The following is a 56698-nucleotide window of genomic DNA, read 5'->3' on the forward strand; positions in this document are numbered from 1 at the left end:
CGCAGCAGACTCAGGTTCAACAGCCAGGATTGTTGCTTCATTCCAATGCCTTAAATACACACTTTCTATGTCCATTCGCAGGCTGCGCATGGTAACATATCAAAACAAGATCGATAACGATAATTACTATCATTATCAAATTTGGGACGTTTTATGTCGTGTTCTGCTTTCCCGGCGCGCCCCGTTGCCCTCGCCGGGTTATTGATATTGCTTATTGTCGCCGTTGCACTCAGCCTGTTTGTTGGCGCAAAACCGATGCCCGCCGCGGTCGTCATAGACGCACTGAGTGGCGCCTGCCAGAGCGCGGACTGCACCATCATCAAAGATGCCCGCTTGCCGCGTACGCTGGCAGGTTTACTCGCGGGCGGCGCGCTAGGCATTGCCGGTGCGTTAATGCAAACACTCACGCGAAATCCACTGGCCGATCCGGGCTTGCTCGGCGTTAACGCTGGTGCCAGTTTCGCCATTGTGCTCGGCGCAGCGCTGCTGGGCGCAGTCACGCCTGTTGAGCAACTGTTGTTGGCGTTTTGCGGCGCGCTGGCAGCGTCACTGCTGGTCGCCTTTACCGGCAGCCAGGGCGGCGGGCAGCTCAGCCCGGTTCGCCTGACGCTTGCGGGCGTGGCGCTGGCGGCGGTGCTGGAAGGGTTATCCAGCGGCATTTCGTTGCTCAACGCCGACGTTTATGACCAGTTACGCTTCTGGCAGGCGGGTTCGCTGGATATCCGCACCCTGCAAACGCTAAAGATTGTCCTGATCCCGGTGTTGCTGGCTGCGGGCATGGCGTTGATGCTGAGCCGCGCGCTTAACAGCCTGAGCCTCGGCAGCGACACCGCCACGGCACTCGGCAGCCGCGTGGCGCGCACCCAGTTGCTCGGTTTAGTGGTGATTACGGTGCTGTGCGGCAGCGCAACAGCGGTTGTCGGCCCGATTGCTTTTATCGGCCTGATGATGCCGCACATGGCGCGCTGGCTGGTGGGCGCGGATCACCGCTGGTCGCTGCCGGTCACGTTGATTGCCACCCCTGCCCTGCTGTTGTTCGCCGATATCATTGGTCGTCTGCTGGTTCCCGGTGAATTGCGGGTTTCCGTGGTCAGTGCCTTTATCGGTGCGCCGGTATTGATTGTGCTGGTGCGCCGCGCGCGCGGAGGCAGCTTATGATGGCTCCTTCCCGCCGTCTGCTCGGCAGTTGCTTGTTCATGGTTATCGCCGCGTTGCTTTTAGCCACCTGGAGTCTACGTAGCGGCGCGGTGACGCTGGCGTTTTCGCAGGTCATTGACGCGCTCACCGGCGACGCGCCGCGCGCAATGCAACTGGTGGTGATGGAGTGGCGCTTGCCGCGCGTGCTAATGGCGCTGCTGGTGGGCGCATCGCTTGGCGTAAGCGGCGCGATTTTCCAGTCGCTGATGCGTAACCCGCTCGGCAGCCCGGATGTGATGGGCTTCAACACTGGCGCATGGAGCGGCGTGCTGGTGGCGATGGTGCTGTTTGGTCAGCATCTGACCGCTATCGCACTGGCGGCGATGGCGGGCGGTATGCTGACCTCGCTGGTAGTCTGGCTGCTGGCGTGGCGCAACGGTATTGAGACGTTCCGCTTGATCATCGTTGGTATTGGCGTGCGCGCGATGCTGGTGGCATTTAACACCTGGCTGCTGCTGCATGCTTCGCTGGAAACGGCGCTCTCCGCCGGGCTGTGGAACGCCGGGTCGCTCAATGGTCTGACCTGGGTGAAAACCGTCCCTTCCGCACCGATCATGCTGGTGATGTTTCTTTTTGCCGCTCTGCTGGCACGTCGTATGCGGCTGCTGGAAATGGGCGATGACAGCGCCTGCGCGCTCGGCGTCAGCGTTGAGCGTTCACGCTTAATGCTCATGCTGGTGGCCGTCGCCCTCACCGCCGCGGCAACGGCGTTGGCGGGGCCCATTTCGTTTATCGCGCTGGTCGCGCCGCATATTGTCCGCCGGGTCAGTGCCACCGCACGCTGGGGGTTAACCCAGTCCGCGCTGTGCGGCGCGGTGTTGTTGCTGCTGGCGGATATGATTGCCCAGCAAGGTTTTACGCCTTACCAGTTGCCGGTCGGCGTGGTGACCGTCAGCCTCGGCGGTATTTACCTTATCGCCTTGTTAATTCAGGAGTCTCGCAAGAAATGACTGATTCATCTACCCGTTTGCGCGGCGAAGCGCTCACCCTTGGCTACGGCAAAAAAGTGGTTGCCGAACGCCTAAGCGTAGCGATTCCCGACGGCCATTTCACCGCCATTATCGGCCCTAACGGCTGCGGGAAATCCACGTTGCTGCGTACGCTAAGCCGCCTGATGATGCCCACGCACGGACATGTTTATCTTGATGGCGAGCAGATCCAGCGCTATGCCAGCAAAGAGGTGGCGCGCCGCATTGGGTTACTGGCGCAAAATGCCACCACGCCCGGCGATATCACCGTGCAGGAGTTGGTCGCGCGCGGGCGTTATCCGCACCAGCCTCTGTTCACCCGCTGGCGCAAAGAGGATAACGACGCGGTACAACGGGCGATGCGAGCAACCGGGGTGGAAAGCCTTGCCACCCAGAGCGTCGATACGCTCTCCGGCGGGCAACGCCAGCGGGCATGGATTGCCATGGTGCTGGCGCAAGAGACGGCGATCATGCTGCTTGATGAGCCAACGACCTGGCTGGATATCAGTTATCAAATTGACCTGCTGGAACTGTTGAGTGAGCTGAACCGCGAGCAGGGTTACACGCTGGCGGCAGTGCTGCATGATTTGAACCAGGCTTGCCGCTACGCCACACATCTGATTGCGCTGCGCGACGGTAAAATCGTGGCGCAGGGCGCGCCAAAGGAAATTGTTACCGCTGAGCTGATTGAAGCGGTGTATGGCATGCGCTGCATGATCATCGACGATCCCATCGCCCATACACCGCTGGTGGTGCCGCTTGGGCGTAGCGGCAAATAACCGAAGGTTGCTATTTCATCCGTTTATCGCCCGGTAAGCACCGCACCACCTGATTCCAGATTGCAGCGGTGCTTTCCCCTGGCTTGGGAGCCACAGTTACTCCCCCAAAATTTCCCTTAGCACCGGTCCAATACGTTCAAACGCCTGCGGCGAGATGATCTCAACGTGAGCGCAATCCTGACGGTAAACCTCCAGTTCGCGAACCCACGGTGCCCAGGCAGTGTGCGGATCGGTGCCTGCGGGTAGTGTGCGTTCAGCAACAAACAGCGTGGCTTTGCCGTCAAACGGCAGGCTGTGCGCGGTGGTCAGCAAGCGAACCGCATCGGCATAATTGCCCTCAATAACCGAGAACAACTCACCGGAGGCTTGCCCCTGCTGCGCGGCAAGAAACGCCTGCCGCTCACGTTCGATCTCTGCCAGCACCGCCGGATCCAGCCCGTTAGCCTCTTTCTCTGCCCAGTTTTGCGTTTCCGGCGGCCAGGTATCGAGCAGCCCAAGGAATGCCACAGCCTCGCCCCGCTGCCGCAGACGCGCGGCAATGCCTTGCGCCAGCGTTCCGCCGAGCGAATATCCCAACAGGTAATACGGCCCGTGCGGTTGCTGCGCAAGCAGCGTCGCCAGGTGTTGTTCGCAGGCCTCGTCTAACGTCGCAGCTAGTTGCAACGGGCCATCCGGTCGCGGCGACTGAATGCCGGTGATCGACCAGCGCGGGGCGAGATAACGTGCCAGCACGCTAAACTGCCAGGCGAAACCGGACGCCGGATGGAAGCAAAACAGCGTTGGTCCGTCACTCACACGCAAGGGCAACAGGGTTTCCAGCCCAAGCCGCCCGGCCTGCTCCGCCGAAAGTGTTTGTTCGAGCATCGAGGCGAGTTTTTCTACCGTGGAAGCCACCATGATCTGCCCGGGTGTAACCTGCCGTTCGCACTCGCGGCTCAGTTGCGCCGCCAGCCGCATTGCCAGCAACGAATGCCCGCCGAGCGCGAAGAAATCCGCCTGTGCGTCGTTCACTTCACACCCGAGCAAATCGGCAAATGCCTGTGCCACTATCGTTTCCAAACCCGCATTTAGCGGACGACCGCCCTGCTGCACCGCCAGTTCCGGCTGCGGCAGCGCTTTTCTGTCGAGCTTACCGTTGGCGCTCAGCGGCAGCACGTCCAGTTGCACCAGCAACACCGGCACCATATGCGGCGGCAGTAGCTCACGCAATTGCGCCAGCAGCGTCGCCGCATCCAGCGTCTGCCCGGAGGCAGAAACCACATAACCAACTAACTGGCGCGCATCGCCGCCGCTGGCAGCAGCCTGATTAAGGACACACGCATGCGCCACCGCTTGAGCCACGTCCGGTAACGCCAGCATGGCACGGTCGATTTCACCTAACTCGATGCGCTGACCGCGAATTTTCAACTGGTCGTCGCTGCGCCCGAGGTATTCGACCGCGCCGTTTTCCAGCCAACGCGCGACATCGCCGGTGCGATACATGCGCTCACCGGCGGCAAACGGATCGGCGATAAAGCGGCTGGCGGTGAGATCCGGGCGACCAAAATAACCCTGCGCCAGTTGAATACCGGTGAGGTAGAGATCGCCCGCCACACCCGGCGGCACCGGGCGCATCATCGCGTCAAGAATACGCAGCCCGGTGTTCCATACCGGGAAACCAATCGGCACGCTGTTGCCGCGCACACCCGCCAGCGCGTCACCATGTGCCGGATACCAGCTTACGTCGACAGCCGCTTCCGTCGGGCCGTATAAATTATGCAGCGGCGCGCCAGTCAGTTGCTGCCATTCGCGACACAGATCGGCAGGCAGCGCTTCGCCACTACAGAACACCTGTTTTAGCGTGTGGCAACTGCGCTGCGCGCTTTCCGGCGTGAGCGAGGCGACAAACGCGGCCAACATCGACGGCACAAAGTGCGTGGTGGTCACGCCGTAATGGGTAAAGAACTTCTGCAATGCGTGCGGATCGCGGTGTGCGTCCGGTTCTGCCATCACCAGCCTTGCGCCCGCGATAAATGGCCACCAGAACTCCCACACCGACACGTCAAAACTGCACGGCGTTTTCTGCGCCACCACATCCTGCGCGGTGAGCGGATAACTCTCTTGCATCCACAGCAGTCGGTTGACGATGGCGGTTTGCCCGACCATCACCCCTTTTGGCCGACCAGTGGAACCAGAGGTGAAAATGATGTACGCGGTATGCTCCGCACGTGCCAGATTGAGCGCGTCGCTGCCGTGGGTTTCCAGCGGGGCTTCGTAGCAAAAATGGCGAAGCGCGGGAATATCGCTAAAGCGCGCCAGTTGATTCTGCGCGGTGATCAGCAATCGCGGTTTGGCATCGTCGAGCATCATTTTCAGCCGCTCATCCGGGTAACCGGTATCCAGCGGCAGCCAGGCGGCGCCCGCTTCGACAATGCCGTGCAGCGCCAGCGTCAGGAATACCGAGCGCGGCAGCGCCACCGCCACGCTGTCACCGGGTTGTACGCCAAGCTGGCGAAGCTGGTGCGCCAGCGCCACAACCTGCTCGCGCATTTCGCGGTAGCTAAATTGCCACTGCGCATCCGCCAGCGCGGGCGCATCCGGCGTTTTCGCCGCCTGCGCAGCAACCAGCGCGCTTAACGTGGTGGTCGGCAGCACCTTGCCGGTATCGTTAATGTCTGCCAGCTGTTGCGCTTCGGGCGATAAGAGCAGCTCAGCATCGCCGCAGCGCAACTGCGGGTTTTCGGCAAATTGTCTGAGCAGATGCGCCAGGCGCTCGACGTGCGTTTTTAATGTGGATTCATCATAACGGCTGCGGTTCGCCAGCACTTCCAGCGACAACCCGCCCTCTTCGTGCGGGAACAGGGCGATTTCCAGATCGTTAACCGGCCCGGTCGCCAGCGTGTGCGTAGTGCCTTTAATGCCGTCAACATCCAGCAGGTAATCAAACATTTTGACGTTAAACACCGGACCGAACAGCGGTTCGTCGCCCGCCGCACGCCCGGCGTCGCGCACAATTTGTTCGGCGTCATAACGCTGGTGGCGACGCATCGCTTTCAGGCTGCCTGCAAGCGTCGTTGCCAGCCCGGAGAGCGTTTGTGTGCCATCCAGATGAATGCCCAGCGGCAGCACGTTGAGTACCGGCCCGGTGGCGGTTAACGCTGCTGAGCCCATGCGGCGCATAAAGATAAACCCGGCGGCATAGTCGGTGCGTCCGCACAGACGCCCAAGCCACAGTGCAGCCAGCGCCAGCGCCAGATCGGCGGGCGAATGGTGACTAAAAGCCTGCGTTACGCGGCGGAATGCGTCAGTATCCATCGCCGCGTTGAGGCGTAAAATGTCGGTCGTTGCCGCGCGACCCGGCAACGGCGTGTCGGAAAGGGAGACCGGAGAAGGCAATGCGCTACGCTGTTGTGCCCAGAAGGCGCGGTCACGCGGCCAGGCGTCGCTTTCGCGGTAGCGCTGATACTCTTCTACCACCTCGGCAAACGGGGTAAACGGCGATGCCGGTGTTGCTTCACTGCGCCGCCACGCGCTGTAAATGGCGGCAATCTGGCGGGTAATAGCCGGGAAACTGAAACCATCAACCAGTAAATGGTGATAACGCTGATACCAGTACCAATGTTGTTCTCCCACGCGTAACAACAGGTGGCAAACCAGCGGCTTGCCACTCTCCACGCGCAAGTTTTGCGCCAGGTCAGCCTGCATCGCCTGCAACGCGGCAGCGCGTGGGGAGCGGTTGTCACGCAGATCGACGACCTCCGGCAGGGCAAAAACATGTGCCTCGTCGACCCACTGCCACACTTCACCGTTCTCTTCCTCAAAGCGCATACGCAGCGTATCGGCCTGCGACAAACCGCTGACAATCGCCTGCGCCAGCAGCGCGGCGTCAATATCGCCTTTCAGTTCAACATAGTGCGCCACGCTCCAGGCGTTGGGCAGGGTTGAGAGTTTTTCCGCCATCCAGATCCCCGGCTGTGCGGCGACCAGCGATAAACGTCGGGTCATTTTCCGCTCCTCATTGCGCATAATGCGCCGGGGTTAAGGTTTGCCAGTTTGCCGCCAGCCAGGCGTTACAGTCGTCCTGCGGTTGCGGCTCGCACAACACGTTCCAGCCAGCGGGAAGCGCGCACTGCGCGGGCCACAGGCTGAACTGCCGCTGGGTATTTTGCAGAATATAAAATTGCCCTTGCGGGTTATCGAAGGGGTTGGTGAATTCCATAGCAAACTCCTGTCGTAGAAAGGCGCGATTAACGGGCGCGGGTAAGCGGCTGCCAGAGGGTGATAAGCCCGGAGGTCAGCCCGCCGCGCCAGCAAAGCGCATCATGTCCGCCGTCAACCTGACGCCAGAAAACCGGCTGCTGTGTGCGTTGTAACAGGGGAAAAAGCGCCTCGTTGGCGCGAAAAATAAGCGGTTCGCGCACCCCGGCCTCCAGCACAATGCGCAGGCCCTGCGGATTCAACTCACCGTTTTTAAGTTTTTCGATAATGATACCGTCACCCTCGCCGCCGCGATGTGGCCACCAGAATGAGCCGGACTGGCTCAACACGCAGCCAAAACGCTGTGGCCAGTGAAGTGCGGCATAAAGCGACGACAGGCCACCAAAACTCTGCCCGGCCACCACCGTGCGATCCGCGTTGTCGCTGAACGGCGCGATGACACGTACCTGCGGCAATAACTCGTCTTGTACCGCCAGCCAGAAATCGGCATTGCACGGCAGCTCCTGGCTGCGGTGGGTGTTATCAATCACGTCGATAAGCACGTAAACCGCGTCCGGCAGTTGCCCGGCGTTGGTCAATGCCGCCAGCGCGGGCCATACCGGCATGCTTTGCGCCCAAAATTGCCCGTCGAGCAGGATCGCCAGCGGGCGTTCACAGCTATTGCTTTTGCCGGTGGTATAAACCCAGACGCGGCGCGTGTTGTTCAGGCGCGCGCTGTGCCATTGCAGGCGCTGCGGGGCGTTGAACGGTGTATCCGTTTCGCGCCAACCCGGTTGCAACGGCGCATCGGGCATTTCCAGCGCCGAAACAGGATGACCGCGCCCGCCGCGCCAGCTTTGCGGATTGAGCGGGTCGGCAATCGCATGCGCCAGTAATTTGCGCCAGCCTTCGCGCAGCGCGGTGCGATCCGGCTGTGTCGTGGTAAAAACGTCGGCGGAAAAATCGTCGCTGTTTTGCGAAGGAATGAAGCAGTAACTGCCGCGCCAACTAGCGGCAAGCGTGGTTTTCCAGCACCAGACATCAGTTCCGGCAATGCGCGTCAGCGATTGCGGCGTCGATTTTTGATGATGATCGGTCACGCCGGTAATGTAGATCCACACCCGGCGCACGCGCGAAGTCGCTTCTGTTCCGGCAGGATCGCGCCACCAGAATGTGACCTCATAATTCCCCTGCGCGTGTTTGACCCATTCGGGTCCCTGTTTTGACTCCCACCAGGCATCACTTCCCGTTGTTGACGTCACGGCTTTAACCTCAAATATGCTGTGGAAATTTTTGCTTGCAGATCAAAATATATCGATAATATTATTGATAACTATTTTCATTTGCAATAGCGTATTGACGCGCTGTGGGAAGCGCGTCTTTCACTTAAAAATGGCCGCCGTGGGCGAATTTTCTCAGGACTGAGCGCCTCGCTACGTGTTGGCTTCATCATGCCGCCTCCTCTCCCCCTGGGAAAGGACTTGCCGGGGATGCGGCGACGAAATGCAGGTAAAAAATGAATAACAAAATCAAAACCTTGGCCATTATGGTCAATCTGGGGATCTACGGTGTTGCTGTGCCAGCGTTCGCGGCAGAAACCCGCGCCGCCTCCAGCGAAGAGACGATTGTCGTCACGGCTGAGCAGCAAAATTTGCAGGCGCCGGGCGTTTCAACTATCACGGCTGACGAAATTCGTAAGAACCCGCCTTCCCGTGATGTCTCTGAAATTATCCGTACCATGCCGGGCGTGAACTTAACCGGTAACGCCACCAGCGGTCAGCGCGGGAATAACCGCCAGATCGACATTCGCGGTATGGGCCCGGAAAACACCCTGATTCTGGTGGATGGCAAACCGGTCACCAGCCGCAACTCAGTGCGCCTTGGCTGGCGCGGCGAGCGCGACAGCCGTGGTGACACCAACTGGGTGCCACCGGAAATGATCGAGCGTATTGAAGTGATTCGCGGCCCGGCGGCGGCGCGTTACGGTAACGGCGCAGCGGGCGGTGTGGTGAATATCATCACCAAAAAAGATAATACTGACGAATGGCACGGTTCGTGGAACACCTATTTCAACGCGCCGGAACACAAAGATGAAGGTTCAACCAAACGCACCAACTTCAGCCTGAGCGGCCCGCTCGGCGGTGATGTCAGCTTCCGTCTGTACGGCAACCTGGCCAAAACTCAGGCCGACGCTCAGGACATCAACAAAGATCACCAGTCCGAACGCACCGGCACCTACGCCAACACTGTTGTCGCCGGGCGTGAAGGTTCGATCAACAAAGACATTACCGGCGTCGTGCGCTGGGATTTTGCCCCGATGCAAGCGCTGGAGTTCCAGGCCGGTTACAGCCGCCAGGGCAACCTCTACGCGGGCGATACGCAGAACACCAACAACGACAGCACCACCAATAACTATGTCAATGATAACTATGGCAAAGAGACCAACCGTCTTTATCGCCAGAATTACTCAGCAACCTGGACCGGCGGTTGGGATAACGGCGTCACCACCAATAACTGGGTGCGTTATGAACACACCCGTAACTCGCGCATTCCTGAAGGTCTGGCGGGCGGCACGGAAGGCCTGTTTAACGCGCAAAAATTCTCCGACATTGACTACAGCGATCTGCTGCTGCACAGCGAAGCGAGCATGCCGTTTGAGTTGCTGTTCAAGCAGAACCTGACGCTCGGCGCTGAGTGGGATCACCAGAGCATGAAAGATTCCACCTCGAATACGCAGACCTTTATGGGCGGCAATATTCCGGGTTACAGCAGCACCGGCCGTAGCCCCTATTCCGATGCGGATATCTTCTCGGTGTTTGCCGAAGACAACATTGAGCTAACCGACAGCACCATGCTCACCCCGGCACTGCGCTTTGACCACCACACAATCGTCGGGAATAACTGGAGCCCGTCACTGAACTTGTCTCAGGGCTTAGGCGACGACTTCACGCTGAAAATGGGGATCGCCCGCGCTTACAAAGCACCGAGCCTGTACCAGACCAACCCGAACTACATTCTCTACAGCCGTGGCCAGGGTTGCTACGCGGTTACCGTGGATGCGAACGGCAGAGATATCGGTTGTTATCTTCAAGGTAATGATGACCTGAAAGCGGAAACCAGCATCAACAAAGAGATTGGTCTGGAGTTCAAACACGACGGCTGGCTGGCAGGGGTTACCTGGTTCCGTAACGACTACCGCAACAAGATTGAATCTGGCTACTCACCTGTTGGGCAAACCTCCATCAAGAGCGGCAGCTCAAACCTGAATACCTATATCTACCAGTGGGATAACGTGCCTAAAGCCGTGGTGGAAGGTCTGGAAGGTGCGTTGAATGTGCCGGTAAGCGAGACGGTAAACTGGACCAACAATGTCACCTACATGCTGCAAAGCAAAAACAAAACCACCGGCGAACGTCTGTCGATCATTCCTGAATACACCTGGAACTCCACGCTGAGCTGGCAGGTTGCTCAGGATGTTTCGCTGCAATCCACCTTTACCTGGTACGGTAAACAGCAGCCGAAAAAATATGACTACAAAGGTAACCGCGTGACCGGTTCCGCCACCAACGAAGTGAGCCCGTACAGCATCGTTGGCCTGAGCGGCACCTGGGACGTGACCAAAAACGTCAGCCTGACGGGCGGTGTCAGCAACGTGTTTGACAAACGTCACTGGCGTGAAGGTAACGCTCAGTCAACCGGCGGCGGCGCAAACTGGATGTACGGCGCAGGTGCTGCAACGTATAACGAGTCAGGCCGCACCTGGTATATGGGCGTGAATACCCGCTTCTAAGTACGACCTCCCCTCTCCTACGACGGAAGATCCCCCTCTTCCTGACGGGGAGAGGGTTCTTCCACATCCCTTTTCCCCTCGCGGAATAACCGGCAGAAGCGCAGATGTCGACAGTCCATTTAGTGCGCGGATCGTGATCCTTTTCTCCTTTTAAGAAATTAGCTGCGCAAAGCGTAGACAGTTCGCCGTCGCCGAATTATCGTTACATTGAATAATAAATCATTATTGAATATATATTCAATGTGGAGAAAAAGATGAACAAAACCCTACTGAAATCTGCTGTACTGGCTTCGATGATCGCCGCTTCCGGCTCGCTTTTCGCCGCAGATAAAGGCCTGATCGCGATTATTACTCCTTCACACGATAACCCATTCTTTAAAGCAGAAGCCGATGGCGCAGCCGCTAAAGCCAAAGAATTGGGCTACACCACGCTTGTCGCTTCACATGACGATGACGTGAACAAACAAAACCAGCTGATTGAAACGGCGATTGCCCGTAAAGCGAAAGTGATCATTTTGGATAACGCCGGCGCAGACGCCACCGTTGGCCCGCTGGAAAAAGCCAAGGCCGCAGGCGTACCGGCTTTTCTGATAGACCGGGAAATTAACAAAACCGGCATCGCCGTGGCGCAGATCGTCTCCAACAACTACCAGGGCGCACAGCTCGGCGCAGAGAAATTCGCCAAGTTGCTTAACGGCAAAGGCAAATACGTGGAGTTACTTGGCCGCCAGTCCGACACCAACGCCAGCGTGCGCTCGCAGGGCTACCACGATGTGCTGGACGACTACCCGGACATGAAGATGGTGGCACAGCAGACCGCCAACTGGAGCCAGACCGAAGCCTTCACGCGTATGGAGGCCATTTTGCAAACCAACCCGGACATTGTTGGCGTGATATCCGGTAACGACACCATGGCACTCGGCGCGGAAGCCGCGCTGAAAGCCGCCGGGAAAACCAACGTTATCGTGGTCGGCTTTGACGGGAGCGATTACGTGCGTGACTCGATCATCAACAAAGGCAATATCAAAGCCACGGTGCTGCAGCCGGGCTGGCAACAGGCGCAGATGGCCGTAGAACAGGCGGATCACTTCCTGCAAACCGGCAAAGCGCAAAAGGATGAAAAACAGCTGATGGATTGCGTGCTGATCGATGACGGCAATGCCAGCAAACTGAAAATGTTCAACCTCAGCAAGTAGCGCGGAGGCGATATGTCGTTAACACAATGGGGCGCGTTACTAACAGGGTGCGCCGCCCTGTTGCTCACGGCCTGCACCGTGGTGGATCTGGATGAAAACGGTAAGCCGATTCTGCCTGCCGACCCGAACGCGAAAGCCAGCTTCGACAACCAGACGCCACAGCAGATCGCGCAGCAAACCTGGCAGGCACGCGTGATTGATGCCGCCCACCAACATGCGCTGGACAGCACCGCACTCGTCGCGCAGATGAAAACCCCTGCTACCCCACCGCAAAGCGTTTTTGTCCGGCTAACAAGCCAGGTCGAGCGGATCGATTCCCGCAACGAACGGGAGCAACAACTGGTGGTGAGCGTAAACGGACAGTTGCTGGAGATTCAGACCGGTCCGGTGGTGCGCGGCAATGCGATTCGTGACGCAACCGGGTTTAAATTTGAGGACTTCACCAACCAGGTGCAGTTTGCGCAGCTCTCCCGCGCTTACAACCGCGAAGCGGTAAAACATCTGCCGAAAATCGACGCCAGCTGGGCCGGAAAACCGGTCACCGTGCTGATGGCGGTGACGCTAAACGGTGGCAAAGCAGAGGACGCCGTCGCCCTGGAGCTGAAACAGGAGGCACAATAATGAGTGACGCACCTGGGGATGAAATCATTCTGCGCACCAAAGGCGTCTCGATGCTGTTTCCCGGCACCGTGGCGCTGGACAGCGTGGACTACAACGTCTGGCGCGGCAAAGTGAATGTGATTATCGGTGAAAACGGCGCCGGGAAATCGACGCTGATGAAAATCCTCGCCGGGGTGCAGCAACCGAGCCTAGGCGATATCGAACTGAACGGCGAAAAAGTGCACCTCGCCGATACCCGCGCCGCCGCCGCGCACGGGATTGGCATGGTGCACCAGGAGCTGAATCTGTTCGAAAACCTCAATGTCGCTGAGAACATCTTTTTAGGCCGCGAGCTGCAAAAAGGGGTAACGCCAATTAACGAAGCCGAGCAGGAAAAGCGCACCGCCGAGCTGCTCAAACGCCTCGATCAGCCCATCTCGCCGCGCGAGCTGGTTGGCAACTTAAAAGTCGGCCAGCAACAACTGGTGGAGATTGCCAAAGCGCTGGCGGAGGACGCAGATATTTTGATCCTCGACGAACCGACTTCGGCGCTGAGTAAAACCGAAGTGGAAATCCTGTTTCGCGTTATTCGCGAACTCACCCGCCAGGGCGTGTCGATTATCTATATTTCGCACCGGCTGGAAGAGCTGATGGCGATTGGCGATGTCATTACTATCCTGCGCGATGGCAAATTCCAGGCCGAAGCGAAAGTGTCTGATATCGACGTGCCGTGGATTGTACGCGAAATGCTCGGCAGCGATCCGGTGAGCACCTTTCTCTCGCCGGGGCGCACCTTTGGAGCACCGGTGCTGGAAGCGGAACATATCACCTGCGTCAACGCCAGCGGCGTGGCGACGGTAAACGATGTCAGCTTCAAAGTGCATGCCGGGGAGATTGTCGGTATTTACGGTTTGATGGGCGCCGGGCGCACTGAGTTGTTCGGCTGCATGCTCGGTACGGAGCGCAATTACCTCGGCAAATTGTGGCTCGACAGCAAACCTGTGCCGCAACGGTTAACGCCCGCTGAGCGTATTCGCATGGGGATGAGCCTTGTCCCCGAAGATCGCAAACGCACCGGCATTTTCCCGATCTCGTCGGTGGCGACCAACCTGACGATCGCCAGCTTGTGGCGGCGGTTGCAGCGCGGTTTGACCATTGCCAGCAAACAGGAAGCGGAAGTCGTCGCCGCCACCATTGGTAATTTGTCGATCAAAGTCTCCTCGCCGGAGGTGGAAATTCAGGCACTGAGCGGCGGCAACCAGCAGAAAGTGGTGATTGGCCGTTCGCTGCTGACCAACCCGAAAGTGCTGTTCCTTGATGAGCCAACGCGCGGCATTGATGTTGGCGCAAAAGCGGATGTGTTCCGCATGATGGTGCAGCTTTCCGAACAAGGCATTGCGGTCGTGTTTTCCACGTCCGATCTGAAAGAAATCATGGCGGTGTCTGACCGCATTATGGTGATGTCCGGCGGCAAACTGACCGCCGATATTGCACGCGACCGTGCCGAGGAATCGGCGCTGGTAACAGCCAGTGCTCAGGGGTTCTGATATGAAAACAACACAATCTGTGGCGATGACGCCGCGCGCAGGCGCGTCGCTATCGCGTGAAAGCATTCTTCTGTTGCTGCTGAAGTTGCGTACCTTTATCGCGCTGTTCCTGATTGTCGGCTTCTTTACCGCCACCGTGCCGGGTTTTCTCTCCACCGGCAGCCTGCTGATTATGATTAAACATATTGCCATCAACGCTTTTCTGGCGCTCGGCATCACGTTTGTCATTATTACCGCCGGCATCGACTTGTCGATTGGCGCAACGCTCGGGCTGTGCGGCATGATTGCCGGCTGGATGATCACCAAAGGCATTGTGTTGCCGATGTTGGGCATCGCCATTTTCCCCAGCGTTTGGGTGATTGTGCCGCTGGTGCTGTTGATTGGCGGGCTAATCGGCGCGGTGAATGGCTGGATCATCACCCGGTATAATGTCGCGCCGTTTATCTGCACGCTTGGCACCATGTATGTGCTGCGCGGCGCGGCAATGCTGACGTCCGACGGGCAGACGTTCCCCGGTCTTTCCGGCAATCCGCTGCTTGGCAACACCGGTTTCGATGAGATTGGCGCAGGCACGCTGCTGGGTATTCCGTGGGCCATCTGGCTGATGATTGTGCTGGCAGCGGTGATTGCCTATATCGCCCGCCGTCTGCCGTTTGGCCGCCATGTTTACGCCATTGGCGATAACGAACGCGCCGCCGAGCTTTCCGGCGTGCGGGTGAAACAGGTGAAAATCTGGGTCTACACCATTTCCGGCCTGTGCGCCGCGCTGGCGGGGATCATTGTCTCCGCGCAACTGCTGGCCAGCCATCCGGCGAACGGTACAGCGTTTGAAATGAATGCCATTGCCGCCGTGGTGCTGGGCGGAACCTCGCTAGCCGGTGGCCGCGGTACGGTGCTTGGCACGCTGATTGGCGCTTTCGTAATTGGCTTTCTCGCCGACGGGTTGGTGATGATGGGGGTCAGTGAGTTCTGGCAGATGGTGATTAAAGGCATTGTGATCATCGTGGCGGTGATCATCGATCAGATGCAAAACCGTATGCAGCAGAAAGCGGCGGTCGTAGCGCAAAAAGCGGTGATGGAAGGGAAATAGAACCAGCTTACCCGGCGAATTTGCCGGGTCTTTTGTGTCGCCCGGATTGTGCATCCGGGCCTTTTTTTATCAGAACGCTTCCCAGTCGTTTTCCGGCGCTTTGCTGGCACCTGCCAGTGCCGGACGGCGCAACGCGCTCCCTGCCTTTGGCGCATTTGCTGTCGGTTTGCTGGCATTACCCGGCTGAGCGGCATCGCCCGGTAGTTTAAACACCGAAACAATCTCGGTTAACTGGAAGGCCTGCTGCTCCAGCGAACCGGAGGTGGCGGAAGACTCTTCCACCAGCGCGGCGTTCTGTTGCGTGACGCTGTCCATCTGTGAAATCGCCGTGCCAACCTGACCAATCCCTTTGCTCTGCTCGATAGAAGCCGAAGCGATCTCGCCCATAATATCCGTCACGCTGGTGACTGAACGCAGGATGTTATCCATCGATTCGCCGGTCAGCGTCACCTGGTCGAAACCGTTGTTGACGTTCGTTACCGACTCATCGATCAGCGTTTTGATCTCTTTTGCTGCACCGGCGCTGCGCTGCGCCAGGTTGCGCACTTCGCTGGCGACGACCGCGAAACCACGGCCTTGCTCACCGGCACGCGCCGCTTCTACGGCCGCGTTGAGCGCCAGGATATTGGTCTGGAAGGCGATACTGTCGATAACGTTAATGATGTCGGTGATTTTCTGCGAACTGCTGGTGATGTTTTTCATGCTGGCAATCACCGCCTGCACGCGCTCTTCGCCTTTATTCACCGCGGCTGACGCCGTTTTTGCAAGCGAGCTTGCTTCGCTGGCATTGTCGGCGTTCTGTTTGACCACCGCGCTCAGCTCTTCCATGCTGGCGGCGGTTTGCGTCAGCGCGGCGGCCTGCTCTTCCGTGCGTGAGGAGAGATCGGTGTTACCGGACGCAATTTCGCTCGCCCCCTGGTAAATTTCTCCGGCGCTGTTGCGGATCTGCGTGACGGTTTGCACCCAGTTGTTCTGCATGGTTTCAAGGTAGGGGATCAACTGCCCCACTTCGTTGTTACCGAGATTTTTTGTCGGCTTATCCAGCTTACCGACCGACAGCACCTGCAAGTGCTGTTTCACCCATTCCAGCGGGCGTGCCAGGCACAGCGCCAGGTAACGCTCCGACATCACCAGCATCGCCAGGCCAATAATCATGGCAACAATAATGATGGTGCGCGTCAGGGAAACCCAGTTGGCAATACGCGTGTTAGCGGCAGATTTCAGGTCATGAATTTCCTGGTTATATGCCACGATCGCCTGCGAAAAACCGCTGCGCAGCGGGCTAAATTGCGCCTTCGACAGTTGGTTGTAACTCTCGACGTTATTGGCTTTGACTGCCGCGAACATCGGCGTAATCGCCTGGTTAAATAGCGTCAGCGAGCTGTTATAGATATTGTCTGTCGAGTTGGTGCTGATGTTTGCATGGTCGGTGACTTTGAATTGATTAAGACCACTTTGCAGAAAATCGATATCTTTGCCGATACGTTCGAGGGTTTGTTGGTAGTTTTGCGTATCGTTGTTGGCCTGGAAAACCAGTGCGCGATCCATCAGCAACTTGACCTGGTAATAGCGATCGCTGGCGTTATTAATGATGTCGCCGTTAACCTGCTGCACGTTGGTAAGTTCCACTTCCTCGGTCAGGCCGCTTAACGCGTGCAGTGAAAAAAACGAGACTCCGCCCCAGAGAAGAGTAAAGATCACCAAAATCGCCAGCATCGCGACCTTGATTTTTAAATTTCGAATAAAGTGCATAAAAACCCCGGTAAATAGTTATGAAATACAATATTCAGACAACGGTAATATCACTGTCTAACACTCCATCGGCTAAGTGTCGGGGTTAATTAAGAACAAAAAGAAGTAAGGCAATAACCTTTGCATTGAAATGGTGATAACAAATATTGTACTAGTGCTTAACTTTTCTGCCGCAACTGAATACTTGTCAGCGCGGCAGATGTTAACGTGAGGGGGTTAATTCATTCCGCCGGAATGTCTTTCACCAGACTGCGAGCGGTGGGGTAATCGGTGATCAGCACATCGATATAATTGCCCTGCAATGCACCGCGAATGGCGTTGCGTTTTTCCACCCCGCCCGCCAGCGCAATCACATGCGGACAGGCGCGGATCTGATCAAGCTCCATACCAATCACCGGATCTTCATCCTGGCTGAGTACCGGTTTGCCCGCCGCGTCATAATAATGCAGGCAGATATCGCCCACCGCGCCGCGTTCCGCCAGCAGTTGGAGCATATCCTCGTTGTAGTAGTTACCGGAGTTTTTCAGCAACTGCGACGGTTCCAGCTCGCCGATACCGACAATCGCCACATCCACTTCGGCGAATTTCGCCACTACCGCAGCGACATCCGGGCTGTTGACCAGCCGCGCGCGCTCTTCAACCGAGTGTTCAATACTTTGCGATGGCAACAGCCATGACGGGCAGCCCAAATGCGCCGCCAGTTGCTGCGTTAAAATGGTCGCCTGGACGTTACCGTTCGGCCCCACACCGCCCAACAACTGAATCACGCCTGCGGCGCGAATACTCTGCGGGTGCAACTCATCCACCATGCAGCGAATGGTGCTGCTCCAGGACGAGATGCCGACCAGGTCTTCCGGGCGCAAACGCGTTTCGACATAGTGCGCGGCCGCGCTGCCAATGGCGTGCTTAATCTGCGCGTTACCGGCATTTTCGCCGATATCCACCACCACCGCCTGGCGAATGCCATACTGCTGCTCAATGGCTTTTTCCAGCGCGACGAAAATATTGGTTGGCTGCACAACGGTAATTTTGACCAGCCCCTCTTTCTGGCAACGCGTTAATGCCCGCGAGACAAATGATTGCGAGAGGTGGAGCAAGGTGGCAATTTCAGACTGTTTTTTGTTTTCGTTGTAATAAAGCGTGGCGATCTTCACCAGTAACCGCTGTTCATCCTGCTTCGACATGCGCATCCCCTTAATCTGTTACTGGTATTTTTATGCATCATTGAATAGATAACAAGCCAGCGTTTACCCTGGCCGACGATCCAAATGTGATCCTTTTCTCCTTTCTTCCAAAATTGCCTGTACAGAGCGTAGACAAACCCCGGCACAAGGCATATCTTTAATCATGAATAATAAATCAGTAGTGAATATATATTCCAAGCAACACTAAATCCAGCGTAAAACCTTGCCAGAACAGTGAGTGAACGCCGATGGGTTGCACTTTTTTACCCTGATTGAATATTTATTCATGAAAGACTATACATTCAAGAGGTGTCTTATGAATCCGTTTTCGCTCTCTGTCGATGAGCTCGAAAAGAAAGCACGCGCGGTGCGCCGCCGTATCATCATGCTGAACGCCGAAAGCCCGGCAGGCGGGCACACCGGCGCTGATTTATCGCAAGTTGAGCTGCTGACTGCACTCTATTTCCGCATCCTAAACTGTTCGCCGCAAACCAAAGAGAGCGACGAGCGCGACATCTACATTCAGTCGAAAGGCCACGCGGTGGGCGGTTATTACTGCGTGCTGGCGGAAGCCGGGTTTATCCCCGTCGACTGGCTGGCGACTTACCAACATGCAGATTCCCACTTGCCAGGCCATCCGGTGAAACACAAAACTCCGGGCATTGAACTGAACACCGGTGCACTCGGCCACGGTTTACCCGTCGCGGTTGGCATCGCGCTGGCGGCGAAACGCAGCAACAGCACGCGCCGCGTTTTTGTCGTCACCGGTGACGGTGAACTAGCCGAAGGCAGCAACTGGGAAGCCGCGCTGGTCGCCGCCCATTACCAGTTAGATAACCTGATCATTATTAACGATAAAAACAGCCTGCAACTGGCAGGGCCAACCAAAGAGATCCTCAATACCGATCCGCTGGATGCGAAATGGCGCGCCTTTGGCATGCAGGTTACCGAGTGTCACGGTAACGATATGGCTGATGTGGTCACCACGCTGGAAGGGCTGCAACCGGCGGGCAAACCGCAGGTGGTGATTGCACACACCACCAAAGGCGCAGGGGTTTCCTTTATTCAGGGACGCCCGGAGTGGCACCACCGCGTGCCGAAAGGTGAAGAGGTTGAACTGGCGCTGGAGGAACTGAAAGATGAGTAATAGCGAACACCTGGCGACAGTGATGGTGAATGCCTTTATCGATGCCGTTGATAGCGGTGTGGATCTGGTGCCGGTGGTGGCGGATTCCACTTCCACCGCAAAAATCTCGCCGTTTATGAAGAAATTTCCCGGCCGCGTGGTGAATGTCGGTATCGCCGAGCAGACGCTGGTCGGCGCTGCTGCGGGTCTGGCGCTGGGTGGCAAAATCGCCGTCACCTGTAACGCTGCGCCGTTTCTGATTTCCCGTGCCAATGAGCAGATCAAAGTCGACATCTGCTACAACAACACCAACGTCAAACTGTTCGGCCTTAATGCGGGCGCAAGCTACGGGCCGCTGGCGAGCACGCACCACAGCATTGACGATATCTCGGTGCTGCGCGGCTTCGGCAATATCGAAATTTACGCCCCTTCCTGCCCGCTGGAGTGTCGGCAAATTATTGATTACGCCCTCGCCCATGTCGGCCCAGTCTATATCCGCCTCGATGGCAAAGCACTGCCGGAGCTGCACGATGCAGACTACCGCTTCGCGCCGGGCAATATTGATGTGCTGCGTCAGGGCAGAGATATCGTGCTGGTGGCAATGGGATCGACGGTGCATGAAATTGTCGAAGCTGCCACACAACTGGCAGCACAAGGTATTGACGCCAGTGTTATCAGTGTACCGTCTATTCGCCCATGCAATATATCGCAGCTACTGGCGGCGCTGAAAAATCACCGCGCCGTAATCAGCGTGGAAGAGCACAACGTCAATGGCGGCGTTGGCAGCCTGGTGGCAGAAGTGCTGGCAGAAGCGGGCTGTGCGCTGCCGCTGCGTCGGCTCGGCATTCAGGATGGGCAGTACGCCATCGCCGCCGACCGTGCCGCTACCCGCGCCCGCCATCAAATCGATGCGGCTGGCGTGGTCAACAATGCCCGCGAGCTGCTGGCAGCCCGACAATAACAATAAAAAGAACATCTTACTGGAGAGAGAACAATGTCCCGAATCCCACAAAAACTGACCATGGCGGTGATCATAGGCAACCGTGGTTTTTTCCCAAGCTACCTTGTGGCGGAAGCGCGCGAGCAGGCCATTGCCCTGTTTGACCGCCTTGGCATCAACACCATTATGCTCAACGAGACGCAAACCGAGCTAGGCGGTGTGGAAACGCGCCAGGACGCGAAGATTTGCGCCGATCTGTTCCGCGCTCACCGCGATGAGATCCACGGTGTTGTCGTACTTTTGCCCAACTTTGGTGATGAAAAAGCAGTGGCGGAAACCCTGCGCCTTTCCGGGCTAAACGTGCCGGTGCTGGTGCAGGCCGAAGAGGATAATCTGGATAAAATGGGGCTGGCGACGCGCCGCGACAGCTTCTGCGGCAAAATCTCCCTGTGCAATAACCTGCGCCAGTACGGCATTCCTTTTACGCTCACCACCCAACATGTCTGTGCGCTCAGTGGTGAGGTATTCGCCCACGATCTCAAACGTTTTGAGCAGATTTGCCGCGTGGTCAGCAGCATGCGTGGCGTACGCGTCGGCGCTATCGGCGCGCGTCCTGCCGGGTTTAACACCGTGCGCTACAGCGAAAAATTGCTCGAACGTTTGGGCATCGCAGTGGAAACCCTCGATCTTTCCGAAGTCTTTACCCGCATCAAAACCCTGCGTGACGATGATATCCGCGTTGACGAAAAACGCCGCCTGCTACTGGATAACGCCGACGCCAGCGCCATTCCCGCCGACAAACTGGTAACCATGGCGAAGCTGTTTGTGGTGATAAGCGAATGGGTGATTGCCAACGATATTGATACCACCGCCATCCAGTGCTGGACGTCGTTGCAGGAAAACCTTGGCATTAACGTCTGCTCGATCATGAGCGTGATGTCCGGCCAGTTAATGCCGTCCGCCTGCGAGGTGGATGTGATGGGCGCGCTCTCCATGTTCGCGCTGGCAAGCGCCAATATGAACCCGGCATCCATTGCCGACTGGAATAATAATTTCGGCGACGATCGCGATAAATGCGTGCTGTTTCACTGCGGTAACTTCGCCTCTGCCAGCCTCGAATCGCCGCATATGGGCACCGCCGACATCATCGGCACCACCGTCGGGAAAGAGAATACCTGCGGCGCGGTACATGGCCGCCTGAAAGCGGGTGCGCTGACCTATTTCCGTTTGAGCACCGACGATTTGAGCGGCGAGATCAAAGCCTATGTCGGCGAAGGCCAGTCGGTGGACGATCCGCTGGATACCGTGGGTTGTCGCGCAGTTATCCAGGTGCCGAAGCTGGAGCACCTGCTCGCCTGGATCTGTCGAAACGGTTTTGAACACCATGTGGCGATGAACCACGCCGCCAGTGCGGAAGTCCTGCATGAAGCCTTTACCCGCTACCTTGGCGTTGAGACTTACCTGCACCAGTAACCGCCATCAGGAGAGATGTGATGTCGCAGGAAAACATCATTATTGCGCTGGACGAAGGCACCACCAACGCCAAAGCCGTGGCGCTGAACGCGAAAGGCCAGGTGGTGGCGAAATGCGCCCGCCCGCTGAGCATCGAGACCCCGCGCGAAGGTTGGGTTGAACAGTCCGCTGAACAGCTGCTCGAGGCTTCGCTGGCGGTGGTGCGCCAGGTAGTGGACGCCGTTGGCGCACAGAACGTTGCCGCGCTGGCCATCAGCAACCAGCGTGAAACCGCCATCGGCTGGTATCGCGCCAGCGGTCAGCCATTATGCCCGGCGCTCACCTGGCAGTGCTCGCGCACGGCGGATTTTTGCCATGCGCTGCGTGAACAGGGAAAAGAAGCCGTCATCAAAACCACGACCGGGTTGCCGATCGCGCCGCTCTTTTCCGCATCGAAAATGCGCTGGCTGCTTGATGCCATCCCTAACGGCAGCGAACTGGCGGCGCAGGGTGAAATTTGCCTCGGCACCGTCGATAGCTGGCTGTTGTGGCATTTCACTGGCGGAACGGCCTTCTGTTGTGATTACTCCAACGCCTCACGCACTCAATTGTTCAACCTGCACAGTGGCGACTGGGACGACGCGATGCTGGCGCTGTTTGGTATTCCGCGCCAGGCGTTACCGCAAATCCGCCCCTCCAGCGGCTTGTTCGGCCACACTCAGGGGTTGAGCGGCATCCCGGATGGCATTCCGATTCTGGCGATGATTGGCGATTCCCATGCCGCGCTGTTTGCGCATGGTCTGGGCGCGGCGGGTGGCGTGAAAGCCACCTACGGCACCGGTTCATCGGTGATGGCGCCGGTCGCGAGTGCGCAGTGCGATGTCAAATCGCTGGCGACAACGGTCGCGTGGCACGACGGTGAACGGCTGGTTTATGGGCTGGAGGGCAATATCCCGCATACCGGCGATGCAGTGGCATGGATGGTGGAAAGCACCGGCCTGAACGCGTTGCCGGAGGCCGAACTGGCGCAGGCGCTGAGTACCCTACCCGCCTCGGTAGATTCGACCCTTGGCGTCTATTTTGTCCCGGCGCTGACCGGGCTGGGCGCGCCCTGGTGGGATGAACATGCGCGTGGGTTAATCCACGGTTTAAGCCGTGGCGTGAAACGCGCGCACCTGATCCGCGCGGCGTTGGAATCGATAACCTATCAGATTGCGGATGTAGTGGTAGCAATGCGTCAGCACAACGCGTTTTCCCTGAACGCGCTGATGGTGGACGGTGGGCCGACGAAAAACGACTGGCTGATGCAGTACCAGGCAGATCTGCTCGGCTGCCCGGTGATGCGCAGCGATGTTGCCGAGCTTTCCGCTATTGGCGCGGCGCTGCTGGCACGCAAGGCGTTGTTGCAAGTGGATAACGAACAGTTGCGTGCGTTCTTGCCGGAACATATTACCTTCCAGCCGGATATGGCGCGCCACGACCGCCTGCAAAAACGCTGGTTTGACTGGCAAAACGCCGTACAACTGGCGCGCGCAACAGCGTAATTCCTTCAAACGCGGGGCATTCGCTCCGCGCTTTTCCTCGCTAATGACAAAAACATCTGGCTTATGCTCACACAGCATATAGAAAGATGAATTTAAACTTTAAGAAACATGAGAAGCAGCCTACTTTAGCGGAACAAATAATCACATCGTATTAACTTTTCAGGGATTTCTTATGACTAAAAAACTGCTGCCTCTCGTCATATTGACGCTCCTTTCTGCTGCCGGCTATGCGGCAACCCCGCCAGATACGCTGGTAGTGGCTCAAGGTCTGGACGATATTGTCAGCCTCGACCCGGCGGAAGCTAACGAACTTTCCAGTATCCAGACCGTGCCGAGCCTGTACCAGCGCCTGGTACAGCCAGATCGTGAGAATCCGGAAAAGATTAACCCGGTGCTGGCGGAAAGCTGGCAAGCAGATGCGGCGGCGAAAACCCTGACTATCAAGCTGAAAAGCGATGCGAAGTTTGCCTCCGGCAACCCGCTGCGCCCGGAAGATGTGATTTTCTCTTATACCCGCGCGGTCACGCTGAACAAATCACCGGCGTTTATTCTCAACGTGCTTGGCTGGCAGCTGGACAATATCGCCAGCCAGTTGAAAAAGGTTGATGACCACACGCTGCAACTGCGCTGGACGGCAGACGTCAGCCCGGCGGTGGCGCTGAATATTCTCTCCACGCCCATTGCCTCTATCGTCGATGAGAAGCTGGTCAGCGCCAACGTGAAAGGTGATGACTTCGGCAACGCATGGCTGAAAATGCACTCAGCGGGCAGCGGCGCGTTTAAAATGCGCGTCTACCAACCGCACCAGGCAATTGTGCTGGATGCCAACGCCACCTCGCCTGGCGGCGCACCGAAACTAAAAAACATCATCATTAAAAACGTGCCGGATCCGGCTTCCCGCCGCTTACTGATCCAGCAGGGCGATGCTGATGTGGCGCGCGATCTGGGCGCGGATCAAATCAGCGCGCTGGCAGATAAAAAAGGCGTCAAGGTGCTGAGCATTCCGTCCGCTGAGCAGAACTATCTGGTGTTTAACGCCGGTAACAGCGCTAATCCGCTGCTCAATAATCCGGCGTTCTGGGAAGCGGCGCGCTGGCTGGTGGATTACGACGGCATCACCAAAGACCTGCTGAAAGGGCAATATTTTGTCCACCAGAGCTTCCTGCCGGTCGGCCTGCCGGGCGCGCTTGAAGATAACCCATTCAAATTTGACCCGGCGAAAGCGAAAGAGATCCTTGCCAAAGCAGGTATCAAAGATGCGCACTTTACGCTGGATGTGGAGAACAAACCGCCGTTTATCACTATCGCACAATCCATGCAGGCCAGTTTTGCCCAGGGCGGCGTGAAAGTGGATCTCCTGCCTGCAGCCGGTAGCCAGGTGTATGCCCGCGTGCGCGCAAAACAGCACCAGGCGGCGATCCGTTTGTGGATCCCGGATTACTTCGACGCCCACTCTAACGCCAGCGCCTTTGCGTATAACGATGGCAAATCCAGCACCGTTGCAGGGCTGAACGGCTGGCAGATACCCGAATTAAGCAAAGCGACACTGGCCGCGGTGGCAGAACCAGATGCGAAAAAACGCCTTGAACTGTACAAACAGATGCAGCAAGAGTTGCAGCATAAATCACCGTATGTCTTTGTCGATCAAGGCAAAACACAGATTGTGGTGCGCGACAACGTGAAAGGCTATCAGCAGGGGCTGAATGCGGATATGGTGTGGTATGACCGCGTAACCAAGTAATGCTTCCTCCTCCCGCTCACGCGGGAGGGTTCTTTTACTGACTACGAGTTTTTCCATGTCTGTTTCACCCAACAGAGCAGAGCGGCGCGCCAAACGCCCTCTGCTCGCGCTATTTCAGGGGCTGCTGACGCTCTCCCTCACGCTGTTTGGCCTGTTGCTGGTCACCTTTTCGCTATCGGCGTTTTCGCCTGTTGACCGGGTGCTGCAAATTGTCGGCGATCATGCCAGCCAGTCCACGTATGACCAGGTTCGCCACCAGCTCGGGCTGGATCAACCGCTGCCGGTGCAGTTCTGGCACTATCTAACCCGGCTCGCTCACGGTGATTTAGGCACCGCCAGCGCCACCGGGCAGCCGGTCATGCAGGATCTGCTCGCCGCCTTCCCTGCCACGCTGGAACTGGCGACGTTGGCGCTGATTGTCGGCTCCGTGCTCGGCATTATCGCCGGTGTACTGTGCGCCCGTTTTAAAGGCTCGCCGTGGGATTTAGCGGTACGCACTTTTACCCTGCTCGGCAATTCGGTGCCCATTTTCTGGCTTGGCCTGCTGATGCTGGCGCTGTTTTACGCCCGCCTGCAGTGGAGCGCCGGGCCCGGTAGGCTGGATGATATTTACCAGTACACCGTGACGCCGCGGACCGGGTTTGCGCTGATCGATACCTGGTTTTCCGGCGACAGCGCGGCGTTTAAAAACGCCATCAGCCACTTACTGCTGCCGGTGCTGTTGCTGGCGTATTACTCGCTGGCGAGCATTACCCGCCTCACCCGCTCTGCGTGTCTTGGAGAAATGAACAAAGAGTACATTTTGCTGGCGCGCGCGAAAGGCGCGGGTGAGATGACGATTTTGCTGCGTCACGTGCTGCCGAATATTCGCGGTACGTTGTTAACGGTGATTGCGCTGGCGTATACCAGCATGCTCGAAGGTGCCGTGCTGACCGAAACGGTCTTCTCGTGGCCGGGAATTGGCCGCTACCTCACCACCGCGCTGTTTGCCGGAGATACCACCGCCATCATGGGCGGTACGCTGGTGATTGGCGTCTGTTTTGTGTTGATCAACAACCTGACCGACCTGCTGGTACGGTTGACCGATCCGAGGGTGCACTGATGCCGACAACGTTATTCTTGCGCCGTTTACGCCGCTCGCCTGCCGCATTTAGCGGCCTGCTCATTGTGCTTCTGTTGCTGCTCATCGCCCTCTTCGCGCCGTGGCTTGCCCCGCTCGATCCCAACTGGCAGGACGCTGCCGCACGTTTGCAAGCGCCCACTGCACAGCACTGGCTCGGCACCGACAGCTATGGTCGTGATTTGCTCTCGCGGTTGATTTATGGCACTCGCCCGGCGCTGGGGCTGGTGGCGCTGGTAACCCTGATTACGTTACCCGCCGGGTTGCTGGTGGGGATCCTTTCCGGCTACTACGGCGGCTGGATGGAGCGCGTGCTGATGCGCTTCACGGATGTGGTGATGTCGATGCCGCGCTTGATCCTCGCGTTTGCGTTTGTCGCCATGCTCGGCCCTGGCCTTGTCAATGGCGCGCTGGCGCTGGCGTTAACCACCTGGCCTGCTTACGCGCGCCAGGCGCGCAGCGAAATCCAGCGTCTGCGCCACAGTGATTATCTGGCCGCCGCCGAGATGATGGGCATTCGCGGCTGGCGCTTGCTGCTGGGGCATATTTTGCCGCTGTGTTTGCCTTCGGCGATTGTGCGTCTCGCGCTCGATCTCGCCGGGATTATTCTTGCCGCCGCCGGGTTGGGGTTTTTAGGCCTGGGCGCCCGCCCGCCGATGGCGGAATGGGGCGCAATGATTGCCGATGGCATGCAGGTGATTTTCGATCAATGGTGGATTGCCGCCGCACCCGGTGCGGTGATTTTGCTGGCAAGCCTGGCGTTTAATTTGCTCGGCGATGGCCTGCGCGATGTACTGGAGCCGCAACATGACTGAGACACGCGTCGCGGTAAGCGGCCTGAATATTGATTACCCCGGCTCGCGGGTGGTCCGCAATCTGAGCTTTACCCTCGGCAACGAAAGGCTGGCGCTGGTGGGCGAATCGGGTTCCGGCAAATCGATGACCGCCCGCGCCCTGATGGGGCTGGTGCGCGCGCCGGGAAAAGTCAGCGCAGAGAAACTCGACGTGCTGGGGAACACTCTTCTGACGCTCGACAATCGCGGCTGGCGCAACCTGCGCGGAAACGACATCGCCATGGTGTTACAAGATCCGCGCTACGCGCTGAATCCGGTGAAAAGTGTGCAAGCGCAACTGGACGAAGCCATCACGCTGCATCAGCGCCTTAGCCGCAAACAGCGCATGGAGAAAATCCATGAAGCATTGCGCGCGGTGGAGCTGGAAGCGACGGTGCTGCATCGCTACCCTGGCGAGCTTTCTGGCGGCATGGGTCAACGGGTGATGATCGCCATTGCGCTGGTCAACGATCCGCAAGTGTTGATTGCCGATGAACCGACCTCGGCGCTGGATGCGCGGCTGCGTAACCAGATCCTCGAATTGCTGGTTGCGCAGTGCGAACAACGCCAGATGGCGATGTTATTGATAAGCCACGATCTGCCGCTGGTAGCACAGCACTGCCACCGCGTGATGGTGATGTACCAGGGCGAATGTGTTGATACCATGCCCGCACAATATCTGCCGCAGGCGCAACATCCTTATACGCGCACACTCTGGACCTGCCGCCCGAATGCGCAAACCTACGGCCAGATGCTGCCGACGCTCGATCGCAGCCAGACCTTTACGGAGCGCAATGATGAACATCGTTGATCTTCACCAGTTGCAGGTCGCCTTTGGCGAGAAAACGGTGGTTTCAGGTGCCAGTTTCCAGCTGCACGCCGGTGAAACCTTTAGCCTGATTGGTGCTTCTGGCTGCGGCAAATCGACCGTGCTGCGCGTGCTGGCGGGCTTACAGCGCGAATGGCAAGGCAACGTGTCGCTGTTTGGCGAGCCGGTCAGCGCAGGTAAGCGCTATCAGGGCGCTTTGCGCCGCAACGTGCAGATGGTGTTTCAGGATCCTTATGCCTCGCTGCACCCGAACCATACGCTGTATCGCACGCTGGCGGAGCCGTTAAAAATCCACGGTGAGGGCGATATCGACAATCGCGTAGCGACGGCGCTGGAGCAGGTCGGTTTACCCGCCGATGCTGCGCGCCGTTATCCACACCAGCTCTCTGGCGGCCAGCGCCAGCGCGTGGCGATTGCGCGCGCGCTACTGCTGCGACCAAAACTCCTGCTGCTTGATGAGCCGACGTCAGCACTGGATATGTCAGTCCAGGCGGAGATCCTCAATCTGTTGAATCGCCTGAAACAACAGCACGGGATGAGTTATTTGCTGGTCAGCCATGACGCGGATGTGATTGCCCATATGTCAGACCGGGCGGCGTATATGGCAGGCGGGATAATTGAACGTTTCTTTGACCGAGATGCGCTGCTGCGTGGCGAACACCGGATGGGCTAACGAGATGGCATCGGCAGATACCGATGCCATCTTCATCAGGGTGATGAGGGAGTAAAGAAGGCGCTGAGTTTTTGTTTTTGCCTGCCCTGCTCGTCAAAATTACTCGCCGCCAGCCAGGCGGAAATCGCCGCGTCGCGCTGCGGCCATTCGTTATCCAGCATCGATAAATAGTCGGTATCGCGGTTGCGACCTTTGCGCACCATATGCTGGCGGAAGCGCCCCTCCCAGCTAAACCCGAGGCGTTCGGCTGCGCGGCGGGAAGCGACGTTGAGCACGTCACATTTCCACTCCACGCGGCGGTAGCCGCAGGCAAAAGCGTGGCGCAGTATCAACCAGATAGCTTCCGTACCCAGCACGCTATTTTTCATGCGCGGTGACCAGGTAACATGACCGATTTCCACCGAACCATTTTGCGTGTTGATGGCAAGCCAGGCGACGACGCCGAGCGCCTCACCGCTGGCACACTCCACCACGGCGAAAGGCGCGATGGTGGTGTCGATCATTTTACTCACCACCCACTGCGCCATGCTATCCAGCGTTTGTGGGCGCTCACCCGCCAGCCATGTCCAGTCGCTCTCGTTTTCCGCCTGAGAGTATGCACGCAGAAGATCGTGCGTGTGTATCCTGGCATCCAGCGGTTCCAGCCGACAGTATTGTCCTTGCAACACGCTGCGCGGCAGCGGCTGGACGCCGTGCCAGTGCGGCAACACGTCACCGACGGTTTGACCATAATGATTCAATTCCGGCACTTTTTTCTCCCAGGCAAAAAAGTTAAATAGAAAAAGAGAGTTTTAGCAGCAGTTAAGCCCGGAATATAGTGCCTAAAATTGGGGGGTAAGTGAAGAAAAATGCCTTTGAAATCAGAGGACTGACCAGATTTGGCATCAGAATAGTCTGATGCCTTTACATTTACTGACTAAAGTGGCCAAATTGAGCCAAAACCTGGTCAAAAATGGCCATTCCTTGCTGGACTTCTTTCGCGCTCATTATGCAAGGTGGCACGACATGAATGCGGTTTTCGACAATAAAAGTCAACATTCCGGCCTGGGTAAGCGCCGCCTTAATCGCAGCCATCTCTGCCCCTGCTAAAGGCGTCTTGTTTTTACGGTTGCTTACCAACTCCAGCGCCTGGAACATGCCGCGACCACGCACTTCGCCAATCAGGGGATATTTCGCTGCCAGAGCTTCCAGCGCAGGGCGCAGAACGCCGTTGCCGACATGTGCCGCATTCTGCACCACGTTCTCTTCTTTCATGGCATCCAGCGTGGCGACAATCGCCGCCATGGCCAGCGGATGCCCGGAATAGGTCAGCCCCCCGGCAAAGAAGTGATCGTCAAAATAATGGGCAATCGGTGCGGAAATCAGCACGCCGCCCGCCGGGACATAGCCCGCATTCACCCCTTTAGCGAAGGTGATCAGATCCGGCACAATGCCATCCTGTTCGAAAGCGAACCAGCTTCCAGTACGGCCGAAACCGGCCATCACTTCATCCAGGATCAACATAATCCCGAACTCATCAGCCAGCGCGCGCACGCCTTGCATATACCCGGCTGGCGGCACAAGAATGCCCGCCGTGCCAGGAACGGACTCCAGCAGGATCGCCGCAATCGATGTTGGCCCTTCACATTCGATCATCCGACGCAGGTGTGCCAGCGCACGTTCGCACTCTTCAGCTTCGCTGGTGGCATTAAATTCGCTGCGATAAAGGTACGGGTTAAAGAAGTGAACATGCCCGCGTGAATATTCATTCGGCACACGTCGCCAGTCGCCGGTTGCCGCAATGGCGCTGCCGGTGTTGCCGTGGTAAGAGCGATAGGCAGAGAAAATCTTGTCGCGCCCGGTGTACAGCCGCGCCATACGGATGGCGTTTTCGTTGGCGTCTGCCCCGGCGTTGGTGAAAAAGACTTTACTGAAACCCTCTGGCGCCAGCTCCACAATGCGTTTTGCCGCTTCGCCGCGCGCCAGGTTGGCGGTGGCCGGAGCAATGGTTACCAGCGTTTCCAGTTGCGCTTTCATCGCCGCCAGCACGCGCGGGTGTTGATAACCAATATTGACGTTCACTAACTGGCTGCTGAAATCGAGGTAGCGGTTACCGTCGTAATCCCACAGCTCGCAACCTTTTGCCCCGGCAATCACCATCGGGTTGAGGTTGCCCTGCATCGACCATGAGTGAAATACATATGATCGGTCCAGTTGACGCACATCGTCGTTCGTTATCGCCATCTCGTTGTGAAGTGCCAGTTTCATGCCAGATCCTCTCATGCCGTTGTTGTTGTCTGCATCATGCTGTGCGGCGTGAAGACGCGGGTAGAGCCAGTCGGGTTTGCGAGATGTGACACCTTGTCACACGCCGGCGGAGTAACTGGCACTGTCTGGCAGGGGTGAGGGTTTTTATAGTGGCGCAACTAACCTGCACAGGAGAAGAGAACAATGGCAGCGAAAAACGTGGTGTTCATTACGGGGGCGACTTCCGGATTTGGCGAAGCGGCGGCGCAGGTTTTTGCCGACGCCGGATGGGCGCTGGTATTGAGTGGGCGTCGGCTTACGCGTCTGGAAAACCTTAAAGAACGGCTGCATGGCAAAGTGCCAGTGCACATTATTGAACTGGATGTGCGCGATAACGCTGCGGTGAAAAAAGCCGTTACCGAACTGCCTGCGGAATTTGCCGATATCACGACGCTTATCAACAATGCCGGGCTGGCGCTCGCCCCGCAGCCCGCCCAGAAAGTGGACTTGCAGGACTGGCAAACGATGATCGATACCAATGTCACCGGGCTGGTTAATGTGACACACGCGCTGCTGCCAACACTGATTGCGCATGGTGCGGGGGCATCGATTATCAATATTGGATCTATCGCCGGGCAGTGGCCCTACCCCGGCAGCCATGTGTATGGCGCAACCAAAGCCTTTGTGAAGCAGTTTAGCTACAACCTGCGCTGCGACTTACTGGGAACCGGTGTGCGGGTAACCGATCTCGCGCCGGGGATTGCCGAAACGGAATTTACGCTGGTACGCACCAAAGGCGACAAGGCGGCTTCTGATAATTTGTATCGCGGCACGACGCCGCTCAGTGCGCAGGATATTGCCGGGCAGATGTTTTACATCGCCACGCTGCCGGATCATATGAATATTAACCGCGTAGAAGTGATGCCGGTGCGCCAGGCCTGGCAGCCGTTTGCCATCGACCGGGATTAAACCTGGATATCGCTAAGCCACAAAATAAAACGCCCCGGCATAAATGCCGGGGCCTGCTTTTATTCTTTTTTCCTGGAGGTTTAATCGTTCTACCCCGCCCGGCGCTTATCTCCGGCACTCACTCTTAGGTGGCGTTAGCTCTTTATGGGGTGAAACCACAATAGTCCATCAGAATGCTCTTAACAATAGCCATTTTGTCGCAATTTCCGGTTTTTTGATGCTTGTCATAATTTGCCTGATCTTCGCGTAAACCCGCGTGATGAGGGTCACTCATCATTGAGGGCTGACACTAACAAGCCGGGAAAAAACTGACGAAGCGTGACGCGCATCGCGATGCGACCGCAAAATTGATGCATTTCTCGCCGCCATTGTCGATAAAAGAGGCAATGCGTTATGATTCCGCCATTCGGAATTTGACTTAAATCCTTCAGACGTTTACAAAAGATACTGCCTTCCTAAAGTCCGACTTGCGTCTTTCCCGTTTTCGTCCAGGCTTCCCTTTTAGCCTGCGTAAAAATGGCGCGGATTGACCGGCTCAGATTTGCTTTTTACCGACTATTTTAAGATTTGCAGGCATCTGTAAGTGGAGTATCGCATGTTCTCTTTTGTCGCCCGGCAGGCGATTTTTGATGCAAATATGAACACAGTCGGTTACGAGTTGTTGTTCAGAGACAGTATGACGAACCGGTTTCCCGACGTTACTCCGGAGTACGCCACTGCCCAAATTATTGTCGAACAGTTTCTGGGTGCGCCGCTGGGCCGACTGAAAGAGTACAGCGCGATTTTCGTAAACTTCCCTTACGAGTTGCTGGTGCAGGGGATGGCGGAAACCCTACCGAAAGACCGCGTGATTGTGGAAATTCTCGAAACTGCCGAACCCACGCCTCAGTTGCTCAACACGGTAAAAAAACTCTCTGCGCACGGCTTTCGTATCGCGCTGGATGACTTCGCGTTAGGCGACACCTGGAACGCGTTTTTACCTTATATCAGCATCATCAAATTCGACGTGCGGGAAAATACGGCCGACGAGATAAGTGGCTATATCAACGACAAAGCCCATTTGCTGAAAGACACGATATTTCTTGCCGAAAAGGTGGAAACACAGGAAGAGTACGAGTGTTTCCGTAATATGGGCTGCACGCTGTTTCAGGGGCATTTTTTCAGCAAGCCGGTGATCCATTCGGCCAATAAACTGTTTCAGAATCAGGAAATCACCTTAAAACTGATGAAAGAGGTGAATGCCGACTCGCCGGATTTTGGCCGAATCGAAGCCCTGCTAAAACAGGATCTGGCGCTGTCGTTTAAAATTATGCGGTATGCACAAAATATTGTGTTCAACGCGCGCGGGATTAAAAATTTCCGCAGCCAGTCGTTAAAGGACGTTATTTTTTATCTTGGCACCAATGAGTTACGTCGCTTTGTACTGGTTTCCTGCCTGACCTCGGTCAACAAAGTCAAGACCGACGATATTTACTACCAGAGCCTGATCCGCGCCAAGTTTTGCGAGCTGGCCTCGTCACACTCCATCAGCCGCCACTCTGCCGATGACGCGTTTATCGTCGGCCTGTTTTCACAGCTCGACAGCATTTTTGAAATGCCGATGGCAGATTTATTAAGCCAGATTGATATCTCCGCAAGCGTGATGATGGCGCTTAAGGAGCAAAAAGGCCCGCTCTACCCTTACCTGCAACTTATTGAGCTGTATGAAAATCACAACTGGGAAGAGGTAAGCGCGCTCGGTCATCGGTTGGGTTTTAACCGCAGCATGGTGGCGGAGCTGATTAAAGCCGCCACCAAATGGACCAACGATATCCCGTCAAAGGTCAGCTGATCATTTCAGTTTTCGCGCCAGACAGCCGATTTAATCAGTAGGGTGTCATTCACACCGCTGCTTTGTTTCACTCGGTTGACCACTGGACGCACATCATGGAAAAGTTAACGGTATATGGATATCGCCTCGGTAACGAATATCAGGTGGAATTCGTGCCTTATAAGCAAAGTCTTACGACCTGCGTGATTCCAGGTAGCTGCTCCTATTTACGTAACACCATGAGCAACCTGCTGGCCTACCTGCTGACGCACGCCGTGGGGAGTATTGTGGCCGACAAAACGCTGCAGATTCAGGTTTGGGAAAATAACGGATTGAGTTGCTCAAGCCAGCGACTGTGGCAAGTAATGAACAACCTGAAGCGTAAACTGGCGGTATTCGGTTTGCCCGACGACTTTATTCTGCGCGTGGCCGGGAAAGGGTATCTTATCCCGCCGGAAAAGGTACTGACGCTTTATTGCCGGGAGACATTTTTTCGGCAATATGCCACGGTTGATCACTGCGCCCCATAAAGCCGGATAATTAAGGGTAACGCAGCGCGTCAATCAACAAAGTAAACGCGGCGGTGTGCTGTTTGCGGCTGGGGTAATAGAGGTAATAGCCGGGGAAAGGTTCGCACCAGGCCTCAAGCGCCGTTTCAAGTTTGCCTTCTGTAATCGCCTGCGCCACACAATCTTCCGGTACCAGCGCCAAACCCATACCGCTGGTTGCCGCTTCGATTCTGGAAGCCAGATTATTAAAGGTTAATTGCCCTTCCACGCGCACGCGCATTGGCTGGCCATCTTTGGAAAACTCCCAGGCATACAACCCGCCGAGCGTCGGCAGACGCATATTAATACAGTTGTGATGCTGTAAATCATGCGGTGTTTGCGGTTTACCATGGCGGGAGAAATAACCCGGCGACCCGATAACCACCATGCGCCAGTCCGGGCCAATTCGCACCGCGACCATATCTCTGGCAACCTGTTCACCAAGGCGAATACCGGCGTCGTAACGCCCGCTGACAATATCTGTCAGGGTGTTATCGATGGTTAATTCTACTTTCACGTCCGGGTAAGCGTCTAAAAAAGGTTTAATCGCGGGCCACACCGTAGAATGCAACGCATGCTCGCCAAGCGTGATGCGAATATTGCCAGCAACGCGATCGCGCATATCGGTTAATGCAATCAGCTCTTCCTCAATCTCTTTAAAGCGCGGGCCAATGCTATTAATTAATTCCTCGCCTGCATCAGTGGGCGCGACGCTGCGCGTGGTACGGGTAAGCAAACGAATTTGCAGGCGTTCTTCCAGCCCGCGAATAGCATGACTGAGTGCAGATTGCGAGACACCTAATTTTGCTGCCGCGCGAGTAAAGCTGCGTTCGTGGGCCACCACAATTAAATAGAAGAGATCGTTAAAATTGTCTTTCAGCATTTCCGCTCCGTTACCAGACCATGAAAATAGCGTTTATGCTACACTTCAGCTGTATTTAAATATATGTCTATAATTCACTAATCCCGCAATCAGATGGCTCTGTTCGTGAAGCAGGCCACCTCTTTTTATGTTAATAAACGCCAGAGATCTTCCTTTTAATGAATTTTGCTCATAACCGCAATGAGCCATATCACTTAATCAACAGGCCTTACTATTCTCCACGTATAAAAACGCTGAAGTCCCATTAAGAATCAACCATGCAGCAGCGGCAGGCATTTAATAATTAAACACCCGCTATTAATGCCTATTTCAAATAACCCATTAATCAACCTACATATTTAACCGCACCTTTTGCCAATAAAAGTCGGGGGAGTTACCCCCGGATAGAGAAAAAAAGTAACAGTAGACACAAAAAATGCAATGAGGTTAATAAAGCGACTTAACGTTAACCGATTAAACGCGGGTTGATATTAGCGATCTGTGCGATTAAAAATAGACAAAAGAAGTTCCATTCAATATTTATCAATATGTGCTAAAACGAATTTAAATATTTACACATGAAGAACTCAGGTGATAAACAATATCCTACAACCTGAATAATCCATGAGCCACTCTCATAAGTGGCAAGGTATTCTTGTTGTTATTAAAAAACACAGTGGCAAACATCAAGGGTTTATTTATATGAAAATATCTCAACTGAGTCTTTTCGTCTCTGCTGCGGTACTGTGCTCGTCAGTACAGGCTGCGGAAATATATAATAAAGACGGTAATAAGTTAGACTTATATGGTTTGGTATCAGCAGAGCATTATTTTTCGGATAACAGTGGCTGGAATGGCGACCAAACTTATATGCGTCTTGGCTTTCGCGGTGAAACACAAATTAACGACCAACTGACCGGCTACGGCCAGTGGCAGATGCATATTGACGCGAATAAATCGGAAGGTGATACCAATACGCCACGCACGCGTTATGGCTTCGCCGGGTTAAAATTCGCCAATTACGGCTCGGTGGATTATGGCCGTAACAAAGGTGTTTTATATGACTCCCTCGGTTATACCGATATGCAGCCAGAGTTCGATGGCATGACGTACGGTTCTGACCAATTCATGTTCAGCCGTGGCAGCGGCATGCTGACCTACCGCAATACGGATTTCTTTGGTCTGGTTGACGGCCTGAATTTCTCCCTGCAGTACCAGGGGAAAAATGATGGCGGTGGCGAGTCCGGTGCTGGTCGAAATGTATTACGTCAAAACGGCGACGGTTACGGCTTATCCGTGGAATATAACATCGGCGCAGGCGTAAGCGTTGTCGGTGCCATGACCAGCGCCAAACGTACCCAAGAGCAAAATACCGCCGCCAATATTCTGGGTGATGGCGATCGCGCCGAAGCCTATTCTGGCGCGATTAAATATGACGCCAATAATATCTACCTGGCGGCGATGTTTACTCAGGCTTATAACGCTTCGCGTTTTGGCAGCTCTTCCGATACGACAACCGCCTACGGCTACGCCAACGAATCGCAGATTTTTGAAGCGTACGCCAGTTACCAGTTCGACTTTGGCTTACAGCCATTCGTGGCGTATAACGCGCTGAAAGGCAAGAATATTGGTAGCAACAGCGCGGGCGATAAATATGGCGATCAGGATATCGAGAAATATGTCGATCTCGGTGCCACATACTACTTCAACAAGAACTTCAACATGTTCGTTGATTATAAAATCAACCTGATTGATGAAGATAAATTCACCACGGCGGCCGGTATCAACACCGATGACGTGGTTGCAGTGGGTATGGTTTACCAGTTCTAAACCCGCAAAAAGGCGGCTCAGGCCGCCTTTTACTCACCGTGATTCCGCACACGTTTCGCTTTCATTACCCCAATTTTCCCATGTGCTGATGCTGGCGCCGCCAGACGCCGGGCGGCATCTGGTATTTGCGAGAAAAAGTGCGCGTAAAGGTCTGCTGAGAGTCATAACCGTATTTGCTTGAGATGGTCATAATGGACTGCTCAGTCACCAGCAGCTCATGTGCGGCGCTTTCCAGTTTCTTCTCACGAATATAAATCCCTAGCGGAATCTGAATCACCTGCTGGAACAGGCGCTGAAGATGCCATTTAGAATACCCCGCCCGCGTGGCGACATCCTCGATCCGCAGCGGTCGTTCAAGGTTATCGTCAATCCATTGCTGGATCTCAAGTATCACCGCGTGTTGCATACCCATGGTTGAAACCTCCTTGAGAACAGGAGCATTCACCTTAGCGGAGTGATACTTACGCAAACATGACGCGAAAATAATAATTTTGTCAGAAATGCGCTTTCTGCCAGGCCATATAACCCCGCCAGGTGTGGATACAGGCATCAAATCATGCGTGGAGTGCAGCGGGAAAAGAGGCCAGCGCGAACCCCATAACAAGCCTGCTGCAATGCAGAAGAGAGGCCACTGGCGCAGCCTCCCGCTCCGGCCTTCGCTGACGCTACAGTGCTTTTGCCTCACCTGCCCATTCGCGCAAGAAATTCGCAGAGCAAATAGCAGGCTCAATAACCGCAATATCGACGCTGACCAGGCCAAACTTCACAAAAGGATCGCGTTCTATTTCCTTTTCCAGGCTCTGGCTGTCGCTGGCTGTGGCCAGGATAAATCCACCCTGTTTATTTTTTAGCGGCCCGGCGAAAATAACATGACCTTTTTTGATCATCTCCCCCAGCCAAAGTTTATGGGCATCGACATAAGCGCCGAGAATATCGGGTTCGCTACCGTAATAAAGCGTAATCGCATATAACATGATCAATTCCCCGCAGGTTAATTTAGTGGCAGTGCAGCAATAATGTTACGAATAGCCGATCGCGCGGCTGCAATTTGCTGGTGTTTAATTTCATCACCTTTCGAGGTGCCTTCTGCGCGGATAAGATGAATATCGTCAATACCCAGAAAACCCAAAAAGGCGCGCAGATATTTTTCCTGAAAATCCATGCCATCAAAAGGCGGTTGTAAATAAAACCCGCCGCGCGCCGAAATAATCAATACCTGTTTCCCCTCCGCCAGCCCCACCGGCCCGGTGGCGGTGTACTGAAAGGTTTTTCCCGGTTGGGCAAGCCTGTCCAGCCAGGCTTTTAACTGACTGGACACAGAGAAGTTATACATTGGTGCAGCGATAACGATCAGATCATGCTCGAGAAACTCATCGACCAACTGCTGTGAAAGCTGGTGCTCTGGGTGTCTGTCACTCACCGGTTGACTACCGGCAACGACACGGAATCCGGCGGCAATGTCAGCGGTTAAATGGCTTATTTCGTCCCGAACCACATCGCGATAGGTTATTTTCGCTTGCGGATAATGTGCTTTTATTTCCCGCATAACGTCAGCGGAAAGCGCGCGAGTGACAGAATATTCACCCGATATACTGGAATCAATGTGCAGAATCTTCATGATGCTCTCCGACAATAAACACTATAGTTATTTAAAGGATTTAGCAGCAGTATCGATAAATTTCGCCACTGCATCGGGTTGCGAAACCATAGACAAATGTGAAGTGTTAACTTTATATACGGTGGCGTGGATCTGTTTGGCTATTTTCTCCTGAACGGCAGGTAACAAAGCATGATCGTTTTCGGTCAGCAAATACCAACTGGGTTTATTTTCCCAGGCGGCATGAGCGATTTTTCCCTGAAATGCCGTGACAGCGATCGGTTGCGAAACCGCCGCCAACGCCTGGACATTCTCCGTTGAGATATCGTTCGCCATCACCTGTTGAAACTGGCTGGCATCATCTAACCACACCAGCCCTTGTGCATCAGGTGTCAGCCCGGTCATTGGCGCATTAAGCCGCGCCAGTAAATCCGTCACGGATTCCCCCGTTGCCGGTGACAGCGCAGAAAGGTAGACCAGCCCCCGCACCTTGCTGTTATTACCGGCCTGGCTGATCACGGCACCCGCCCACGAGTGACCGACCAGCAGCACATCGCCGTGCTGGCGTGCCAGTACGCGCTCGGTGGCAGCGACGTCATCATCCAGCGAAGTCAGCGGGTTTTGCACCGCCGAAACGTGGTAGCCCATGGTTTGTAAACGCTCAGTTACGGCAGCCCAACTGGAGCCGTCCGCAAATGCACCGTGTACCAACACAATATTTTTAATCGGCTGCGCTGCCGCCTGCGCCGAAATCACACTCAACATGGCCGCACATGATGCCGCCGTGATAAACCGTTTTCCGTTGCGAAAATAGTCCCGCATGCTCTCTCCCGTCACGCCATGGTGAGGTTATAAACACAATGCAGAGAGTGTAATCGCGGCAATTCGGCATGGTAAGATGGCTAACTTGACATTAAACAGGCAAAACCAGACACACTACGAGGAACCCGAATGCAGATAGCGATAATTGCCACCGCAGGCAGCATGATGTCTGCGATTACGGGGCTTGCGGATATGTTCTGGATAACCAACCAACTCCTGCCCACCAGCATTGAGGCCAGCCAGTTCAGGATCGCCATTGTCAGCCCTGATGGTAGCCCGGTCATGGACGCGCAAGGTCGGGAAATTGCGGTGGATAGCGCGTTTGCAAACGTAAACGCGCCCGATGTGATTTTGGCCTGCGGCATGGCGCTTGGCGGCAATAAACTGCCCGCGGCAACAAGCCCGGAAGCCGTGGCGTGGCTGCGTCAACAGCATCAGCGCGGCGCAAAAATTGGCGGCGCTTGCGCGGGGGTTATCTGCTGGGTGATGCCGGGTTGCTGGATGGCAGAGAGTGCGCCACTACCTGGTGGCTGTATCCCACTTTTCGCGCCCGCTACCCGCACGCCAAAATGGTGTGGGGAAAAGCATTAATCGAAGATCGCAACGTGATTACCACCGGCGGGCCGCTGTCGTGGGTGGATTTAGCCTTGCACATAATTCGCCAGAACGCCGGGGATGAAGTAGCAAGAATGGCAGCAGACATGACCGTTGCCGACAGCCAGCCACTCTCCCAGCAGATCTATGCTCCGCGCGGTTTTTTAAACACCATTGATCCGCTTTTACTGCGCGCCGAACAGCTTATCCGCTATGAAAACCCGGCCATCACCGTCGAAGAACTCGCCAGCGCGCTGAACCTCAGCCCGCGCACATTGCACCGTAAATTGGCCGATTTAACCCATGAAAGCCCCAAGCATTTTATTACGCGCGTGCGCATTGAATCGGCCTGTTTGCTGCTTGAAAACCCATCGGCAAATATCAGGCACGTCGCCGCCGCATGTGGTTATACGGAAGATACGGCGTTTCGCAAAGCCTTTAACCAACTCATCAACATGACGCCTGCGCAATACAAGCACTGGGCAGCCGCGCGAAACGGCAAATCAGGGCATTAACGCCTCGCCACAATGCAGCATCAACATGTTATCTGATCGTTTTACGAAACGTTGCATGTCCGGTTTCGGGAATTCTCTTCACCGCCAATGCGCCTACAATGGACGGCATCTGCACAAAAGAGAGAATGACCATGGCATTTCAAGCTGGGCTGTACTGGGTAATCGATCCGCTTTGCGGCTGGAGTTATGGCGCACTACCGCTGATTAACCGCACGGCTGAACACTTCACTGAACGACAACATATTTTGCCCGGGGGCCTGTTTATCGACGCGCAGCGCCGCCGCCTGGACGCCGACTGGCTGTCCCATGTACATGAGCATGATGATCGGATCGCGAAATTAACCGGTATGCCGTTTGGCCGTGCTTATAAAGAAGAGTTACTGGCCCGCGACGGGTTATTGCTCGACTCGCTGCCTGCCACTCGCGGTTTGTTAGCCTTACAGCAATTTGGCGAACCGGGTGACGCGCTGCACTTTCTTAATGCCATTCAGGCAGCCTGGTATCGTGATGGCCGCGATATCACCCGTGATGACGTGGTCAATGACGTGATTCAACACGCCACCGGGCAATCTATTGTCAATGGCCAGGTGGCAGAAAACGAAGCCCGCGCCGCCATTCAATATGGTCGCATGGTGTTGGCGCAAGCCGCCGGACTTGGTTTCCCCAGCGCCGTGTTGGTGCAAGAGGATGGCCGTTACACACTGCTTCCGGTCGACCAGTATTACGGCAATCCGGATGCATTTATGACTCTCGCCAAAACATATTGTTAAAGGAATTCCACCATGAACCATAAAACACTCGGCGTATTGCTGATGCTCGCCAGTGCCTCTTCTGTTGCTGCACCATTACAATTGCAGGTTTATAACCCACAGGAAAAGGCCATTTTCGCCGTCTCATCCACGCTGGTTTCCGGCCCTACAGAAGCGATTTTGTTTGATGCGCAATTCAGTGTGAAAGATGGCGAGAAACTGGTGCAGATGATCAAAGCCAGCGGCAAAACGCTCAAGCAAGTGGTGATCACCTCCGGCGACCCGGATTTCTATTTTGGCCTTGAGCCCATCGTCAAGGCCTGGCCGCAGGTCAAGGTGGTTGCCTCGCCTGCGGTGGTGGAACATATTGAAGCGACAAAAGAGGCCAAGCTGGCGTACTGGGGACCGCAGATGAAGGACGGCGCGCCGCACACTTTAACCGTACCGACAGCGACCACGGCGACCCACTTCACCATTGATGGTGAAACGCTGGAATTGCGCCATCCGCAGAGCTATGCGGCTTATGTCTGGATCCCGGCGAATAAAGCCATTCTCGGCGGCACAGCGATTTCCAGCGGTATCCACGTCTGGAGCGCCGACACGCAAACGCCCGCCGCACGAGCGCAATGGCGTGAAGTGCTGGGTGAAATGCAGCACCTGAAGCCCCAACAAGTGATCCCTGGTCATTATCTGGGCGCACGTCCCGTCGGTGACCAGGCGATTACGTTTACCCTTAATTATCTGGATAAATTTGAGCAGGCTCTGAAAGCGAACAAAACCTCTGCGGGCGTTATCAACGCGATGACCGCCGCTTATCCGAACCTGGCAGAAGCGGGTTCGCTGGAACTGGGCGCAAAAGTAAATACCGGCGAGATGAAGTGGTGACGTAACGCGTAATACTGTTTTTTTACGTATCAGAATTTACGCATTACCTGCCATATTGTTTCATTCACGCCGGATTCAGTATGATTAATTAAACGCCGCGCCGTGAACAAGATAAGGGGGACAACTGTGTCCCCCTTATCAATTCCTACAGTATGCAAGCGATCGCCGCTTGCATAACGCTCACCTTCCGCTGCCGATCTGTTGTTAGCTCGCGTCGGGATGACGCCTCCACTCGCGCCTTCCGGTGCGATCAGACATTCCGTTTTAAACCCTCAAAAATCCTGGTGTGGCGAATTTAAAAAAGCATCACTGTTAATTGGAGGGCGCTGTCGTCGTTGTAGTGCTGGTCGATGTATTACTCCCATCATTCCCCCCACCCATTGACAATAAAAGCAAACCCGTTACAGCGGTGATAACGGCCACTCCAGTTACGGCTGAACTGCCAACCGCATATTCCGCTGCATTATCTCCGGCGGCCTTTCCTTCTTCTGCAGGCGCTGCGTAGCAAAATTCAGAAATAACAAATACGAAAGCGATAGCAATGTATTTTAAAAGCATCATAATCCTGTCCTCATAATTATTTGGGATCATTTGCACTTTAAATCGCCGTCACAAAAGTGGATCGCAAAATAGGACATTCCTCGACAATATGAAAACAAATGGGAGATTCCTCAGCGGAACCAAATTATCTCAGCGCATGCACATTTCGCTTAAAAATAAAAATAAGATTATCCTCAGTTAACAATTTTTTAGCAGTATGATAGAGATCAAAGAAGACACAGAACAGCACATCGAAGGATTCAGAAAAATTTCAAAGCTGCAAATTTTACACACGCATATCCAGACGCTCCAGGAGGGTGTAATATGGAAAGAAAAATAGATGTCATATTATGCAAAATCACCTGTTCTTATACCAAAAAAGGCATCACTCAATTAGTTAATGAAATCAGAAACGGTAGTGGTTTGCACATTGGAATAAATTTTACAGCGCCTTATTCTGGCCGGGGCACATTAGTCGTGACCAAAGGTAATTTCATCCCTTTTACGTTGGCACACACGCCAATGATTGTGATACCCGATAAAGTTCCGGTCAGTGTTTTACTGGACATATTAACCGAGTTTGTTTATGGAAGGGTAAGCCAGCATGTTAAGACAATTCGCCTTGGAAGGCGCGAAATTGCTATTCTTAAAGAGATGATTTTCGAAAAAAGTGATGAGGAGATTTCTACTCTATTAAATATCAACAAAAAAACCGTTTCATCGCACAAGGACAACATCAAAAAGAAAATCTCCGCGAATACAAAGATTGACATTTTCTATGCGTTTAGCATTTTTTCCTTTACCGACTCCACATTAAAAGACAGCACGAGTGAAGATCCACTTTTTATGCCGCCGGGCGAGCAAATAAATAGAATGATCGCTTACGGCTAATAAAGCGAAAACACAACACTCAATAAATCTTAAATCATAAGTCAATATAAAATTGCATTTTTATCTTGCAGATAAAAATGCAATTCATATTAAAGATAATTAAGTCTTTTTGCCGAGTTTCCGCGACTGGCCCACTTTTCTTGAGCGTACGAGCCGAAAATGTCTGTAAAAGGAATACGCGATAACGATCAGCAACACACCTATCAAGGCTAAGTTCATCATCACCATTTTAGTTTCACTCACAGCGGGCGGGATTTCATTTAAGCGATAAATAACCGCAGCCGTCAATAGCTGGCAAAGAAAATAAGACTGGCCTCAACGCACAAATAATTAAATGCTAACGATGAGATTAAACTTAAGAAAAACAATGGCACGGCCACGCATTGCCAGCACGAGTACGCGACAGCGCTATTATCTTTAGATTTTTCATCGTTGTTACGCCGCGAATTCCCCATATAAAATGGCTATTTATTCTGTTGCTCTGGTTAATTGCTGGCGAAGAGCGTCAATAAACAACCGCAGCGCAGCGTGTTGATGTTCGCGAGACTGATACAGGCCATAAATCCCCAGTTGTTGCGGTTCAAGATCGGGTAATACCCGGACCAGTTGGCCATTACTCAGCGCCTCTTGCGCTTCCCGTTCCGGCACCAGCGCCAGCCCGCACCCGGCAATGGCCGCATCCCGCAGTACAGAAGATATCCCCGCGCTCAGATTGCCGTGCGCCATCACTTCCCACGGGTTTTGCTCGCTATCGGTAAAGTGCCATGATTGCCCGGCAAAACCGCTATAGTGCAGGCAATTGTGATGCTCAAGCTCTTGCGCCGTGTGCGGTGTACCGTGCAGACGCAGGTACTCCGAAGAGGCGCAAAGTACCGAACGGCATTCGCCAAGACGCGTGGCTATCGCCCCTGCTTCCGGGTTATTGGTGATGCGAATCGCCAGATCAATGCGTTCGCCAATCAGGTTGACCGGGTGGTTGCCCACTTCGACTTCAATTCTTAACGCTGGATAACGCGCCAGAAAACCCGGCAGCACCGGCCCGATAATATGGCTGGCAGTGAAGTGGGCGCAGGCGACACGCAATGTGCCAGAGGGCGTTTCCCGTGTCGATTGTCCTTCAATATCGCCAAACAGCGGCGCGAGCTGCCGCGTCTTTTGTAACGTATTTTCCCCGGCTGGGGTAAGCGTCAGGCGGCGAGACGAACGGTGAATAAGCCGGGCGCCCGCCCATTTTTCCATTTCATCCAGGTAGCGGCTGACCATCGGGCGAGAAATGCCCAGCGCCCGCGCAGCGGCGCTCAGGCTTCCCAGCTCGCAGATGCGATTAAACACCACCACCGCCATCACTCTGTCCATATGCTCACCTGTGCGATTTATGAAACGTAAAGCGCATTGTTTCAGAAATCAGCCTGGCAAAATAGCCTTCCGCCCACGCCCTGCGCTTTGAGTTAAGCGCACTTCCCACTTTTTGTCTGAGTCCTGGTTCCGTTACGCTGCTGTTTTAGCGTCGCGTGGTCATGAAATCGCTGCCATAGCGGAGGAGCCTAAAGTCCGGCGCTTTCCTGTCTCTATTTTCATGCCAACAGAGCCAATCCAGCACGCTTCACCGATGTATTCCGCTTTACAACACGCGCTTACCTTTGCTCCTGCAATTTATGCATAAAGTTTGCAGGCGGTGTGCCGTTAGTCATATCGGTGGGCCAATGCTTTGGCAATGCAAATACATTAATGTGTTTTGAGCGGGAAACCGTGGATGAGAAAAATGATACGAAAAATCTTGTTACTGATGTCTGTTTTATCTATTGGCTATTACGCTTACTCATATTCTGTGGTGATGGCAGACTTACCCTTCACGTACCAGGTTCAGAATATCTTCACCATAGTCATGTGCTTGATTTTTGCAGTGCTGTTATTTGCATCAAATAATAAAGAAATAGTATTTCTGCTAAACCGTTACTATTCTGCATTCAGGATAAAGAAAACAAATAATAGCTATAATTACACGCTTTTGTTCTGTTTTCTGTTTCTGGCTTACGCGCACTATTATCTTTCCAGCCTGCTCTCCAGATTAATACTGGATGTAATATTAAAAATCGGCTCATTGAACATCTTCTTGACGATCGATATTTACACCTCATTGTTATTTGCAGCTAACTGTCTATTGTTTGTGGTTTACGCAATCCCTGTTGTGCATGCATTTATAAAGCTGCACGCTGAAAAGACTTCTGTAGTCTCTACCCAACAGGATGAATAAACAAACCTGCGGTGCAAAGATGACACCGTTGCACCCAATATGTGAGGCGAGCAACAGAATGCCAGTGTTTTCACTATCCCCATGAATCCCCTAAACTTAGTTAGCATATTCACGGCGCTATAATTTATTCACTTACGTTTGTTCTTTCCGCGCAAAGAGCAGAGGGGATGCGATCAGATGGATACATTACACGCCCCGGATAAATGGTCTACGCCAAAAGCCCGATTTGTTTTTTTATTTCCACCGTTATATTTAAGTGGTTATCGGATGATAATGCGGTAGCGGGTAGTATTTAAATCACCAGAAAATGCGTTGATATAAATATGACGTCACTATGCAGACCGTATGTCACCAGTGAGAAGCGGATTGTCTTTTTAATTTTCTCTGCACATCCGATAAAGCAAAATTAAATAACAGCACTGCACGATAAACGCCCACCGTAATCATGAGGAGATAAAGAGATGCCATCTATTTATTATCGCGGCGATAACCGCGTTATTTCCGAGATACAAAAAACAGGGTTCCAGCCGCGCATTGAATCATGCCAGGGGCGAACTCCGGCCCAGGCTATTACCTATATTCAGCAGCTTATTATCACAAACGGTTTTAAAAGCCTCGCAGATATTGGCGGCTACATCATAAGTAATTCCAAAGGGGATTCTGTCTCGACCTCATGTATCGAGGATGGAGCCTCCTACGGCACACATAAATATCGCATCACCGCCCCAAAAAATGCGCTGTTTTTTGAGTTTAATCTCGATGGCAGCGTAGGGGCACAGTTACCCGATCAAGGGCATATGTATGGACGCAAGCCGTACTATATTTTGACCAACGTGAACCCTGATTTAAGCCAATACGTTATCGTTGGCACCAGAACGGCCACGCAGGAAGCCACCTTTTTTACTGATATACCCAGCGACTGGATCTCGTTACTCGATTAACCGAGTCGACCGGGAATCGTTCTGACCCGCCTTGTCGCCAAAACAGTGCCCTTCTGCTCAGGGCGGGCACTGTTTATGGCGCAATGCGTGAATTCCACGGTGCCAGGTTATTCCCTTTTCGTATGCACCTAATTACCGCGCTGAAGAGTGAATCAACACGTTTAACCGGCCCTCTTCTCTGCCACGGCTACGATCAAAACCCGGATGACTGTGCAAGCGCAACTAACTTCCTGCTGGTGTCTAATTCACATCACTCACTATGTGCAACACACAAAGAATGTCTCTCTCGTTTGACGTCTAACCCACTGTTTTACTAAACACTGGCTAAACAGCCTTTCGCTAAATCCCTGGCAGCAGTGTAAATTTTCCGCGCGGGCTGCCGATAGCAATAACAGAAGTGCCACTTTGACATTGACGTTGAGCAGAACACATTATGAAAAGACATCCCCTTTCCTGCCGCGCGCTACGCGCAGCCGGATACGATCCCAACTCCAGCGTACTTGAGCTTGAACACAGCAATGGCCGGGTTGAGCAATATCTTGGCGTGCCGCCTAAAACCTGGCAGGCATTTTTGATGAGCCACGAGCAGGAAAACTATTTCCGCGAGCATATCGCCAATAGCTACCTGAAAATTACCGTAGAGCAGGCAAATCGCAGCCGTTTTTGACCGCTGATGCGGTAATTTTTTGCCCGCGTTTGTGCTAACGTTGTCTGCTCGCAGACGATGCGGTTTGGTGCGTACTCATGCTGGCGACAGCGTAACGAGGTGTTATGAGAATTGGTATTGCGTTTCCTATCCTGGTTTTTATTGTCGCCGTCGCTTTTCTGACGTGGTTTATCGTTGGCGGTTACGCCACACCGGGCAGCTAACGCTCGGTGTGTTGCGCCATCGGGCGGCAGATAAATATCATGGCCAGTGCGCTGAGCAGCGGGATCAGCGCCAGCCACAACCAGGCGACACTCGCCGCCTCAGAAGGGGTCAGCGCGTTATCCAGTTGCCCGCCTAACAGGAAATTACCCACCAGCACCGTCACGCCCCCCATTGAAGCCAACGCGCCATAATGTGCGCCGAGGTTCTGGTTATCCGCAAACCACGGCACCAGATCTTTCCCCACCGGAACAATCACCATTTGCCCGAGCGTTAACAGCGTTACCATGCAGGCAGCCGGCACGTAGCGTTGCCAGTTTTCCGGCGCGGGTGTCGCCGCAAACAGCGCGACGCTAATAAATGACGCGGCCAGTAACGCAAACCCCACCGGCAACATGCGCGCCGCCCCAACACGGCGGGCAAACCGCGCCAGCGGCATCTGTAACGTGATGATGAGCACCGAAGCCAGCATAAAAAGCGGGCCGAGGGTTTTCTCGCTGCTGCCCGAGCGGCTCAGTTCAACCGGCAACGCCAGGTAAAGCTGGTTATAGCTGAACAGATAGGCGCTGTAAGCCACCATAAAGGCGACAAAACGCGGTTTGCGAAAGGTTTTCCACCACGGCAGCACATGCAGCGCGTCCGTTTTCCCGTTGCCGCCTGGCAGGCAGAAAAAGAGCACCAGCAGCGCCACCACAAACACGCCCGCACCGGCAAGCGCCACGCGCTGGAAACCAAAACCGGCAAGCAGCGAACCCAGCAACGGCCCAAGCACCGTGCCCAGTTCACCGCAAATGGCGAACAACGCGAACCACTCCGCGCGGCTGCGCTTTCCCGCTTTTTCACTCTGCGTGCCCGCTTTCGCCAGCAGCGCTTCGATGGATGGAGAAAACAGCGCCCCGCCAACACCGGTTAAACAGGCGCCCAGCACCACCGGCACCAGCTCCCCGCCAAACGCCAACAGCAAATATCCGCTTATCCGCACCACACAACCGCACAGAATGATGATCCTTGCGCCGAAGCGATCGGATAACGCGCCGCCTAACAGAAACATTCCCTGCTGGCAGAAGGTACGCAGGCCGATGATCAAGCCAATCAACGAGCCGGAAAGCAGTAAATCGTCGCGTAGATAGATCGCCAGAAACGGCACCACAGCATAAAAACCGATATTAAAAATCAGCTGGCTCCCCGCGAGCAGGTACGGCGATGTCACTTTCGACGGGGCAGAAATTTGGGCAAGCATGAAGTGTCCAGGTCAGCAAAACGCGCAAGGGTCTTTAATACCGGGGAAATTTCCTGCTGGCAACTCTCTTTAATCCCGCACTTTATGCAGGGTTTTCATTGGTAATTCCCCATATTGACAAGGCTCATGCCGCTCGGTATAAGAGCCGCCATAAGAATGATTTTCATTTACAATGCCAATAATTGTCCAGGGTCATGATGATGCAAATGTTTAAAAAATCGTTGTTTGTACTGGGGATGTTGTTTGCGGGTTCCGCACTGGCGCAAGCCACCCATTATCCGTTGACCATTGAAAACTGCGGTGTGCAGGTTACGTTCGACAAAGCACCGCAGCGCGTGGTGGCGCTGGGGCAAAACACGGCAGAGATCATGCTGCTGCTCGGCTTGCAGGACAAAATGGTCGCCAGCGCGTTCTGGCCGACCAAAGTGCTGCCACAACTGGCTGCGCAGAATGCCAAAGTCAAAGTGCTGACGGTTGAGATCCCTACGCTTGAATCGATCATTGCCCAGGAGCCGGATTTCGTGGTCGCTCAATTGCCGATCCTGCTGGGGCCAGACAGCAAAGTGGCGAAGCGCGAAGATTTGTCCGCCATTGGCGCAAACAGTTACCTCTCGCCAGGCGTCTGCGCAACCAAACAAGATAACGGTGATATTTACGGCAGCCGCCATACCTTATGGAACCCGTCATTGCTCTACAAAGAGATCAGCGATCTGGCAGAAATTTTTGATGTGCAAGAGCGAGGCGAGAAGCTGATTGCCGAGTTCAAACAGCGTGAAGATGCGCTGCGCAGCACGTTCGGCCACGGCAAGAAAAACCTGTCATTTGTCTTCTGGTTTTCCAGCGCGTCGCCCTCGGCAGATGCGTATGTCGGCGGCAAAAATAGCGCCTCTGGTTATATCGCCAACCTGCTTGGCGGGCACAGCGCCATCACCTCGGAAAGCGAGTGGCCGACGCTCAGTTGGGAAAGCATTATCGCCGCTAACCCGGACGTGATTGTTGTCTCGAGCCTCGATCGTAACCGCTGGGCGCTGGACAATGCACAAGAGAAGATCAAATTCCTGAAAAGCGATCCGGCGGTCAGCCAGCTTGAGGCAGTGAAGAAAGGCCATATCGTGGTGATGGACGGTCAGGCGATGAATCCGACCATCCGCACTTTCTACGGCGCAGAGCAAGTTGGTGAACAACTGGAGAAGCTGGGGCTGGATAAATGACCACGCCCTCCTCGACTGCGCTAAAAAAAGTGCAGCGTGTTGCATTACTGCTGTTATCGCTATTGCTGCTCGGGCTGGTGATTGCCGTCAGCGTTGGTGTTGGCGAACTCGCCATTCCGCTACGAACCACCTTTTACGCTGTGAGCAATAAGCTGGGGCTGACCAGTGAGCCGCTAAACCGTATCCATGAAACGGTGATTTGGGACTTCCGCCTGAGTCGCGCGCTGGTCGCCGCCTGCTGTGGTGCCGGGCTGGCGATTTGCGGCTCGGTGCTGCAAAGCCTGTTGAAAAACGCGCTGGCAGAACCCTATGTGTTGGGCGTTTCCGCCGGGGCGTCTACCGGCGCGGTGTCGGTGGTGGTGTTAGGTCTCGGCGCGGGCGCGGTGTCGCTCTCCGCCGGGGCATTTGTCGGCGCGTTTGCTGCATTTTTGTTTGTCGCGGTGCTGACTAACGGCGCGCGCGGCGGCAACGAACGCACCATCCTCGCTGGGGTCGCGGCTTCCCAGCTTTTCAACGCCATTACCGCATATAGCATCAGCACGTCCGCCAGTGCGCAGCAAGCGCGGGATGTGATGTTCTGGCTGCTGGGCAGTTTCAGCGGCGTACGCTGGCCGGAATTTCAGTTGGTATTGGTCGTCGTCATTATTGGTCTGCTGGCGTGCCTGTACCACGCCAAAGCGTTGGATGCCTTTACCTTTGGTGACGACGCTGCCGCATCGCTGGGTATTCCGGTGGGCGCGGTACGTTTGATTCTCTTTTCCGTCACTGCCCTCATCACTGCCACCATCGTCAGCATGGCGGGTTCCATTGGCTTTGTGGGTCTTGTGGTGCCGCATGTGATGCGCTATTTCATTGGGCCGCTGCACCGCCAGTTACTGGTGGCGTGTGCGATGGCCGGCGCAATTTTGATGGTGCTGGCGGATATTGCCTCGCGCACGCTGATTGCGCCGCAAAGCCTGCCGGTTGGCGTGGTCACCGCACTGGTCGGCGTGCCGTTCTTCGCGGTTATTCTCTATCGTTCAAGGAGATTCGCATGAGTATCAGCGCCAAAAATCTCTGCTGGCGGGCAGGGAAAAAAACCATCGTCGATAACGTCTCGCTCGACGTGGCAAAGGGTCAGACATTGGGCCTGCTGGGGCCGAATGGTTCGGGGAAATCCTCGCTGCTGCGTATTCTGGCCGGATTGCGCCGCCCGGATGATGGTAGCGTGATGCTGGATGGCCGCAATGTCGCGACGCTGAGAAAGAAAGCACTGGCAAAGCGTGTGGCGTTTGTGGAGCAACATGCAGCGACCGAGGCCAATATTCGCGTGCGCGATGTGGTGAAGCTGGGGCGCATTCCGCACCACTCGCCGTTTAGCCCGTGGTCGCACAGCGATGATGAAATAGTAGCGGCAGCGCTTGAACGCGTAGGCATGCTGGAACACAGCGAGCAGGGCTGGCAAAGCCTCTCCGGTGGCGAACGCCAGCGAGTCCATATTGCCCGCGCACTGGCGCAGGCGCCGAGCGAAATTTTGCTCGACGAACCCACCAACCATCTCGACATCCATCATCAAATGCAGTTAATGCGCCTGATAAGCGAACTGCCGGTGACCAGCATTGTCGCGATTCATGATCTAAACCACGCGGCCATGTTCTGCGATGCGCTGATCGTGATGCAAAAAGGGCAGATTGTGGCGCGTGGTACGCCGGATGATGTGCTCACGGAAGCGATGCTGGCTGAGGTGTTTCAGGTGCGGGCACGCATTGAGATATCACCCGATCACGGCAAAAAACATATCCACTTTTTATGAAAGCCTTCGCGCCAGAACGTGACACTGTTCTGGCGCGAAGAGAGCTTAAATATCGATAACGTTGCGGCTGTCCTGCAATGTGGCATGTAACGATTTCAGCGACACCACAGAAGATTGCTGCGTGATGGCAACAATCGCACCTAACGATTTATCTAACAGTTCCAGATTGTTACTTTCCAGCGCCTTCTCCAGCACAGCAAACGTCTGGGTAAGCGAGGTCTGGCGCAGCGCGAAATCCTGATTTAACGCCTGCAACAACACCTCTTTCTGCGCCTGAATACGCGCAATTTGTACTTCGGTCTCCTGGGTAATTTGATGGCGAACCGTTTCCTGTTCCGCACGGTATTTTTGTAAATCACGCCAGGCATCAAAAATCTCTTTCGCCGCCGATGCCGCTTGTAACGGCGACGCTTTTGCCGCCACTTTCGAGGCGTTAAACAGTGCTTTCATATTATGCCCACCAGAATAAATAAGCTGCGTAGCCCATCAGGGCCAGAATGCCCGTTCCCACCAGACCTGAGCTGTCAAAATTAAACAGACGACCTAACGCCCCGGAAAAGCCGGTGAAACTGAACAAAAAGGCGACAAGCGAGGTGTAAGTCCACGCAATGCTGTGCAGGTAATATCCCAGACCGCCAAAAAGAAGGCACAGCACCATCCACAGCAGAAACGAAGGTTCATCATCAGCAGTTGCTTTGCGCCGCTGGCTGTCAGCCAGCCAAAAATAGAGCGCGCTCTGCTCGCCAGGGGTAAGAGAAGAGACATCGTTGACCGTTGTCAGTGGTGCATTTGCCGCAATCAGGTTTGTCACCAGCGTATTCACACGCTCCTCGGTGAAGGCCTGAGCATGGGACACCACCGTCACGGATTCCGGCGTCGGGCTATTTTGATCATCCACCAGGCGTATCGCCAGCAACTGTTTCATCGCTTTCACCAGCAGCACGGTCTGAAGCTTCAGGAAAACGACACGCTCGTGCGCAACGTTGGCTGACAGCGCCTGATCCAGCATCTGGTAACTTGTCTTCAGGCGCTGAGCAATGCCTTCAATGGTCGAGGCATACAGCGAAATATGCTGGTTAATGGCCTGCGCCACTTCGATCACCGCATTGATTTTTGCCACTTCTTTGTTGACCGCACTGCGATATTCATACGCTTCGGTCAGCTTTTTTTCCGCATTCTGGCTGTATTTCATCATCGCGAAAATGGCGACCGGTGCCAGCACAATGCCGCCCAGCACCATAGTGCCACCGGCTATGCCTGCACCGCCCGCGGAAAGCGCGCCGCCGCCAAACCAGGCCAGCGTGGCATTACTGGCGGCAGCGCCAGAAAGCGAGGCAATGGCGGTGCCGGTAGACGCTGCGCCGAACGTCGAAACCGCGCTCATTGAGCCAAGCGCGAGCGCCGCGCCGGTCGCCGTACCTTTCACGCCAGTACCAATAATTTCGGTCATTTTTACCGATTCAGTTTGCAACTGCGGCGCATCGTAGCGGGCAAAATTATCTAACACATCCTGCGAGACTTTGGTCTCCAGCCGGTTCACTTTTTGGCACTTCTCCAGTACGGACAAGGCATCAGGGATAACGTCATCCGCGTAGCGTTTCTTTTGATCGAGCAAGGTGTTGATGAGCGTTGACGATGCATTTCTGGCTTCTTCGAGCCCTTCTTCCGCCAGCCGCGCTTTAAAACGCGCATCCACCACAATCTCTTCAGCTTCTTTTTTTTGCTTGTGTGCTTTAAAAATATTCAGTCCCATCGGCAACCTCGAAAGAATCCTGTTCCGCCCAATGCATGAAACTACGTTCCAGAAAACGTTATCGGCACCGTGAGACGATCGTTAAGTGAAATTTTCTTTGCGCTCAAATGGATAATTTAGCCACCCAGATTTTTTGCCTGATTTAAGCTGTTTTACTCAACCTGACGTAGTTATATTTTTCGCTTTCAGCAGGATGCCATTTTTTATGCTGGTTTATCGCGGTTTCTGGTAAATCATGGCGCACGGAAAAAATCGTCAGTGAAGGAAGAAAATAAGTAAATACAATGGGGTGAAAGCGGCGGTCAAACCGTTGCCGGGTGTACTATATCGGTGAAAGCATTCACCGGAGTCAGTAATGAATATTATTGAAATCATCATGTCGGCGGGCAAGGTTTCCGTAGATGTTGCGTTGTATACCCTGCTGCCCATCATGGTGGTGATGCTCATCATGATGAAATACCTGGAAGAGAAAGGTGTTTTAGATGGCATCGTGCGCCTCACCTCCCCCGTGCTGAAACCTTTTGGCATCAGCGGAATGGGGATTTTCGCCCTTATCCAGCTCAACTTTGTTAGTTTCGCCGCCCCTCTCGCCGCCCTGGCGATTATGGAAAGAAGAGGCACCTCCGACCGCCATCTCGCCGCCACGCTGGCGATGTTGTTCGCGATGGGACAGGCCAACGTCTTTTATCCGCTCACGCCGTTCGGCCTGCACTGGGGCATGGCGATTGTGATTTCGCTTATCGGCGGGCTTGCCGCCTCCACGCTGACATACTATGTGTCAGGGCGAAAACTGTCTGCTGCCAGCCTGCGCGACGAAGAGGGCGAATTACACAAAGATAAACCGCGCGCGGGTTTGATTGCGGTGATTAACGGCGCAGGGGCAGATGCCATCCGTTTGTCGCTGGGTTCGCTGCCGATGCTGCTGCTGTCGTTAACGGTGGTCGGGTTATTGAAAGCCGCAGGCGTAGTGGAAGCGTTGACTACACTGCTCACGCCACTGCTGTCGTTTTTTCATATTTCCACGGTGTATGTGCTGCTGGCGTTAACCAAATGTCTGGCGGGTGGAACGGCGTATTTTGGCGTGGCGTCCGAAATGGTGCAGCACGGGCAGTTAACGGCTGAGCAAATCAACGCCTCGGCGGGCTTTCTGGTGCAGACGCTGGACTTGCCCGGTATCGGCATTTTTCTCGGTATCGCCAGCCGCTTTGTGCGCCTGTTCCGTTTTGCGCTACCGGGCGCAATTGTCGGGATACTGGTGCGTACCGTCTTGCATACGGTGATGTTTTAAGCGTACGCCGGGTGGCGAAATGCGCACCCGGCGGCCTGTTCTATTTTTTCACCGTATCTTCAAGGAAGAAGCGTCCCAGTGGGTTCTGGTAGAAGCCTTCAATATTCTTCCGGGTCACATTGCGGTATGGGCTGTAGTAGAGATCAATCCAGTTAACATCGGCTTTCGCCATTTTTTGCAGCTCAATGTACATCTGCTCGCGTTTTTTCGCGTCCATTTCGACACGCGCCGCCGCGACCAGCGCTTTCACTTTGTCATTCTTATAACGCGTCATGTAGTTCATGTTCGCGTCATGACCGAGCACAAAGGTGGTCTTCTGATCCGGGTCAAGAATGTCGTTGGTCCAGTACATCACCGAAATATCGTACTCACCGGCCACCAGCATATCCCAGCTCTGGCTCGGGTCGACTTTCTGCAAGTTCACCTTCACGCCCGCTTTCGCCAGCTGCTGTTGCAGCAAAATGGCGATTTGCTCATCTACTTCATCCCCGGCGTTAACCACATAATTCAGCGTCAAATCGCCAGCGCCCGCCGCTTTCAGCATCTGTTTCGCTTTTTCTGGATCGTAGGGGCGACGCAGATTGTCGTTGTAGTGATAGAGCGCACCGGCCGGAATATACGAATTCGCCACCTGGCCGTAACCGAAGGTCACGGTTTTGACAATCGCGTCCTTATCGATGGCAAAATCCAGCGCCTGGCGCACTTCCACTTTGCCGAGCGCGCCGTGCGAATGGTTGATAAGCAAATGATCTTCGCGGGTTGATGGATCCAGTTCCACCTTCAGGTTGCTGTCTTTTTGCAATGAGGCAATGCGCGAGAACGGCACCGTCAGCGCGGCATCCAGTTCGCCGGCCTGTACTTTTAACATGCGCGTGTTGTCATCCGGGATGGTCAGCCAGTCGACTTCATCAAGGCTGACATTTTTCGCCTGCCAGTAGTTCGGGTTCTTCACCAGCACGATTTTTTCACCGCGCACCCACTCTTTCACGCTGAACGCGCCGGAACCGACCGGTTTTTCCGCGAAGGTTTCTTCGCCTTCGGCTTTCAGCGCTTTCTCGGAAATAACCGACGCGTTCGGCAGCGCCAATTGCGACAGGAACGGTGCAGACGGTGATTTCAGCGTCACCACCAGCGTGCGCGCATCCGGCGCTTCGGCTTTATCAATAATGCTGTACGAATCACGCCAGAGCGATCCTTCATCACTACGAATGCGCAGCAGGCTGAAGGCGGCATCGCTGGCGCTTACCGGTGTGCCATCAGAAAATTTGGTATCACGAATTTTAAAGGTATAGACCTTGCCATCCGGGGAGATGGTCCAGCTTTCCGCCACGCCCGGTTCCAGTTTGGTACCGGTTTTATCGACGCGAACCAGCGGATCAAAAACGTTGGAAAAGACCCAGTTATCCGCATTCTGTGCCGATTTGATCGGATCAAAAGTGGTGCTGTCTTCCCGACGACCAATCGTCAGAACGCCAGCCGCCTGCGCCATTTCACTGACCACACTGAGCGCCAGAAAAACGCTGGCCGCCAACAACTTAACTTGCTTGTGCTTCATCAAAGGATCCCTCAGTCAAAGGAAAAACACTCTTCTCGCCTGCGTGTGTCAGCACGCAGGTCCAGGCGTGATCGGCAATCTGCCGGGTCGGGGGTAATGCGCCGGTGCGGCACTGCACCTGCGCGTAAGGGCAGCGCGGATGAAATGCGCAACCTTGTGGAATGGCAACCGGGCTCGGTGGCTCGCCCGCAAGCGTCTCCTGCGGTAACGGTTTGTCCGGATCGATTTCCGGGATAGCGGAGACCAGCGCGGCGGTATAAGGGTGGCGCGGATGGGTAAATACTGCTTCTGCGGGGCCTTCTTCGACGATCCGCCCAAGGTACATCACCGCCACCCGATCGCACAGGCGGCGCACAATCGCCAGATCGTGGGCGATAAACAGGATCGCCAGCCCCATTTTTTCGCGCAGATCCATCAACAA

The 56698-nt window shown here is 54.9% G+C and carries 51 protein-coding genes and 1 pseudogene (2 of these 52 running past the window's edge); 32 read left to right on the top strand and 20 right to left on the bottom strand.

Annotation, left to right across the window (positions count from 1 at the left end; translation table 11 throughout):
* Nucleotides 1-41 carry the start of an enterobactin transporter EntS gene (entS, locus tag ACFX4O_RS03020; protein ID WP_380207169.1) on the bottom strand. Its footprint begins 1201 nt before the window's first position, so the window shows 41 of its 1242 coding nt (coding positions 1-41); its start codon is at nt 39-41; its stop codon lies off the left edge, out of view.
* A gap of 112 nt (nt 42-153) precedes the next feature.
* Here entS and fepD point away from each other — a divergent pair, with 112 nt between their 5' ends.
* The 3 genes from fepD to fepC are packed head-to-tail and all read left to right on the top strand — an operon-like array spanning nt 154 to nt 2944.
* Nucleotides 154-1158 (top strand): Fe(3+)-siderophore ABC transporter permease, encoded by a 1005-nt coding sequence (gene fepD / locus ACFX4O_RS03025; RefSeq protein WP_380207171.1) that lies wholly within the window; start codon nt 154-156, stop codon nt 1156-1158.
* A complete protein-coding gene (fepG, locus tag ACFX4O_RS03030) occupies nt 1155-2147 on the top strand; it encodes an iron-enterobactin ABC transporter permease (protein ID WP_380207173.1) in 993 nt (330 codons plus the stop codon). Before fepD ends, fepG begins: the two co-directional genes overlap by 4 nt.
* Nucleotides 2144-2944 (top strand): iron-enterobactin ABC transporter ATP-binding protein, encoded by an 801-nt coding sequence (fepC, locus tag ACFX4O_RS03035; protein WP_380207175.1) that lies wholly within the window; start codon nt 2144-2146, stop codon nt 2942-2944. The genes fepG and fepC overlap by 4 nt, the downstream gene beginning before the upstream one ends.
* A 96-nt stretch (nt 2945-3040) precedes the next feature.
* Here fepC and entF read toward each other — a convergent pair whose 3' ends face one another.
* From entF to fes, 3 genes are read right to left on the bottom strand one after another with little or no spacing between them, the layout of a single operon-like run.
* Nucleotides 3041-6928: an enterobactin non-ribosomal peptide synthetase EntF gene (entF, locus tag ACFX4O_RS03040; protein WP_380207177.1), complete on the bottom strand. Its 3888-nt coding sequence runs from the start codon at nt 6926-6928 to the stop codon at nt 3041-3043.
* Between the two features lie 10 nt (nt 6929-6938).
* Nucleotides 6939-7142, bottom strand: coding sequence for an MbtH family protein (locus ACFX4O_RS03045; RefSeq protein ID WP_380207179.1), 204 nt, complete (start codon nt 7140-7142; stop codon nt 6939-6941).
* Nucleotides 7143-7170: 28 nt separating this feature from the next.
* On the bottom strand, nt 7171-8382 hold the full coding sequence (gene fes / locus ACFX4O_RS03050; protein ID WP_380207181.1) for an enterochelin esterase: 1212 nt from the start codon (nt 8380-8382) through the stop codon (nt 7171-7173).
* A gap of 254 nt (nt 8383-8636) precedes the next feature.
* Between fes and ACFX4O_RS03055 the strand changes: the two genes are divergently transcribed.
* The 5 genes from ACFX4O_RS03055 (at nt 8637) to ACFX4O_RS03075 (ending at nt 15343) form a co-directional block, all read left to right on the top strand.
* Nucleotides 8637-10910 (top strand): TonB-dependent siderophore receptor, encoded by a 2274-nt coding sequence (locus ACFX4O_RS03055; RefSeq protein ID WP_380207183.1) that lies wholly within the window; start codon nt 8637-8639, stop codon nt 10908-10910.
* A gap of 254 nt (nt 10911-11164) precedes the next feature.
* A complete protein-coding gene (locus ACFX4O_RS03060; protein WP_131406186.1) occupies nt 11165-12106 on the top strand; it encodes a D-ribose ABC transporter substrate-binding protein in 942 nt (313 codons plus the stop codon).
* A gap of 12 nt (nt 12107-12118) precedes the next feature.
* Nucleotides 12119-12727 carry a DUF2291 family protein gene (locus ACFX4O_RS03065; RefSeq protein ID WP_380207185.1) on the top strand — a complete coding sequence of 203 codons (609 nt, stop codon included), beginning with the start codon at nt 12119-12121 and terminating at the stop codon, nt 12725-12727.
* Nucleotides 12727-14253 (top strand): sugar ABC transporter ATP-binding protein, encoded by a 1527-nt coding sequence (locus ACFX4O_RS03070; RefSeq protein ID WP_170312040.1) that lies wholly within the window; start codon nt 12727-12729, stop codon nt 14251-14253. The genes ACFX4O_RS03065 and ACFX4O_RS03070 overlap by 1 nt, the downstream gene beginning before the upstream one ends.
* A gap of 1 nt (nt 14254) precedes the next feature.
* Entirely contained in the window at nt 14255-15343 is a 1089-nt protein-coding gene (locus tag ACFX4O_RS03075; RefSeq protein ID WP_131406184.1) for an ABC transporter permease, read from the top strand.
* Nucleotides 15344-15412: 69 nt separating this feature from the next.
* Here the strand turns inward: ACFX4O_RS03075 and ACFX4O_RS03080 are convergent, their stop codons facing one another.
* Both ACFX4O_RS03080 and ACFX4O_RS03085 read right to left on the bottom strand, forming a co-directional pair.
* Nucleotides 15413-17095 carry a methyl-accepting chemotaxis protein gene (locus ACFX4O_RS03080; protein WP_131406183.1) on the bottom strand — a complete coding sequence of 561 codons (1683 nt, stop codon included), beginning with the start codon at nt 17093-17095 and terminating at the stop codon, nt 15413-15415.
* Nucleotides 17096-17316: 221 nt separating this feature from the next.
* Nucleotides 17317-18279: a sugar-binding transcriptional regulator gene (locus tag ACFX4O_RS03085; RefSeq protein WP_131406182.1), complete on the bottom strand. Its 963-nt coding sequence runs from the start codon at nt 18277-18279 to the stop codon at nt 17317-17319.
* A 316-nt stretch (nt 18280-18595) separates the two neighbouring features.
* Here ACFX4O_RS03085 and ACFX4O_RS03090 point away from each other — a divergent pair, with 316 nt between their 5' ends.
* From ACFX4O_RS03090 to ACFX4O_RS03130, 9 genes are all read left to right on the top strand, one after another.
* On the top strand, nt 18596-19426 hold the full coding sequence (locus tag ACFX4O_RS03090; RefSeq protein ID WP_380207189.1) for a transketolase: 831 nt from the start codon (nt 18596-18598) through the stop codon (nt 19424-19426).
* On the top strand, nt 19419-20366 hold the full coding sequence (locus tag ACFX4O_RS03095; protein ID WP_380207191.1) for a transketolase family protein: 948 nt from the start codon (nt 19419-19421) through the stop codon (nt 20364-20366). The genes ACFX4O_RS03090 and ACFX4O_RS03095 overlap by 8 nt, the downstream gene beginning before the upstream one ends.
* 33 nt (nt 20367-20399) lie before the next feature.
* Nucleotides 20400-21818 (top strand): L-fucose/L-arabinose isomerase family protein, encoded by a 1419-nt coding sequence (locus tag ACFX4O_RS03100; protein ID WP_380207193.1) that lies wholly within the window; start codon nt 20400-20402, stop codon nt 21816-21818.
* A gap of 20 nt (nt 21819-21838) precedes the next feature.
* Nucleotides 21839-23341, top strand: coding sequence for an FGGY family carbohydrate kinase (locus ACFX4O_RS03105; RefSeq protein ID WP_380207195.1), 1503 nt, complete (start codon nt 21839-21841; stop codon nt 23339-23341).
* Nucleotides 23342-23513: 172 nt separating this feature from the next.
* Nucleotides 23514-25082, top strand: a complete 1569-nt coding sequence (locus ACFX4O_RS03110) for an ABC transporter substrate-binding protein (RefSeq protein WP_380207197.1) — start codon at nt 23514-23516, stop codon at nt 25080-25082.
* Nucleotides 25083-25137: 55 nt separating this feature from the next.
* A complete protein-coding gene (locus tag ACFX4O_RS03115; protein ID WP_380207199.1) occupies nt 25138-26184 on the top strand; it encodes an ABC transporter permease in 1047 nt (348 codons plus the stop codon).
* Nucleotides 26184-27017 (top strand): ABC transporter permease, encoded by an 834-nt coding sequence (locus tag ACFX4O_RS03120; protein ID WP_380207201.1) that lies wholly within the window; start codon nt 26184-26186, stop codon nt 27015-27017. Before ACFX4O_RS03115 ends, ACFX4O_RS03120 begins: the two co-directional genes overlap by 1 nt.
* A complete protein-coding gene (locus tag ACFX4O_RS03125; RefSeq protein WP_380207203.1) occupies nt 27010-27846 on the top strand; it encodes an ABC transporter ATP-binding protein in 837 nt (278 codons plus the stop codon). Before ACFX4O_RS03120 ends, ACFX4O_RS03125 begins: the two co-directional genes overlap by 8 nt.
* Complete coding sequence (locus tag ACFX4O_RS03130; protein ID WP_131406400.1) at nt 27833-28537, top strand: ABC transporter ATP-binding protein; 705 nt, start codon at nt 27833-27835, stop codon at nt 28535-28537. The genes ACFX4O_RS03125 and ACFX4O_RS03130 overlap by 14 nt, the downstream gene beginning before the upstream one ends.
* 35 nt (nt 28538-28572) lie before the next feature.
* Here ACFX4O_RS03130 and ACFX4O_RS03135 read toward each other — a convergent pair whose 3' ends face one another.
* Nucleotides 28573-29286 carry a GNAT family N-acetyltransferase gene (locus ACFX4O_RS03135; protein WP_131406173.1) on the bottom strand — a complete coding sequence of 238 codons (714 nt, stop codon included), beginning with the start codon at nt 29284-29286 and terminating at the stop codon, nt 28573-28575.
* Nucleotides 29287-29446: 160 nt separating this feature from the next.
* Nucleotides 29447-30784, bottom strand: coding sequence for an aspartate aminotransferase family protein (locus ACFX4O_RS03140; RefSeq protein ID WP_131406172.1), 1338 nt, complete (start codon nt 30782-30784; stop codon nt 29447-29449).
* A gap of 183 nt (nt 30785-30967) precedes the next feature.
* On the opposite strand from ACFX4O_RS03140, the gene ACFX4O_RS03145 reads away from it, so the two are divergent.
* The 3 genes from ACFX4O_RS03145 (at nt 30968) to ACFX4O_RS03155 (ending at nt 34072) form a co-directional block, all read left to right on the top strand.
* Entirely contained in the window at nt 30968-31732 is a 765-nt protein-coding gene (locus tag ACFX4O_RS03145; protein WP_131406171.1) for an SDR family NAD(P)-dependent oxidoreductase, read from the top strand.
* A gap of 595 nt (nt 31733-32327) precedes the next feature.
* The gene (locus ACFX4O_RS03150; RefSeq protein WP_380207206.1) at nt 32328-33563 is read left to right on the top strand and encodes an EAL and HDOD domain-containing protein; all 1236 of its coding nucleotides are present in this window, start codon (nt 32328-32330) and stop codon (nt 33561-33563) included.
* Between the two features lie 95 nt (nt 33564-33658).
* The gene (locus ACFX4O_RS03155) at nt 33659-34072 is read left to right on the top strand and encodes a transcriptional regulator (RefSeq protein ID WP_380207208.1); all 414 of its coding nucleotides are present in this window, start codon (nt 33659-33661) and stop codon (nt 34070-34072) included.
* Nucleotides 34073-34082: 10 nt separating this feature from the next.
* Here the strand turns inward: ACFX4O_RS03155 and ACFX4O_RS03160 are convergent, their stop codons facing one another.
* Complete coding sequence (locus ACFX4O_RS03160) at nt 34083-34973, bottom strand: LysR family transcriptional regulator (protein ID WP_131406168.1); 891 nt, start codon at nt 34971-34973, stop codon at nt 34083-34085.
* 681 nt (nt 34974-35654) lie between these two features.
* Here ACFX4O_RS03160 and ompC point away from each other — a divergent pair.
* A complete protein-coding gene (gene ompC / locus ACFX4O_RS03165; RefSeq protein ID WP_131406167.1) occupies nt 35655-36782 on the top strand; it encodes a porin OmpC in 1128 nt (375 codons plus the stop codon).
* A gap of 64 nt (nt 36783-36846) precedes the next feature.
* Here ompC and ACFX4O_RS03170 read toward each other — a convergent pair whose 3' ends face one another.
* The 4 genes from ACFX4O_RS03170 to ACFX4O_RS03185 all read right to left on the bottom strand — a co-directional run bounded on the left by ACFX4O_RS03170 (nt 36847) and on the right by ACFX4O_RS03185 (nt 39201).
* A complete protein-coding gene (locus tag ACFX4O_RS03170; protein WP_131406166.1) occupies nt 36847-37194 on the bottom strand; it encodes a helix-turn-helix domain-containing protein in 348 nt (115 codons plus the stop codon).
* Between the two features lie 253 nt (nt 37195-37447).
* Complete coding sequence (locus ACFX4O_RS03175) at nt 37448-37756, bottom strand: YciI family protein (protein ID WP_380207211.1); 309 nt, start codon at nt 37754-37756, stop codon at nt 37448-37450.
* 17 nt (nt 37757-37773) lie between these two features.
* Nucleotides 37774-38400, bottom strand: a complete 627-nt coding sequence (locus ACFX4O_RS03180; RefSeq protein ID WP_380207213.1) for an FMN-dependent NADH-azoreductase — start codon at nt 38398-38400, stop codon at nt 37774-37776.
* A gap of 27 nt (nt 38401-38427) precedes the next feature.
* Nucleotides 38428-39201: an alpha/beta fold hydrolase gene (locus ACFX4O_RS03185; RefSeq protein WP_380207215.1), complete on the bottom strand. Its 774-nt coding sequence runs from the start codon at nt 39199-39201 to the stop codon at nt 38428-38430.
* 129 nt (nt 39202-39330) lie between these two features.
* Between ACFX4O_RS03185 and ACFX4O_RS03190 the strand changes: the two are divergent.
* From ACFX4O_RS03190 to ACFX4O_RS03200, 3 genes and pseudogenes are all read left to right on the top strand, one after another.
* Nucleotides 39331-40310, top strand: a pseudogene (locus ACFX4O_RS03190) (GlxA family transcriptional regulator).
* Between the two features lie 131 nt (nt 40311-40441).
* Nucleotides 40442-41080: a DsbA family protein gene (locus ACFX4O_RS03195; protein WP_380207217.1), complete on the top strand. Its 639-nt coding sequence runs from the start codon at nt 40442-40444 to the stop codon at nt 41078-41080.
* A 12-nt stretch (nt 41081-41092) separates the two neighbouring features.
* A complete protein-coding gene (locus ACFX4O_RS03200; protein WP_380207219.1) occupies nt 41093-41944 on the top strand; it encodes a Vmh family MBL fold metallo-hydrolase in 852 nt (283 codons plus the stop codon).
* A 312-nt stretch (nt 41945-42256) separates the two neighbouring features.
* On the opposite strand, the gene yjbE is transcribed toward ACFX4O_RS03200, so the two are convergent.
* Nucleotides 42257-42505: an exopolysaccharide production protein YjbE gene (yjbE, locus tag ACFX4O_RS03205; RefSeq protein WP_380207221.1), complete on the bottom strand. Its 249-nt coding sequence runs from the start codon at nt 42503-42505 to the stop codon at nt 42257-42259.
* Nucleotides 42506-42808: 303 nt separating this feature from the next.
* On the opposite strand from yjbE, the gene ACFX4O_RS03210 reads away from it, so the two are divergent.
* Nucleotides 42809-43375 carry a LuxR C-terminal-related transcriptional regulator gene (locus ACFX4O_RS03210; RefSeq protein ID WP_131406158.1) on the top strand — a complete coding sequence of 189 codons (567 nt, stop codon included), beginning with the start codon at nt 42809-42811 and terminating at the stop codon, nt 43373-43375.
* Between the two features lie 468 nt (nt 43376-43843).
* On the opposite strand, the gene ACFX4O_RS03215 is transcribed toward ACFX4O_RS03210, so the two are convergent.
* The gene (locus tag ACFX4O_RS03215; RefSeq protein WP_380207223.1) at nt 43844-44731 is read right to left on the bottom strand and encodes a LysR family transcriptional regulator; all 888 of its coding nucleotides are present in this window, start codon (nt 44729-44731) and stop codon (nt 43844-43846) included.
* Nucleotides 44732-46090: 1359 nt separating this feature from the next.
* Here ACFX4O_RS03215 and ACFX4O_RS03220 point away from each other — a divergent pair.
* From ACFX4O_RS03220 to ACFX4O_RS03230, 3 genes are all read left to right on the top strand, one after another.
* Nucleotides 46091-46570 carry a hypothetical protein gene (locus ACFX4O_RS03220; protein WP_380207225.1) on the top strand — a complete coding sequence of 160 codons (480 nt, stop codon included), beginning with the start codon at nt 46091-46093 and terminating at the stop codon, nt 46568-46570.
* 433 nt (nt 46571-47003) lie between these two features.
* Nucleotides 47004-47237: a KTSC domain-containing protein gene (locus tag ACFX4O_RS03225; protein ID WP_131406154.1), complete on the top strand. Its 234-nt coding sequence runs from the start codon at nt 47004-47006 to the stop codon at nt 47235-47237.
* A gap of 104 nt (nt 47238-47341) precedes the next feature.
* Nucleotides 47342-47440 carry a YoaK family small membrane protein gene (locus tag ACFX4O_RS03230; protein ID WP_165501861.1) on the top strand — a complete coding sequence of 33 codons (99 nt, stop codon included), beginning with the start codon at nt 47342-47344 and terminating at the stop codon, nt 47438-47440.
* On the opposite strand, the gene ACFX4O_RS03235 is transcribed toward ACFX4O_RS03230, so the two are convergent.
* A complete protein-coding gene (locus tag ACFX4O_RS03235; RefSeq protein WP_380207227.1) occupies nt 47437-48678 on the bottom strand; it encodes an MFS transporter in 1242 nt (413 codons plus the stop codon). The genes ACFX4O_RS03230 and ACFX4O_RS03235 overlap by 4 nt on opposite strands.
* Nucleotides 48679-48884: 206 nt before the next feature.
* Between ACFX4O_RS03235 and ACFX4O_RS03240 the strand changes: the two genes are divergently transcribed.
* From ACFX4O_RS03240 to ACFX4O_RS03250, 3 genes are read left to right on the top strand one after another with little or no spacing between them, the layout of a single operon-like run.
* On the top strand, nt 48885-49889 hold the full coding sequence (locus tag ACFX4O_RS03240; RefSeq protein WP_131406152.1) for an ABC transporter substrate-binding protein: 1005 nt from the start codon (nt 48885-48887) through the stop codon (nt 49887-49889).
* Nucleotides 49886-50926: a FecCD family ABC transporter permease gene (locus ACFX4O_RS03245; RefSeq protein WP_380207230.1), complete on the top strand. Its 1041-nt coding sequence runs from the start codon at nt 49886-49888 to the stop codon at nt 50924-50926. The genes ACFX4O_RS03240 and ACFX4O_RS03245 overlap by 4 nt, the downstream gene beginning before the upstream one ends.
* Nucleotides 50923-51681 (top strand): ABC transporter ATP-binding protein, encoded by a 759-nt coding sequence (locus ACFX4O_RS03250; RefSeq protein WP_380207232.1) that lies wholly within the window; start codon nt 50923-50925, stop codon nt 51679-51681. Before ACFX4O_RS03245 ends, ACFX4O_RS03250 begins: the two co-directional genes overlap by 4 nt.
* A gap of 45 nt (nt 51682-51726) precedes the next feature.
* Here ACFX4O_RS03250 and ACFX4O_RS03255 read toward each other — a convergent pair whose 3' ends face one another.
* Nucleotides 51727-52131: a hypothetical protein gene (locus tag ACFX4O_RS03255; RefSeq protein ID WP_131406149.1), complete on the bottom strand. Its 405-nt coding sequence runs from the start codon at nt 52129-52131 to the stop codon at nt 51727-51729.
* Nucleotide 52132: 1 nt separating this feature from the next.
* Nucleotides 52133-53434, bottom strand: a complete 1302-nt coding sequence (locus tag ACFX4O_RS03260) for a hypothetical protein (RefSeq protein ID WP_380207234.1) — start codon at nt 53432-53434, stop codon at nt 52133-52135.
* A 355-nt stretch (nt 53435-53789) separates the two neighbouring features.
* On the opposite strand from ACFX4O_RS03260, the gene ACFX4O_RS03265 reads away from it, so the two are divergent.
* Nucleotides 53790-54722, top strand: a complete 933-nt coding sequence (locus ACFX4O_RS03265) for a nucleoside recognition domain-containing protein (protein WP_305736849.1) — start codon at nt 53790-53792, stop codon at nt 54720-54722.
* A gap of 40 nt (nt 54723-54762) precedes the next feature.
* Here ACFX4O_RS03265 and ACFX4O_RS03270 read toward each other — a convergent pair whose 3' ends face one another.
* Together ACFX4O_RS03270 and ACFX4O_RS03275 are read right to left on the bottom strand one after the other, a co-directional pair.
* Nucleotides 54763-56277 carry an ABC transporter substrate-binding protein gene (locus ACFX4O_RS03270; RefSeq protein ID WP_131406146.1) on the bottom strand — a complete coding sequence of 505 codons (1515 nt, stop codon included), beginning with the start codon at nt 56275-56277 and terminating at the stop codon, nt 54763-54765.
* Nucleotides 56258-56698: the 3' portion of an ABC transporter ATP-binding protein gene (locus tag ACFX4O_RS03275; protein WP_380207237.1), read on the bottom strand. Its footprint extends 597 nt past the window's final position; the window shows 441 of its 1038 coding nt (coding positions 598-1038); its start codon lies beyond the right edge, outside the window; it ends in the stop codon at nt 56258-56260. The genes ACFX4O_RS03270 and ACFX4O_RS03275 overlap by 20 nt, the downstream gene beginning before the upstream one ends.

Origin of the sequence: Kosakonia sp. YIM B13571 (assembly GCF_042788095.1) — a bacterium.
In the GTDB taxonomy this organism is placed as follows: Bacteria; Pseudomonadota; Gammaproteobacteria; order Enterobacterales; family Enterobacteriaceae; genus Kosakonia; species Kosakonia quasisacchari.

What these genes read in the sequence shown, in the direction of transcription:
- fepD (WP_380207171.1), top strand. Translation starts at nt 154, where the DNA reads ATGTCGTGTTCTGCTTTCCCGGCGCGCCCCGTTGCCCTCGCCGGGTTA.
- fepG (WP_380207173.1), top strand. Translation starts at nt 1,155, where the DNA reads ATGATGGCTCCTTCCCGCCGTCTGCTCGGCAGTTGCTTGTTCATGGTT.
- fepC (WP_380207175.1), top strand. Translation starts at nt 2,144, where the DNA reads ATGACTGATTCATCTACCCGTTTGCGCGGCGAAGCGCTCACCCTTGGC.
- entF (WP_380207177.1), bottom strand. Translation starts at nt 6,928, where the DNA reads ATGACCCGACGTTTATCGCTGGTCGCCGCACAGCCGGGGATCTGGATG.
- ACFX4O_RS03045 (WP_380207179.1), bottom strand. Translation starts at nt 7,142, where the DNA reads ATGGAATTCACCAACCCCTTCGATAACCCGCAAGGGCAATTTTATATT.
- ACFX4O_RS03055 (WP_380207183.1), top strand. Translation starts at nt 8,637, where the DNA reads ATGAATAACAAAATCAAAACCTTGGCCATTATGGTCAATCTGGGGATC.
- ACFX4O_RS03060 (WP_131406186.1), top strand. Translation starts at nt 11,165, where the DNA reads ATGAACAAAACCCTACTGAAATCTGCTGTACTGGCTTCGATGATCGCC.
- ACFX4O_RS03065 (WP_380207185.1), top strand. Translation starts at nt 12,119, where the DNA reads ATGTCGTTAACACAATGGGGCGCGTTACTAACAGGGTGCGCCGCCCTG.
- ACFX4O_RS03070 (WP_170312040.1), top strand. Translation starts at nt 12,727, where the DNA reads ATGAGTGACGCACCTGGGGATGAAATCATTCTGCGCACCAAAGGCGTC.
- ACFX4O_RS03075 (WP_131406184.1), top strand. Translation starts at nt 14,255, where the DNA reads ATGAAAACAACACAATCTGTGGCGATGACGCCGCGCGCAGGCGCGTCG.
- ACFX4O_RS03080 (WP_131406183.1), bottom strand. Translation starts at nt 17,095, where the DNA reads ATGCACTTTATTCGAAATTTAAAAATCAAGGTCGCGATGCTGGCGATT.
- ACFX4O_RS03085 (WP_131406182.1), bottom strand. Translation starts at nt 18,279, where the DNA reads ATGTCGAAGCAGGATGAACAGCGGTTACTGGTGAAGATCGCCACGCTT.
- ACFX4O_RS03090 (WP_380207189.1), top strand. Translation starts at nt 18,596, where the DNA reads ATGAATCCGTTTTCGCTCTCTGTCGATGAGCTCGAAAAGAAAGCACGC.
- ACFX4O_RS03095 (WP_380207191.1), top strand. Translation starts at nt 19,419, where the DNA reads ATGAGTAATAGCGAACACCTGGCGACAGTGATGGTGAATGCCTTTATC.
- ACFX4O_RS03100 (WP_380207193.1), top strand. Translation starts at nt 20,400, where the DNA reads ATGTCCCGAATCCCACAAAAACTGACCATGGCGGTGATCATAGGCAAC.
- ACFX4O_RS03105 (WP_380207195.1), top strand. Translation starts at nt 21,839, where the DNA reads ATGTCGCAGGAAAACATCATTATTGCGCTGGACGAAGGCACCACCAAC.
- ACFX4O_RS03110 (WP_380207197.1), top strand. Translation starts at nt 23,514, where the DNA reads ATGACTAAAAAACTGCTGCCTCTCGTCATATTGACGCTCCTTTCTGCT.
- ACFX4O_RS03115 (WP_380207199.1), top strand. Translation starts at nt 25,138, where the DNA reads ATGTCTGTTTCACCCAACAGAGCAGAGCGGCGCGCCAAACGCCCTCTG.
- ACFX4O_RS03120 (WP_380207201.1), top strand. Translation starts at nt 26,184, where the DNA reads ATGCCGACAACGTTATTCTTGCGCCGTTTACGCCGCTCGCCTGCCGCA.
- ACFX4O_RS03125 (WP_380207203.1), top strand. Translation starts at nt 27,010, where the DNA reads ATGACTGAGACACGCGTCGCGGTAAGCGGCCTGAATATTGATTACCCC.
- ACFX4O_RS03130 (WP_131406400.1), top strand. Translation starts at nt 27,833, where the DNA reads ATGAACATCGTTGATCTTCACCAGTTGCAGGTCGCCTTTGGCGAGAAA.
- ACFX4O_RS03140 (WP_131406172.1), bottom strand. Translation starts at nt 30,784, where the DNA reads ATGAAACTGGCACTTCACAACGAGATGGCGATAACGAACGACGATGTG.
- ACFX4O_RS03145 (WP_131406171.1), top strand. Translation starts at nt 30,968, where the DNA reads ATGGCAGCGAAAAACGTGGTGTTCATTACGGGGGCGACTTCCGGATTT.
- ACFX4O_RS03150 (WP_380207206.1), top strand. Translation starts at nt 32,328, where the DNA reads ATGTTCTCTTTTGTCGCCCGGCAGGCGATTTTTGATGCAAATATGAAC.
- ACFX4O_RS03155 (WP_380207208.1), top strand. Translation starts at nt 33,659, where the DNA reads ATGGAAAAGTTAACGGTATATGGATATCGCCTCGGTAACGAATATCAG.
- ACFX4O_RS03160 (WP_131406168.1), bottom strand. Translation starts at nt 34,973, where the DNA reads ATGCTGAAAGACAATTTTAACGATCTCTTCTATTTAATTGTGGTGGCC.
- ompC (WP_131406167.1), top strand. Translation starts at nt 35,655, where the DNA reads ATGAAAATATCTCAACTGAGTCTTTTCGTCTCTGCTGCGGTACTGTGC.
- ACFX4O_RS03170 (WP_131406166.1), bottom strand. Translation starts at nt 37,194, where the DNA reads ATGGGTATGCAACACGCGGTGATACTTGAGATCCAGCAATGGATTGAC.
- ACFX4O_RS03175 (WP_380207211.1), bottom strand. Translation starts at nt 37,756, where the DNA reads ATGTTATATGCGATTACGCTTTATTACGGTAGCGAACCCGATATTCTC.
- ACFX4O_RS03180 (WP_380207213.1), bottom strand. Translation starts at nt 38,400, where the DNA reads ATGAAGATTCTGCACATTGATTCCAGTATATCGGGTGAATATTCTGTC.
- ACFX4O_RS03185 (WP_380207215.1), bottom strand. Translation starts at nt 39,201, where the DNA reads ATGCGGGACTATTTTCGCAACGGAAAACGGTTTATCACGGCGGCATCA.
- ACFX4O_RS03195 (WP_380207217.1), top strand. Translation starts at nt 40,442, where the DNA reads ATGGCATTTCAAGCTGGGCTGTACTGGGTAATCGATCCGCTTTGCGGC.
- ACFX4O_RS03200 (WP_380207219.1), top strand. Translation starts at nt 41,093, where the DNA reads ATGAACCATAAAACACTCGGCGTATTGCTGATGCTCGCCAGTGCCTCT.
- yjbE (WP_380207221.1), bottom strand. Translation starts at nt 42,505, where the DNA reads ATGATGCTTTTAAAATACATTGCTATCGCTTTCGTATTTGTTATTTCT.
- ACFX4O_RS03210 (WP_131406158.1), top strand. Translation starts at nt 42,809, where the DNA reads ATGGAAAGAAAAATAGATGTCATATTATGCAAAATCACCTGTTCTTAT.
- ACFX4O_RS03215 (WP_380207223.1), bottom strand. Translation starts at nt 44,731, where the DNA reads ATGGACAGAGTGATGGCGGTGGTGGTGTTTAATCGCATCTGCGAGCTG.
- ACFX4O_RS03220 (WP_380207225.1), top strand. Translation starts at nt 46,091, where the DNA reads ATGCCATCTATTTATTATCGCGGCGATAACCGCGTTATTTCCGAGATA.
- ACFX4O_RS03225 (WP_131406154.1), top strand. Translation starts at nt 47,004, where the DNA reads ATGAAAAGACATCCCCTTTCCTGCCGCGCGCTACGCGCAGCCGGATAC.
- ACFX4O_RS03230 (WP_165501861.1), top strand. Translation starts at nt 47,342, where the DNA reads ATGAGAATTGGTATTGCGTTTCCTATCCTGGTTTTTATTGTCGCCGTC.
- ACFX4O_RS03235 (WP_380207227.1), bottom strand. Translation starts at nt 48,678, where the DNA reads ATGCTTGCCCAAATTTCTGCCCCGTCGAAAGTGACATCGCCGTACCTG.
- ACFX4O_RS03240 (WP_131406152.1), top strand. Translation starts at nt 48,885, where the DNA reads ATGTTTAAAAAATCGTTGTTTGTACTGGGGATGTTGTTTGCGGGTTCC.
- ACFX4O_RS03245 (WP_380207230.1), top strand. Translation starts at nt 49,886, where the DNA reads ATGACCACGCCCTCCTCGACTGCGCTAAAAAAAGTGCAGCGTGTTGCA.
- ACFX4O_RS03250 (WP_380207232.1), top strand. Translation starts at nt 50,923, where the DNA reads ATGAGTATCAGCGCCAAAAATCTCTGCTGGCGGGCAGGGAAAAAAACC.
- ACFX4O_RS03255 (WP_131406149.1), bottom strand. Translation starts at nt 52,131, where the DNA reads ATGAAAGCACTGTTTAACGCCTCGAAAGTGGCGGCAAAAGCGTCGCCG.
- ACFX4O_RS03260 (WP_380207234.1), bottom strand. Translation starts at nt 53,434, where the DNA reads ATGGGACTGAATATTTTTAAAGCACACAAGCAAAAAAAAGAAGCTGAA.
- ACFX4O_RS03265 (WP_305736849.1), top strand. Translation starts at nt 53,790, where the DNA reads ATGAATATTATTGAAATCATCATGTCGGCGGGCAAGGTTTCCGTAGAT.
- ACFX4O_RS03270 (WP_131406146.1), bottom strand. Translation starts at nt 56,277, where the DNA reads ATGAAGCACAAGCAAGTTAAGTTGTTGGCGGCCAGCGTTTTTCTGGCG.